At 75.7% G+C, this 55,968-nt stretch carries 25 protein-coding genes (1 of these 25 cut by a window edge); 13 read left to right on the plus strand and 12 right to left on the minus strand.

Features of this window, described 5'->3' with window-relative positions; genetic code table 11:
- Positions 1 to 1,465: the 5' portion of a collagenase gene (locus ACFVXG_RS27245; protein WP_387931064.1), read on the minus strand. Its footprint begins 1,103 nt before the window's first position; only the first 1,465 of its 2,568 coding nucleotides appear in the window; its start codon is at positions 1,463 to 1,465; its stop codon lies beyond the left edge, outside the window.
- A 650-nt stretch (positions 1,466 to 2,115) separates the two neighbouring features.
- Between ACFVXG_RS27245 and ACFVXG_RS27250 the strand changes: the two genes are divergently transcribed.
- Positions 2,116 to 3,351, plus strand: a complete 1,236-nt coding sequence (locus tag ACFVXG_RS27250; RefSeq protein WP_387931065.1) for an acyl-CoA dehydrogenase family protein — start codon at positions 2,116 to 2,118, stop codon at positions 3,349 to 3,351.
- A 32-nt stretch (positions 3,352 to 3,383) separates the two neighbouring features.
- On the opposite strand, the gene ACFVXG_RS27255 is transcribed toward ACFVXG_RS27250, so the two are convergent.
- The gene (locus tag ACFVXG_RS27255) at positions 3,384 to 4,262 is read right to left on the minus strand and encodes a LysR substrate-binding domain-containing protein (RefSeq protein ID WP_387931066.1); all 879 of its coding nucleotides are present in this window, start codon (positions 4,260 to 4,262) and stop codon (positions 3,384 to 3,386) included.
- A 157-nt stretch (positions 4,263 to 4,419) separates the two neighbouring features.
- On the opposite strand from ACFVXG_RS27255, the gene ACFVXG_RS27260 reads away from it, so the two are divergent.
- The 5 genes from ACFVXG_RS27260 to ACFVXG_RS27280 all read left to right on the plus strand — a co-directional run bounded on the left by ACFVXG_RS27260 (position 4,420) and on the right by ACFVXG_RS27280 (position 12,739).
- Positions 4,420 to 6,072: an ABC transporter substrate-binding protein gene (locus ACFVXG_RS27260; protein WP_387931067.1), complete on the plus strand. Its 1,653-nt coding sequence runs from the start codon at positions 4,420 to 4,422 to the stop codon at positions 6,070 to 6,072.
- A gap of 29 nt (positions 6,073 to 6,101) precedes the next feature.
- Entirely contained in the window at positions 6,102 to 7,088 is a 987-nt protein-coding gene (locus ACFVXG_RS27265) for an ABC transporter permease (RefSeq protein ID WP_387931068.1), read from the plus strand.
- A gap of 4 nt (positions 7,089 to 7,092) precedes the next feature.
- On the plus strand, positions 7,093 to 7,953 hold the full coding sequence (locus tag ACFVXG_RS27270) for an ABC transporter permease (RefSeq protein ID WP_387931069.1): 861 nt from the start codon (positions 7,093 to 7,095) through the stop codon (positions 7,951 to 7,953).
- A complete protein-coding gene (locus ACFVXG_RS27275) occupies positions 7,950 to 9,809 on the plus strand; it encodes a dipeptide ABC transporter ATP-binding protein (RefSeq protein WP_387931070.1) in 1,860 nt (619 codons plus the stop codon). The genes ACFVXG_RS27270 and ACFVXG_RS27275 overlap by 4 nt, the downstream gene beginning before the upstream one ends.
- A gap of 143 nt (positions 9,810 to 9,952) precedes the next feature.
- A complete protein-coding gene (locus ACFVXG_RS27280; protein ID WP_387931071.1) occupies positions 9,953 to 12,739 on the plus strand; it encodes an AAA family ATPase in 2,787 nt (928 codons plus the stop codon).
- On the opposite strand, the gene ACFVXG_RS27285 is transcribed toward ACFVXG_RS27280, so the two are convergent.
- Together ACFVXG_RS27285 and ACFVXG_RS27290 are read right to left on the minus strand one after the other, a co-directional pair.
- Entirely contained in the window at positions 12,688 to 13,818 is a 1,131-nt protein-coding gene (locus ACFVXG_RS27285; RefSeq protein ID WP_387931072.1) for an LLM class flavin-dependent oxidoreductase, read from the minus strand. The genes ACFVXG_RS27280 and ACFVXG_RS27285 overlap by 52 nt on opposite strands.
- 69 nt (positions 13,819 to 13,887) lie before the next feature.
- On the minus strand, positions 13,888 to 15,378 hold the full coding sequence (locus ACFVXG_RS27290; RefSeq protein ID WP_387931073.1) for an MFS transporter: 1,491 nt from the start codon (positions 15,376 to 15,378) through the stop codon (positions 13,888 to 13,890).
- A gap of 147 nt (positions 15,379 to 15,525) precedes the next feature.
- Between ACFVXG_RS27290 and ACFVXG_RS27295 the strand changes: the two genes are divergently transcribed.
- Positions 15,526 to 16,374: a TetR family transcriptional regulator gene (locus ACFVXG_RS27295; RefSeq protein ID WP_387931074.1), complete on the plus strand. Its 849-nt coding sequence runs from the start codon at positions 15,526 to 15,528 to the stop codon at positions 16,372 to 16,374.
- Positions 16,375 to 16,448: 74 nt separating this feature from the next.
- Here the strand turns inward: ACFVXG_RS27295 and ACFVXG_RS27300 are convergent, their stop codons facing one another.
- The 5 genes from ACFVXG_RS27300 to ACFVXG_RS27320 form a co-directional block, all read right to left on the minus strand.
- On the minus strand, positions 16,449 to 17,333 hold the full coding sequence (locus ACFVXG_RS27300) for a TIGR03621 family F420-dependent LLM class oxidoreductase (protein WP_387931075.1): 885 nt from the start codon (positions 17,331 to 17,333) through the stop codon (positions 16,449 to 16,451).
- A gap of 51 nt (positions 17,334 to 17,384) precedes the next feature.
- Positions 17,385 to 21,380: a type I polyketide synthase gene (locus tag ACFVXG_RS27305; RefSeq protein WP_387931076.1), complete on the minus strand. Its 3,996-nt coding sequence runs from the start codon at positions 21,378 to 21,380 to the stop codon at positions 17,385 to 17,387.
- The gene (locus ACFVXG_RS27310; RefSeq protein WP_387931089.1) at positions 21,370 to 30,096 is read right to left on the minus strand and encodes a type I polyketide synthase; all 8,727 of its coding nucleotides are present in this window, start codon (positions 30,094 to 30,096) and stop codon (positions 21,370 to 21,372) included. Before ACFVXG_RS27310 ends, ACFVXG_RS27305 begins: the two co-directional genes overlap by 11 nt.
- A gap of 73 nt (positions 30,097 to 30,169) precedes the next feature.
- Positions 30,170 to 35,338, minus strand: coding sequence for a type I polyketide synthase (locus ACFVXG_RS27315; RefSeq protein WP_387931077.1), 5,169 nt, complete (start codon positions 35,336 to 35,338; stop codon positions 30,170 to 30,172).
- 4 nt (positions 35,339 to 35,342) lie between these two features.
- A complete protein-coding gene (locus ACFVXG_RS27320; protein ID WP_387931078.1) occupies positions 35,343 to 43,979 on the minus strand; it encodes an SDR family NAD(P)-dependent oxidoreductase in 8,637 nt (2,878 codons plus the stop codon).
- A 454-nt stretch (positions 43,980 to 44,433) separates the two neighbouring features.
- Between ACFVXG_RS27320 and ccrA the strand changes: the two genes are divergently transcribed.
- From ccrA to ACFVXG_RS27340, 4 genes are all read left to right on the plus strand, one after another.
- Positions 44,434 to 45,783: a crotonyl-CoA carboxylase/reductase gene (gene ccrA / locus ACFVXG_RS27325; RefSeq protein ID WP_387931079.1), complete on the plus strand. Its 1,350-nt coding sequence runs from the start codon at positions 44,434 to 44,436 to the stop codon at positions 45,781 to 45,783.
- Positions 45,784 to 45,866: 83 nt separating this feature from the next.
- Positions 45,867 to 47,087, plus strand: a complete 1,221-nt coding sequence (locus ACFVXG_RS27330) for a cytochrome P450 (RefSeq protein WP_387931080.1) — start codon at positions 45,867 to 45,869, stop codon at positions 47,085 to 47,087.
- Positions 47,088 to 47,189: 102 nt separating this feature from the next.
- The gene (locus ACFVXG_RS27335) at positions 47,190 to 48,995 is read left to right on the plus strand and encodes a fatty acyl-AMP ligase (RefSeq protein ID WP_387931081.1); all 1,806 of its coding nucleotides are present in this window, start codon (positions 47,190 to 47,192) and stop codon (positions 48,993 to 48,995) included.
- Positions 48,992 to 50,008, plus strand: a complete 1,017-nt coding sequence (locus tag ACFVXG_RS27340) for a beta-ketoacyl-ACP synthase III (protein ID WP_387931082.1) — start codon at positions 48,992 to 48,994, stop codon at positions 50,006 to 50,008. Before ACFVXG_RS27335 ends, ACFVXG_RS27340 begins: the two co-directional genes overlap by 4 nt.
- A gap of 99 nt (positions 50,009 to 50,107) precedes the next feature.
- Here the strand turns inward: ACFVXG_RS27340 and ACFVXG_RS27345 are convergent, their stop codons facing one another.
- On the minus strand, positions 50,108 to 51,367 hold the full coding sequence (locus tag ACFVXG_RS27345) for a hypothetical protein (protein ID WP_387931083.1): 1,260 nt from the start codon (positions 51,365 to 51,367) through the stop codon (positions 50,108 to 50,110).
- A gap of 274 nt (positions 51,368 to 51,641) precedes the next feature.
- On the opposite strand from ACFVXG_RS27345, the gene ACFVXG_RS27350 reads away from it, so the two are divergent.
- The gene (locus ACFVXG_RS27350; RefSeq protein WP_387931084.1) at positions 51,642 to 52,787 is read left to right on the plus strand and encodes a glycosyltransferase; all 1,146 of its coding nucleotides are present in this window, start codon (positions 51,642 to 51,644) and stop codon (positions 52,785 to 52,787) included.
- On the opposite strand, the gene ACFVXG_RS27355 is transcribed toward ACFVXG_RS27350, so the two are convergent.
- On the minus strand, positions 52,771 to 54,267 hold the full coding sequence (locus ACFVXG_RS27355) for a DUF2079 domain-containing protein (protein WP_387931085.1): 1,497 nt from the start codon (positions 54,265 to 54,267) through the stop codon (positions 52,771 to 52,773). The two genes, ACFVXG_RS27350 and ACFVXG_RS27355, sit on opposite strands and share 17 nt — an antisense overlap.
- Before the next feature lie 181 nt (positions 54,268 to 54,448).
- Positions 54,449 to 54,877, minus strand: coding sequence for a GntR family transcriptional regulator (locus ACFVXG_RS27360; protein ID WP_387931086.1), 429 nt, complete (start codon positions 54,875 to 54,877; stop codon positions 54,449 to 54,451).
- Positions 54,878 to 55,233: 356 nt separating this feature from the next.
- Here ACFVXG_RS27360 and ACFVXG_RS27365 point away from each other — a divergent pair, with 356 nt between their 5' ends.
- Positions 55,234 to 55,938, plus strand: a complete 705-nt coding sequence (locus tag ACFVXG_RS27365) for a hypothetical protein (protein WP_387931087.1) — start codon at positions 55,234 to 55,236, stop codon at positions 55,936 to 55,938.
- The last annotated feature ends 30 nt before the right edge of the window (positions 55,939 to 55,968 follow it).

The raw sequence follows: 55,968 nt of genomic DNA on the forward strand, positions 1-55,968 counted from the left end.
TGACGGTCTGGCCGCCGTTGTCGGTGGAGTTGTTGTAGATCGCCCAGGAGTAGGTGAGGTAGTCGTCCCGGTTGGCGAAGACGGCGAGGGTGATGGTCTTGCCGTACTGGCCGGGGATCGCGCCGGGGTCCTTGACCATGTTGTGGAAGAAGGTGTCCTCGCCGCGCAGGCTCGCGCAGACGGTGGCCAGCTCCGCGGGGGTGAGGTCCTCGGTGCGTATGGTGCGGTTGTCGCAGACCAGGGTGTTGGGCAGGACGGCGGCGGTGAGCTTGCCGGACAGGTCGCAGGTGCCGTAGTAGGAGCACTGGGCGTTGTCGAACTGGTTGGCGTTGTACGCGGTGTAGACGTACAGCTTGCCGACGGCGCCGGAGATCGGGGTGCTGTCGAGCACCTGCTTGATCAGCGGCTTGGCGACGGCCTCGACGGCGGCGCCGTCGCCGGCGGCGCGGGCCAGGTCGTTGCCCGCGTTGACGGTGAGGAAGGCGTTGGGGGTGGTGAGCAGGTCCTTGTGGGCCTGCGTGAAGTTCGCCAGGGTGGTGACCACGCTCGGGTCGGCGGTGACGGCGCTGACGTAGGCCGGGTTCCAGTTCGCCCGCCACAGCGGCGCCCAGAGCACGGAGTTGACGGCGTTGACCATCTTCGGGAACGCGTTGTAGCCGTTGCCGTAGCTCTTCAGGATCTGCTGGTAGACGTTCAGGTACTGGGCCTGGAGCTCGGCGCTGTCGGTGAGGATCAGCACCTCGCTGAGCACGGCGCCGTTGGCGTCGCTGACGTCCGTCCGGTGCGCGGTGGCGAAGAAGGCGTCGAGGCCTGACTTGACGGCGGCGGTGAGCGTGGCGTCGTACGGGCCCACGGTGCTCGCGTTGTTGGACTGCACGTAGTAGCCGGCGCGCAGGAAGAGCACCAGCTGCAGCAGGTTGGCGGAGTTGTCGCCGTTGTAGCTCCCGGCCTGGGCCTGGAAGGCCTTGGCGACGGCGAGCATCTGCGACTGCTTGAAGACGTTGGCCGCGTCGGTGCCGGTGACGTTGAACAGCGTCTTGACGCAGTCCGTGGTTGCGGCCTGGACGAAGGAGGCCAGGTCGGCGCCGCTGCGGCTGCCGAAGTCGGAGGGCGCGCAGCCGGCCGCGGCGGGCGCCTGGGCGGTCAGCGCGTGCTTGGCCGAGGCGGGGGACTTCGGGTGCGGGGTGGTCTGGACGGCCGTCCCGGTCGGCTGGAGCGCCTGGCCGAGCAGCTCCGCGGGAAGCGGCGCGGCCGTGCGGCCCAGTTCCTCGGAGGAGTTGGGGGCGGCGATCTCGGCGCCGAACGGCTTCGGCGCGGCCGGGGCCTTCGCGGTGGAGGCCGTCGCGGCAGGCGCGGGGGCCGCGACGGTCGCCGTGGAGGCGGCGAGGGCGGGGGTGGGGAGGAGGGCGGCCGGGCCGGCGAGGGCGGCGGCCACCAGGAGCGGAAGGGATTGGCGCAGACGCACTGCGGTGTCCTTGTCCTGAGGTGGGGGAGGTGACGTGGCGCCAGTCAGGAGGCGGAGGGGGAATTGACGTGTGACCTGTCACCGGATTCAGGGTCAGAACAATGTCACAGGTTATATGTCACGGCAAGAGTCCGCGCAGCGGGACCGGGGGCGACCGATTCGCCGCTTCGATAAGCGATCGCGATCGGTTCCGATCGCAGATCGGGTGTGGACGGGCGGCATCCGGACGCTGCATGCTCGTCTCCATGGTGGGGAACGCGAGTACGAAGCGAGGCGGCCGGGACGCGGCCGCGCTCCTCGCTTGCCCGCGCCTGTCCCCGGCGCCGATGCCGTTGCTGACCAGCCGTCGCATCGTCGACTTCGGCCTGATGGGCTCGTCCGGCTGTCGCTGAGCCGACGCCCGCGGCGCCCCGGCCGCCCTCCTCCGTTCCGGTGCTCAACCGCCCGGTCCGACCCTGCCCGTGTCACCAGCCGACCAGCGGCCCCACTGAGCCCGCGCCAGCCCGTGCGGGCGTGGGTCGATCCGCGTGCCGAGCCGACGTCCCGTCGCAGCCGCGGCACCCGCGAAGCCCGCCGCCGAGCCGACCCGCCGTCCGGTCGACGCGCCGCGGAGCCGACGGGTCGGCCGGCCCCGATCCCAAGGAATCGTCATGACCAGCCCCCTCAGCCCCGAAGCCGCGCCCGTCGAGGTTGTGCCCGCTGAAGCCGTGCCCGCCGAGGCCGGATTCCGGCTGCCGCGGCCCGACCTCGACCGCCTGGACGAGATCACCGCGGCACTCGCGAAGACCGCCGCCGAGTACGACCGGACCGGCGAGTTCCCGCATGCGGCGATCCAACTCCTGCACGACGCCGGTCTGTTGACCGCGACCGTGGGCCGGAAGTGGGGCGGTCCCGGGGTGAGCTTCGCCGATCTGGCGCGCATCCTGCTGGCCCTCGGCCGGGGCGACACCTCGGTGGCGCTGATCGCCACCATGACGCTGGTGCCGCACGCGCTGGAGAGCGGCCGGCCCTGGCCCGAGGCCGTGTACCGGCGGATCCTGGCCGAGTCGGCGCAGCGCCCGACCCTGCTGAACCACGCCCGGGCGGAGCCCGACACCGGCCGGGGCGGCGGCACGCTGGCCCGGCGGACCGCCACCGGGTGGGCGATCACCGGCCGGAAGCGGTTCGTGACCGGCGCCGAGGGGCTGAGCTACTACCTGCTCTGGGCGACGACCGACGAGCCGGTGCCGTCGCCGGCCGTGTTCCTGGTGCCGGGCGGCTCGCCCGGCATCGAGATCCTGCCCACCTGGCGGCAGTTGGGCATGCGGGCCACGGTCAGCCACGAGGTGGTGTTCACTGACGTCGAGGTCGGTGCGGACGAGCTGATCCGCTTCGACGACCTCGGGCGGCGGGCGGCCACGGGGCCCGGCCCGGAGCCGGACCAGGAGTACGCCAACTCCGTCCTGCTGATCTCCGCCGCGCTCTACCTCGGTGCGGCGCGGGCGGCCCAGGACTTCGTCCACCACACCGGCGTCACCAAGGTGCCCGTCCACCTGGGCCGGCCGATCGCCGCGGGCGAGCGGTTCCGGCACGCGGCCGGCGAGATCGAGGTCCTGCTGTCCACCGCCGAGCAGTTGGTGTTCGGGGTCGCGGCCCGGCTGGACCGCGGCGAGGTGGTCTCGGCGAACGAGGCCCTGGCGGCGAAGGTCGCGGTGATCCGCAACCTGACCGCGGCGGTGGAGACGGCGGTGCGCCTGCTGGGCAGCGCGGCGCTGTCCCAGGACAACCCGCTGGAGCGGATCTTCCGGGACGTGCAGGCCGCGGGGGTGCACGCGCCGCAGGAGGACGCGGCGCTGCTCGGCATCGGCACGGCCAGACTGAACGACTACATCCGGCAGTTCGGATGATCCCCGGGCCCGGGCCCGCCCGGCGCGGCGAACTACGGGGCGGCCGGCTCCGGGTGGCCGGGCCGGCTCAGGGCGCCCAGGGCCGCGTGCAGCGCCCGGGTCAACTCCTCGGGTGCGCCCGGGCGGTGGCGCAGGTAGAGCCGCTCCGGGGGCACCGCGGGCAGGTCGCGGACCCGGACCAGTCCGGCCGGCAGCGGCCCGTGGTCGGCGAACAGCGCGATGCCGAGCCCCGCGCGCACCGCGCTGAGCACCCCGGTGAACTGGGCGGCCTCGGCGATCACGGTGACGGTGCGGCCCTCGCCGTCCAGCGCGGCGAGCGCGCGCTCGCGCAGCACGCAGGGGCCGTCCAGCGCGACCAGCGGGACCGGCGCGGCCGGGTCGGGCGTCCGCCAGTCCGGTGCGGCGAACCAGGACAGCCGCACCTCGCCGGCCCGGACGCTGCGCGGGTGGCCGGGGTCGCCGATGAACACGGCGGCGTCCACCGTGCCGCGGTCGATCGCCTCGTGCAGCGGGCCGCTGCGGTCGAGCCGGAAGCGGACGGCGTGACCGGGGAACTCGGCGCGCACCGAACGGCTGATCACCGGCAGCAGGCCCTCGGCGGCGTGTTCGGTGGAGCCGATCAGGTAGCCCGGGCGGCCGGTCTCGGCGAGACCGAGCCGGGCGAGCGCCTCGTCGTGCGCGGCGAGCACCCGGCGGGCCTCGGTGAGCGCGGCCTCGCCGTCGCTGGTGAACCGCATGCCGCGGCCGTGGCGCTCCAGCAGCGGTCGGCCGATGATCCGCTCCAGGCGCCGGACGTGCTGGCTGACGGCGGACTGGGAGATCCTCAGCGCCCCCGCGGCGCGGTGGAATCCGCCGTTCTCGGCGATGGCGACCATGCTGCGCAGTGCGGCGATGTCCAGTGTTCTCGTCATCGTTCGAGCCTAACAGCGCGGCGAACTCGACAGGGGGGTTCGCAGTACCCGGAATTCATTGATGACTCGCCGACAAAAGGCGTTGCCGGGTCGCGCACGGCGATGACATGAAATCGCAACACGCGGAAACAGAAACAGCTTCGGGAAAAAGGAACTCATGCGCATATTCAGACCCGTGACGGCCCGGGTCGTCGTGTCCGCCGTGCTCGCGCCGCTGGTGCTGGCCGGTTGCTCCGGCCAGGGCGGCGGCGGTGCCGCGGCCGGGGGCGAACCGGTGGCGGGCGGCACCGTGACCTATGCCGTCGACACCGAGCCGGTGTCCTGGGACCCGCACGTGTCGACCCAGGACCTCACCGCGGAATTGCAGCGGCAGGTGCTGGACTCCTTGGTCGCCGAGGACGCCGAAGGGAAGTTCCACCCCTGGCTGGCGAGCTCCTGGGAAGTGGCCCCGGATTTGCGGAGCTTCACCTTCCACCTGCGCCAGGACGTGAAGTTCCAGGACGGGACGCCGTTCGACGGATCGGCGGTGAAGGCGAATTTCGACCACATCGTGGCGAAGGACACCAAATCGCAGTTCGCGGCGAGTCTGCTCGGTTCCTACACCGGGACCACGGTGCTGGACCCGTCCACCGTGCGGGTGGACTTCGGCACGCCCTCGGCGCCGTTCCTCCAGGCGGCCAGCACCAGCTACCTCGGCTTCTACTCGCCCAAGGCGCTGGCCTCGGACGCCGCCAAGCTCGGCCAGGGCGGGCCGGTGGACGTGGGGACGGGGCCGTTCCGGTTCGTCAGCTACAGCAAGGGCCAGCAGGCGGTGTTCGAGAAGAACCCCGACTACCGCTGGGGCCCCGGGACGGCGGCCCACACCGGCCCGGCCCACCTGGACCGGATCGTGGTGCGCTTCCTGCCGGACGCCTCGGTACGGGTGGGCGCGCTGAACAGCGGCCAGGTGCAGGTGGCCAAGGCGGTGCCGCCGCAGGACGCGGCCGCGGTCAAGGCCACCCCGGCGCTGAAGCTGCTGACCCGGGCGCAGCCGGGCGGCAACTACAACCTGTGGCTGAACGGCTCGCTGGCGCCGCTGGACGACCAGCGGGTGCGCCAGGCCGTCCAGCGCGGCATCGACCTCGACCTGGACGTGAAGACCGTGCAGTTCGGGCAGTTCCCCCGGGCCTGGAGCCCGATCTCCGCGATCACCCCGGGCTACGACAAGTCGCTGGAGAACGCCTGGCCGTACGACCCCGCGCTCGCCAACCGGCTGCTGGACGAGGCCGGTTGGACCGGCCGCGACGCCGACGGCTACCGGACCGCGAACGGCCGCCGGCTGACCCTGCAGTGGCCGCAGCTGTCGGCCAACGCCACCCAGCAGGGCCGGGACATCCTCGGCCAGGCGATCCAGGCCGACCTGAAGAAGATCGGCGTGGAGGTCGTCCGCCCCTCGCTGGACGTCGGCGCGTACTCGACCCTGGTGTACGGCGGCAAGGCGGACATCGTCGACCTGTCCTGGGCCCGGTTCGAGCCGGACGTGCTCTGGCAGTTCCTCAACTCGGCCAGCGCGCCCGCCAAGGGCGGCATCAACGCGACCTTCCTGCCCGACCCGCAGCTCGACGAGCTCACCGACCGCGGCCGGGCGACGCTGGACACCGCCGAACGGCAGCAGGTCTACGCGAAGGTGCAGCAGCGGGCGATCGACCTGGCCGTGGTCGTCCCGGTGTACACGCCGTTCGCCCTGACCGGCGTCTCCGCGAAGGTCGGAGGACTCGCCTTCGACTCCGACACCTGGCTGGACTTCTACGACGCCTGGCGGACTCCGTGACGACGCGACCGGCGCCGCCGGTGGCGTGGGTGACTGGGGAGGCCGGGTTCGAGGTGCCGGTGCCCGCACCGCCGTCGCGCCGCGTCCCGGCCCTGCTCCGGGCCGGGCTGCGGCGCCTGATCGGGGCGGTGGCGGTGATGTTCGGTGCGGCCACCCTCGCCTTCGGGGCGCTGCAACTGATCCCGGGCGACCCCGTCGCCACCCTGCTCGGCCCGGCCACCACCACCCCGCCCGAGGTGCGCGAGGCGATCCGCCACCAGCTCGGCTACGACCAGCCGGTGGCGGTGCAGTACCTCCACTACCTGGGCGGGCTGCTCCGGGCGGACCTCGGGCAGTCCTACCAGCTCCAGCGCCCGGTGTCCGGACTGATCACCGAACAGCTCGGACCGACCGTCCAACTCGCCCTGGCCGCCGTGCTGCTGGCGCTGCTCGTGGCCGTCCTCTCGGCGGTCGCGACGGCCGGGCGGCCGGCCGCGGTGCGGGCCCTGTCCGGCCTCTGGGAGCTGGTGGCGGTCTCCACCCCCTCCTACTGGCTGGGCCTGGTGCTGCTCACGGTGTTCTCGTTCCACCTGCGGCTGTTCCCGGTGGCGGGCGCGGACGGCTTCGCCGCGCTGGTGCTGCCCGCCGTCACCCTGGCGCTGCCGCTGGCGGGGACCCTGGCGCAGGTCCTGCGGGAGGGACTGGAGGCGGCGCTCGGCCAGCCGTTCGCGGTGACGGCGCGCGCCCGCGGCCTCGGCCGCTCCGGCCTGGTGGTGCGGCACGCGCTACGGCACTCGGCGGTGCCGCTGGTGACGTTGACCGGCTGGCTGACCGGCTCGCTGCTCGGCGGGACGGTGCTGGTGGAGTCCGTGTTCGGCCGTCCCGGGGTCGGCTCGCTGGTGCTGGCCGCGGTCAACAGCCGGGACGTGCCGGTGGTGATCGGCGTGGTGCTGCTGTCGGCACTGGTGTTCGTGGTGATCTCGACGGCCGTCGACCTGCTCTACGGCGTGCTCGACCCCCGACTCGGGAGCAGGTGACCAGGTGTCCCTCGCGTCCCCGCCCCTCGTCCCCCCGGCCCTGGCCCGCGGGCTGGCCCGGCTGCCGCCCCCGGTGGTGCTGGCCGCCGGCGCGGTGCTGCTGCTGATCGTGCTGGCCGGGCTGTTCCCCGGCCTGTTCACCGACCTGTCGCCGACCGCGACCGACCCGCTGAACGCCCTGCGACCCCCGGGCGCGGCCCACCCCCTGGGCACCGACCAGCTCGGCCGGGACGTCTTCTCCCGGCTGGCGCACGGCGCCGGACCGGCCCTGGCGCTCGGCTTCGGCTCGACAGCCGTCGCGGTGACCGGCGGCGCGGTGGTCGGTCTGGCCGCCGCCCTCGGCGGCCGGTTCGCCGACCGGCTGCTGATGCGCGCCGCCGACGTCCTGCTGGCCCTGCCCGCGACCCTGCTCGCGCTGCTGGTGATCGCCGTCCTGGGCACCGGCACCGGGAACCTGGTGCTCGCCATCGGGATCGCCCTGGTGCCCGGCTACGGGCGGATGGTGCGCTCCGAAGCCCTGCTGGTGCGCCGCTCCGGCTACGTCGAGGCGGCGGTCACGCTCGGCGTGCCGCGCCGCTCGCTGGTCCTGCGCCACGTCCTGCCCAACTCGCTGGCACCGCTGCTGACCCTGGCCGCCGTGGGCTTCGGCACCGCGCTGATCGCCGCGTCCGGACTGAGCTTCCTCGGCCTGGGCCCGCGCCCGCCGTCGCCCGAGTGGGGGGCGATGCTCTCCGAGGGCCGCGGCTTCCTGGCCACCGCCTGGTGGCTCGGGGTGTTCCCGGGCGCGGCCGTCACCGTCACCGTGGCCGCCGTCACCGTCGTCGGCCGCCACCTCCAGCAGCGATTCACCCGGAGGTCACCGTGACCGGCAACCCGCTCGCCCCGCTGCTCGCCGTCGACGGCCTCCAGGTCGCCTTCGGGACGGGCCGCGGCGTGGTCCGCGACGTCTCGCTCAGCCTGCGGCGCGGTGAATGCCTCGCCCTGGTCGGCGAGTCCGGCTCCGGCAAGAGCGTCACCGCGCGGACCCTGGTCGGCCTGACCGGCCGGCACTCCCGGGTCCGGGCGCGGCGGCTGGAGTTCGACGGCCTCGACCTCGGCGCCCTGAGCGAGCGGCAGTGGCAGCGGGTCCGCGGCCGCCGGATCGGCCTGGTCCTCCAGGACGCGCTGGTCTCGCTCGACCCGCTGCGCACCGTCGGCGCCGAGATCGGCGAGGCCCTGCGCACCCACCGGACGGTCGACCGGGCCCACACCGGTGAGCGGGTGCTGGAGCTGCTCGCGGACGTCGGCGTCCCGGAGCCGCCCCGCCGGGCCCGGCAGTACCCGCACCAGCTGTCCGGGGGACTGCGCCAGCGCGCGCTGATCGCCTCGGCGCTGGCGGCCGGCCCGGAACTGCTGATCGCCGACGAGCCGACCACCGCGCTGGACGCCACCGTCCAGACGCAGGTGCTGGACCTGCTGGGCGACCTGGTCGACCGGGGCACGGCACTGCTGCTGATCAGCCACGACCTGTCGGTGGTCGAACGGCTGGCGCACCGGGTGGCGGTGATGTACGCGGGCGTGGTGGTCGAGCAGGGCACGGCCGGGCAGGTGCTCGGCGACCCGCGGCACCCGTACACCAGGGCGCTGCTCGCGGCGGTGCCCAGCCGGGCCGGCAAGGGCCTGCCGCTGTCGGTGCCGCAGCCGCCGCGCCCGGCCGCCGGGCCGGAGGGCTGCCCGTACGCGGCCCGCTGCGCGCTCGCCGACGACCGCTGCCGCCGGGCCCTGCCCGAGGCCCTGGAGTCCTCGGCCGACCTGGAGTCCTCGGCCGACCTGGAGTCCTCGGCCGACCTGGAGGCGTCGGCCGGCCACACCGTCCGCTGCTGGTACCCGGACCGTCCGCTGCCCGGTGCCGAGGCCCGTCCGCGCGCCGCCCGTACGAGCCCGGCGCGGCACTCCGCGGACGGACAGGTGCTGCTGGAGGTGGCGGGAGTCTCCAAGACCTACCGGGCCCCCGACGGCACCGCCCACCGGGTGGTGCGGGACGTGTCGTTCACGGTGGCGGCGGGCGAGACGCTGGGGCTGGTCGGCGAGTCCGGCTCCGGGAAGACCACGGTGGCGCGGATCGTGCTCGGTCTGCTCGAACCGGACGCCGGCACGGTCCGTTTCGCCGGGGAGCCCTGGAGCGGCCTGGCGGAGCGGCACCGCCGCCCCCGCCGGGGACTGCTGCAACTGGTGCAGCAGGACCCGCTGAGCTCCTTCGACCCGCGCCACGACGTGCGCCGGATCGTCGGGGAGGCACTGGCCGTCACCGGGGTGGCGGGCGGCGCCGCCCGGGATGCGCGGGCCGCCGAGCTGCTGGACCAGGTCGGGCTGCCGTCGGTGCTGCTGCGCAGCCGCCCGGCCCAGCTGTCCGGCGGGCAGCGCCAGCGGGTGGCGATCGCCCGGGCGCTGGCCACCGGACCCCGTCTGCTGGTCTGCGACGAACCGGTGTCGGCGCTGGACGTGTCGGTCCAGGCCCAGGTGCTGGACCTGCTGGTGTCGTTGCAGCGGGAGTTGGGCCTGGCCCTGCTGTTCGTCTCGCACGACCTGGGGGTGGTGCACCACCTGAGCGACCGGCTGATCGTGATGAAGGACGGTGAGCTGGTGGAGTCCGGCGGGGTGGACGAGGTGTTCGACCACCCCGAACACCCCTACACCAGAAGCCTGTTGCGGTCGGTGACGGGCGGGAGCCGGGTCGGCTGAGCGGGCGCCCGTGGCGGACGACGCGGTCCGGGCGGACGGGGGAACAGCGCGGAACAGCGTGGAACCGCGCGAACAGCGCGGAACACCACCGGGGCGGCCGGGCCGAGCGCGGCCCGCCCCGGCCGGCACAACGGGGAGCATTCGTGAATCCTGTCGAACGCGACACACAACTGGACCGCTTCGCAAGCCTGCTGGACGACTGCCTGGACGGAAGCGGCGGAACGCTCGCCCTCTCCGGCCCGGCCGCCTGCGGCAAGACCGAACTGCTACGGGCCTTCGGCACGGTGGCCGAGGCCCGCGGCGCGACCCTCCTCACCGCGACCGCCCGCTGCTCGGAGCGCGACGTGCGCTTCGGCGTGCTGGACCAGCTGCTGCGCCGGCCCGCACTGCCGCGCGCCGTGCGGACGGCGGCACTGGCCCTGCTCGGGGCGGCCGACACCGCCGAACCGTGCGCGGAGGACCTGCCGGCGACCGGACGGGTCCCCGCGCGGGTGGACCAGGACCTGTGGCTGCTGCTGCACGAGCTGGCCGCCCGCACCCCGCTGGTGCTCGCCGTCGACGACCTCCAGCACGCCGACCCGGCCTCCCGGCAGACCCTGCTCCACCTGGCCACCTGCGCCCCGACCGCCCCCGTCCTGCTGGTCGTCACCGAGCCCGACCCGCCGACCGACCCGGGCACCGACCGCGACTGGCGCACCGCCCTGCTGCGCCTGCCGCACTTCACCCGGCTGCGGGTCGACCGCCTCACCGAGCACGGCACCGGGCAGCTGCTGGCCGGCCTGCTGGGCGCCCCCGCCACCCGGCTCCCCGCCTGGTACCGGCTGACCGGCGGCAACCCGCTGCTGCTGCGCGCCCTCGCCGAGGACTGCGCGGGCGACGGCCCGGCCGCGGAGCCGGTGCCCGGCCCGGCGTACGCGCTGGCCGTCCGGGCCTGCCTGAGCCGGGCGGGGGCCGCGGCGGTCGAGCCGGCCCGGGCGCTGGCCGTGCTGGCCGAGTCCGGCTCCACCGCCCTGCTGCCCCAGCTGCTGGGCCGCCCGGCCCGGGACGCGCTGGCCGCCCTGACCGCGGGCGGACTGGTCGTCGACGGCCGGCTGCGCGGCACGGCGGCCGCCCGGGCCGTACTCGACGGATTACCGGAGCAGGAGCGCGCGGCCCGGCAGCTGCGGGCCGCCCGGCTGGTCTACGAATCCGGCGGCGCCCCGGAGCAGGTCGCCGCGCACCTGCTGGCGGCCGGCGAGGCCACCGAGCCGTGGGCCCGGCCGGTGCTGCTGGACGCCGCCCGGGCCGCGCTGCGCGCCGACGACCACGCCTTCGCCGAGTCCTGCCTGGCGCTGGCCACCGCAGCCGCGCCCGGCGACGCCGAGCTGGCCCTGCAACGCGCCGTCGTACGGTTCCGCACCGACCCGCAGGCCGCCTACCGGCTGGTCCGCCCGCTGGCCGCCGCCCCCGCCGAGCTGACCGAACAGCACCGCACCGGACTGCTGCGGACGCTGCAGTGGCACGGCACCGAGGCGGAGATCTCCCGGGCCCTCACCGGCCCGGACCCGACCGACCCCGCACAGCGCGACGAGCTGACCCGCGCCCTGGAGCACCTGCGGGCGATGGCCCCCCACCTGGTGCCGCCCGGCCGTCCCGCGCCGCCGCCCGGCCTGCCCCTCGGCCAGCCGCAGCAGCGCTCCGTGCTGGCCCTGCCCCGGGTGCTGCACACCGGCGGCACCCCGGAGGACCTGCGCACCGCCGAACTGGTGCTGCGCACCACGCCGTTGGAGGACGCGACGTACGGTGCGCTGCAGTCCGCGCTGTACGTGCTGCTCTACGCGGACCGGGCCGACCTGGCGGAGCCCTGGTGCACCGGCCTGCTGCGAGAGGCGGTGCAGCGGCGGATCCCGGTGTGGCAGGCGCTGCTGACGGCCACCCTGGCGGAGATCGTCCTGCGGCTGGGCGAGGTCCGGGCGGCCGAGCGGTACGCCCGGCGGGCGCTGGCGCTGCTGCCCCCGGGCGGCTGGGGCGTCTGGCTGGGCGTGCCGCTGGCGGTGCTGCTGCTGTCCTCCGCCGCGCTCGGCGGGGCGTCGGAGGCGGAGCTGCGGCTGCCCGCGCCGCCGGAGCGGCTGGCCCGCACCCGTTATGGCGCGCAGTTCCTGCACGCCCGCGGCCGGCACCGGCTGGCGGCGGGGGCGGCGGACGCGGCCCTGGAGGACTTCACCCGTTGCGGGCGGCTGCTGGAGGACTGGGGGCTGGACCTGCCCTCCTTCCTGCCGTGGCGCTCCGACGCGGCCCGGGCGCTGCTGGCGCTGCGCCGCCCGGAGCAGGCCCGGGCGCTGGCGCTGGCCCAGCTCGACCACCCGGGCGTCACCCGGCCGCGCACCCGGGGGCTGTCGCTGCGGGCGCTGGCCGCCTGCGAGCCCGCCCGCCGGCTCGAACTCCTCCAGCAGGCCGTGGAGTTGCTGGCGGAGTCCGGGGACCGGGCGGAACTGGCCGGGGCCCTGGCGGAGTCCGCCGAGGCGCAGCTGGAAGCCGGGCAGCGGACGGCCGGCCGGGAGTCGCTGGGGCGGGCCCTGGCGACGGCCGAGGAGGCGGGCCTGGCCCCGCTGGCGGCCCGGTTGAAGGAGCAGGTCGCGGAGGAGGACGGCTCGGGGCTGAGCGCCTCGGAGCGGCGGGTGGCGGAGTTGGCGGTGGCTGGCCACTCCAACCGGGAGATCGCCGAGCAGTTGTTCATCACCGTCAGCACGGTGGAGCAGCACCTCACCCACACCTACCGAAAACTGCGGGTCAAGGGCCGGGCCGAGCTGGCACGCTCGCTGGCGGCCGTCGGCAAGGCTGTGCCGGTGAGCGAGCGGCACGCCGCGGGTCGGCGTGCCGCCGTCCGGCCGACGGGCGGTCAGGGCGCGGTGCCCAGACCCAGCCGCTCGCGCAGCGTGTCCTCGGCGTAGCCGGTGCGGTAGGCGCCGCGCCGCTGGAGTTCGGGGACCAGGCCGGTGCCGATCGCGGGGAGGTCGTGGGCGGTGGTGGCCGGGCGGAGCCGGTATCCGGTGAGCCCGGCCTGCTGCCATTCCTGGAGCAGGTCGGCGAGTTCGGCGGGCGTGCCCGCGAAGACGAGGGCGTCCGAGGTGTGCTCGGTGCCGAGCGCCGCGTCCAGGCGTTCGCGCCGGGCCCGGGCCGCGCCCGGTGCGGCGTCCAGGTGGACCAGCAGGTCGGCGAAGACGTGCACGGTCTGCCCGGCTCGTCCGACGGCCTGTTGTTCGGTGCGGATCTCGGCGACGGCGGTGCGCACGTCCTCGACGGCGTGCGGGGTGATCGAGACCACGTCGGCGACCTGGGCCCCGTACCGCCACGGGACGCTGATGTGGGCGAGGGTGAACACCACCGGGTGGCCCTGGGGCGGGCGGGGGGCGGTGGACGGGTCGGGGTCGAGCAGCCACTCGCCCGGGATCCCGTCGGGGGCGGCGAACCGGCCGGGGGCCAGCTCGTGCAGGGCCTGCTCGTCGGTGACGCCGTCCCAGAGCGCGCGCACCACCCGGACCAGCTCGGCGGCCCGGTCGAAGCTCTTCCGCAGCTGTTCCTGGACCTCGGGCAGGAAGAGGGTCTCCAGCGGGATCGGCTTGGTGGGGCTGAGCTGGGTGCGCACCCCGGCGCGGCCCGCGCTCAGGTGGTCCAGGGTGGCGACCGCCTTGGCGATCGGGGCGGGCCGGGCGGTGTTGAACACGACGGTGGGGATGATCCCGAGGTGCTCGGTCCGGGCGGCGAGGGCGCCGGCCAGGGCCAGCGCGTCGAGGCGGTGCAGGGTGTGGCCGAGGCTGCGGTCCAGCTCCTCGCCGGGGCCGGGGGCGCGGGAGAGCGGGTCCTCGACGGTGACGAAGTCCAGCAGGGCGGCCTCGGCGCTCAGGGCCTGCCCGGCCCAGTGCTCCAGGGTGAACGGCCTCGGGGCGGCATCCGGTTGGTGGCGGGCGGCCGGGTGCCAGCCGGCTCCGTCCAGGGCGGCGGACAGGTGCAGGTGCTGCGGGGTGCTCATGGGGCGTGCCTTTCGGAGTGGACGCGTGCCCGGGTCTGCCCCGGGCACGCCCTGGAGGTGCGCGGCCCGTCAGGCGGTGGCCTTGGGACGGGTGATGACGAGGAGGCCGATCAGGACGGCGACGCCGCTGAAGGCCGCCGCGGCGACCACCGCGGTGGACAGGCCGTCGGCGAGCTGGGCCCGGTCGGGGTGCCGGGCGCCGTGCAGCGAGCCGCCGTAGAGGGTGGCGAGCACGGCGACGCCGAGCGAGAGGCCGATCTGCTGGAGGGCCTGGAGCAGTCCGGAGGCCGCGCCGGTCTCCTTGGGCGCGAGGCCGGCCAGGATGGTCATGTTGAGCGGGACGAAGCCGAGGCCGAGCCCGGCGCCGAGCAGCACCAGCGGGCCGAGCAGGCCGGTGAGGTAGCCGCTGTGCGGGCCGGTGGCGGCGAGCCACAGGCTGTCGGCGAGCATCAGCGCCGACCCGGTGACGATCAGCGTCTTGGCGCCGTACTTGGGGATCAGCTTGGCGGCGCTGCGGGCGGTGGCGAACTGGGCGAGGGCCATCGGCAGGAAGGCCAGCCCGGCGGTCAGCGGGGCCAGGCCCAGGCCGTCCTGGACGTAGAGGGAGAGCAGGAAGTAGGTGCCGCCCATCGCGGCGAACAGCAGCAGGAAGATCGCGTACGCGCCGGAGCGGGCGCGCTGGGCCAGCAGGCGCAGCGGGATCAGCGGTTCCCGGACCTTCGCCTGGGTGACGGCGAAGGCGCCGAGCAGCACCAGGCCGAGCACCAGGGCGAGCACGGTGGTGGTCGAACTCCAGCCCGCCGAGGAGGCGTTGATCAGCCCGTAGACGACGGCGGTCATGCCGGCGGTGGAGGTGAGGGCGCCGATGACGTCGGGGCGGGCCGGGTGCTTCTCGGTCTCGGTGAGGTGACGGGTGGCCAGGAACACGGCGGCCAGGCCGATCGGCACGTTGACGAAGAACACCAGCCGCCAGGACAGCGTGGTGAGCAGGCCGCCGAGGATCAGCCCGATGGTGATGCCGAGCCCGGCGACGGTGGAGAACACCCCGAGCGCCCGGCTGCGCTCCGGGCCCTCCCGGAAGGTGACGGCGATCAGGGAGAGCGCGGCGGGCGCGGCGAAGGCGAAGCCGACGCCCTGGGCCGCGCGGGCGGCGATCAGCAGCGCGGAGTTCGGGGCGAGCCCGCCGAGCAGCGAGGCGGCGACCACGAGCAGCAGGCCCCAGACGAACATCCGCCGGCGCCCGAGGACGTCGCTGGCCCGTCCGCCGAGCAGCAGCAGTCCCCCGAAGGCCAGCGAGTAGGCGCTGAACACCCAGGCCAGGCCGTCGGGGGAGAAGCCCAGGCCGGACTGGATGCGGGGCAGGGCGATGTTCACGATGTTGCCGTCGACCGCCACCATCAGCTGGCAGGTGACGATCACGGCGAGGGCCAGCGCGCCGGCCCGGCGGGGCGCGGGTGCGGGCGTGGGCGCGGGTGTGGAGTCAGCCGCCGGGGTGGGTGGCGTCTCCCCGTCGGGCGGGGTGGGTGGCTCGGCCACGGGTGGCTGGTCGTGGGTCGTCATGGCCGACTCCTTGAGCGTAGGGCAGGGCAGCGTCGAGGGCAGGGCCACGGTCGACGCTTGTAGACTGCTTCATGGTAGGGACGCGCTCGAAGTGGGTCAACAAATGTTGAACGAATGTGTCGCCGTGTGACGGACCGAGGAGGCGGTATGGCAGAGACCGGGACCAGCGGTGGTGGGAGAGGCGAGCGGCGCAGCCGCAGCCGGCAGGCGATCCTGGCGGCCGCCCGGGAGCTGTTCTCCGAACTCGGGTACGAGCAGACCACCGTGCGCGCCGTGGCCCACCGGGCCGGGGTGGACCCGGCGCTGGTGATGAAGCACTTCGGCTCCAAGGAGCAGCTGTTCGACGCCGTCTCGGAGATCGGCCTCAGCTTCGGCGGCGCCCTCGGCGGCCCGGCCGACCGGCTCGGCGAGCGGCTGCTGGCGCACGTCCTGGCCGACATCGACGGCCGGCCGGACCGCAGCATGCCCGTGCTGCGGTCGATGCTCACCCACCCGCAGGCCGCCGAGGCGGTGCGCTGCGCGGTCGCCGACCCCGGGAACAGCCCCCTGGCGGACGCGCTGACCGGCGACGAGGTCGAGCTGCGGGCGACCCTGGTGGGCTCCGTGACGCTCGGCCTGCTGGTCACCCGCTACCTGCTGCGCGTGCCCGAGGTGGACCAGGCCCCGGCCGAGCGGCTGGTCGAGCTGCTCGGGCCGTGCCTGCGGCCGCTGCTGGACGGCGGTACGGGCGGTGTGGGCGGTTCGGACGAGGAGGGCGGGTCGGGGGAAGAGGCCGGGGCGCCCGGTGACGGCGGGTCCGCCGCGCTGCTGGCCGGGCTGGCCGCCGCCGAGTCGGCCCGGCTGGCGGCGGCCGAGGAGGTGGACCGGCTGGCCCGGGAGGCGCTGGCGGCCGGGGCCTCCTTCGGCGAGGTCGGCCAGCTGCTGGGGATCAGCCGGCAGGCCGCCCGCAAGCGCTGGCCTCGGGCCGAGTCCACGTCCGGACTGGTGACAACCTAGGTTGTCGCCCTGGAGGGCGGTCGGTGACTCGGTCGACCGCCCGGGCGGGTGACAACCCAGATTGTCGGTCGGCCTCAGGTGCCGGCCAGCGCCTCGACCACCGGCGCGAAGGCCTCCTGGTGGACGTCCATCACGGTGAAGTACGAGAAGCCGAAGCTGTCCCGCAGCTCCTTCACCTGGTCGATGATCTGCGGCACGGTGCCGATCAGCAGCAGCGGCGTCTGCTCCAGCTCGGTCAGCGGCACCGGCAGCTGGGTGGCGGCCACGTGCCGGATCGCGGCGTCCCGGTCCTCCGTCACGATCACCGCCTGGAGCAGCAGGTTCTTCTCCACCTGCGCCGCCCGCTCACCCACCACCCGGTCGAAGTAGGCCACCCGCTCGGCGAGTTCGGCGCGCGGGATGAGCCGCAGCCCGCCGAACGCGGTCGGGTCGTAGCGCATCCCGATGAAGCCCACGATGTCGCCGTGCTCGGCGGCCAGCCGCAGCACCCGGTTGCCGTTGCCCGCGATCAGCAGTGGTACCTGCTCCTGCACGGCGGCGGGCACGTGGTCCGGATCCGCGAGCAGCCGGCGCACCTCCCGTACGGTGCGCTCCAGCGCGTCCACCCGGTCCTTCGGTGTGCCCGGGTCGAGGCCGAGCGCCTCGAACTCGGCGTGCACGTAGCCGGTGCCGAGGCCGATCTCCACCCGGCCGCCGGTCAGCCGGTCCACGGTGGCGATCTCCCGGGCCAGCAGCGGCGGGTGGTAGAAGCCGGAGTTGAGCACCAGGGTGCCGACCCGCAGGCCGGTGGCGGCCGCCGTGGCCACGAGCGGGGGGAACGGCGCGGTCCGGCCCAGGTGGTCGGGCACCAGCAGGACGTCGTAGCCCTGGGACTCGACCTCCTTGGAGACCTGCTGCCAGTGGTCGGCGTCGTCGGGGACGGCCAGCTTGCCGAGGCCGAAGCGGAACGGTCGGGTCATCGTGGATCTCCTCTGGATCTCTCGGTCGGGTCTCTCGGGCGGATCTCGTGGTCAGCTGTCGCGGTCCGGCTCGGTGAGCCAGCGGTGGACGGCGTCGGCCGTGCTGTCGGAGTGGTCCTCCAGCACGGAGAAGTGATCGCCGGGGATGTCCGCGCTCTCGTGCGGCAGCCGCCAGAAGGCGCGCCAGTCGGGGCCCCCGGGCCGCTGCGCGGTGCCGGGCAGCGGCTGCTCGGCGCGCAGCAGCAGGGTGCGGGTGGCGACCGGCTCGGGCTGCCAGGGGCCGAAGGCGCGCAGGTAGGCGCCCATCGCGGTGAGCCCGGTGTCGGTGAGGGTGAGCTGCTGGTCGCCGAGCCGGTCGAGCATGCCGTTGACCATCGCCGGCATCCACCACTCCATGCCCGGCAGCGCGGCGGTGTCCATCGGGTAGGCGTCGACCAGCACCAGCCCGGCCGGGCGCAGCCCGCGCCGCTCCAACTCCGCCGTGACGGCGTGCGCCACGCACCCGCCGAGCGAGCGCCCCAGCACCGCGAACGGCCGCTCCCCGTACAGCTCCTGGACGGCGTCGGCCTGCAACTGGACGAAGGCCGCCGCCGAGTCGGGCAGTGCGCTGCCCGGGCGGTAGCCGGGGGCCGGGAGGGCGTGGGCGGTCCGCCGTCCGTCCAGCGCCTGCCCGAACCGGGCGTACTCGTGCGGTCCGGACAGCGCGGTCAGCGCCGGGAAGCACACCAGGGCGAGCGGCGCCGGGCCCTCGGACAGCGCCACCGGCGGCACCCCGTGCCCGGCCCGGTCCTCGGCGCCGAACGGGGTGCGCAGCTCGGAGGCGGAGACCAGCACCTGGGTGGCGGCGGGGATGCGTCCGGCCCGGCACAGCTCCAGGTAGACCGAGGCCAGCGGCTCCACCGGGCCGGACGGGGTGGCGTCGCGCCGGTGGCGGGCCAGTTCGCCGTGCAGGTGCTCGGCGAGGGCGAGCGGGTCCGGGTGGTGGATGGTGAGCGCCCCGGACAGCCGCAGCCCGGTCGCGGCGGACAGTCGGCCGCCGAGCTCCACGGCGGTGAGCGAGTCGAAGCCCTGCTCGACGAAGGCCGTCCCGGCGGTCAGCGCCTCCGGATCGGCGTGCCCGAGCACGGCGGCGGCCTCGGTGCGCACCAACCGGAGGAGGGCGTCGAGCAGTTCGGGGCCGGGCAGGGCGGCGTGACGCTCGGCCCAGTCGGCCGAGGGTGGGGGCGGGGGCTCGGGGGCGTGCTCGCGCGGCAGGGCAGGTGCTGGGGTGCGGGTGCCGACGGGGGTGTCCAGCCAGAACCGGGTGCGCTGGAAGGGGTAGCCGGGCAGGTCGACGTCGTGGGCGGTCCGTCCGGTGAAGGGGCCGGTCCAGTCGACGGGCGCGCCCGCGGCGTACAGCCGGCCGACGGCCGCCAGCAGGGTCTGCGGCTCGGGCCGGTTCCGGCGCAGTGCGGAGGCCAGGGTGGCCGGGCGGGCGCGCGGGCCCGGCTCCTCCCCGGCGAGGGCGTCCCCGGTGAGCGCGGTGAGGACGCCGTCCGGGCCGAGCTCCAGGAAGCGGGTGGCGCCCTCGGCGCGCAGGGTGCGGACGGCGTCCAGGAAGCGGACCGGCTGCCGGGCGTGCTCGGCCCAGCGGTCCGGGTCGGTCGCTTCGGCGGTCGTGGCGAGGCGTCCGGTGAGGTCGGAGACCAGCGCGGCCCTGGGCGCGTGGAAGGTCAACTCCTTGGCCGCGGTGCGGAACTCGTCCAGGACCGGGTCCATCCGGTGGGAGTGGAAGGCGTGGCTGACCCGCAGCCGGGTGGCGCGGCGGCCGCGGGCGCGGAAGGCCTCGGCGACCGCCTCGACCTGCCGCTCCTCACCGGAGACCACCACGGCGCGCGGCCCGTTGACCGCGGCGAGGCCCACCGCGCCGCCGTGCCGGGCGAGTTCGGCGGACGCCTCCTCCTCGCTCGCCTCCAGGGCGGCCATCGCACCGCCGCCCGGGAGTCGCTGCATCAGCCGTCCGCGCGCCGCCACCAGGGCGGCGGCGTCCGGGAGTTCGAGCACCCCGGCGGCGTGGGCGGCGGCGAGCGCGCCGACCGAGTGGCCGGCCACCAGGTCCGGGCGCACGCCCCAGGAGTCGAGCAGTCGCAGCAGGGCGGTCTGCAGGGCGAACAGGGCGGGCTGGGCGTACTCGGTGCGGTTCAGCCGCTCGGCGTCGGCCGGGGTGCCGGTGGAGCGCAGCACGGCGTCGGCGACCGAGAACGGCAGGTGGCGGTCGAGTTCGGCCGTGACGGCGTCGAAGGCCCGGGCGAACTCCGGGTACTGCCGGTACAACCCGGCCCCCATGCCCGGGCGTTGGCTGCCCTGGCCGGTGAACAGGAAGGCCGTCCGGCCGCCCCCGGCCGGGGCGAGCGGGCCGGGCGCGGTGGCGAAGGCCTCCAGCCGGTCGGCGGCCTCGGCGCGGTCGGCGGCCACCAGGACGGCCCGCAGCGGGTGCCGGGCGGTGCGGGTGGCCAGGGACCGGGCGACGTCGGCCGTCCCGGGGCCGCCCTCGGCCCGCAGCAGGGCGGCGACCTGCCGGGCCCGGGCCCGCAGGGCGGCCTCACCCCGCGCGCTGAGCACCCAGGGCAGCGGGGCGGCCGGTTCCTGGTCGGTCTGCCCGGGCGCCTCGACCTCCTCGGCCTCCTCAACCTGTTCGATGATCACGTGGGCGTTCGTCCCGCTCACCCCGAAGGCGGAGACCCCGGCGGTGCGCGGCCGCCCGGTGTCCGGCCAGCTCCGCGCCTCGGTGAGCAGCCGCACGCCGCCGTCCGTCCAGTCGACGTGGGGCGTCGGGCGGTCCACGTGCAGGGTGCGCGGGAGGGTGCCGTGGCGGATCGCCTGCACCATCTTGATCACCCCGGCGACGCCGGCCGCGGCCGCGGTGTGGCCCAGGTTGGACTTCAACGAGCCGAGCCAGAGCGGGTGTTCACGGTCCCGCCCGGTTCCGTAGACCTCCTGGAGGGCCTGCGCCTCGATCGGGTCGCCGAGGGTGGTGCCGGTGCCGTGCCCCTCGACGGCGTCGACCTGTCCGGGGGTGAGCCGGGCGTCGGCGAGGGCCTGGCGGATGACGTTCTGCTGGGCGGGGCCGCTGGGGGCGGTGAGGCCGTTGGAGGCGCCGTCCTGGTTGACGGCGGTGCCGCGGACCACGGCCAGCACCCGGTGTCCGTGGCGCCGGGCGTCGGAGAGCCGCTCCAGCACCAGCAGTCCGGCGCCCTCGGCCCAGCCGGTGCCGTCGGCGGCGGCCGCGTAGGAGCGGCAGTGGCCGTCCGGGGAGAGGCCGCGCTGGCGGGAGAACTCGACGAAACCGGTGGGCGAGGACATCACGGTGGCGCCGCCCGCCAGGGCGAGGTCGCTCTCGGCGGCCCGCAGCGAGCGCACGGCCAGGTGCAGGGCGACCAGCGAGGAGGAGCAGGCGGTGTCGACGGTGACGGCGGGGCCCTCGAAGCCGAAGGTGTAGGCGATCCGGCCGGAGGCGACGCTGGCCAGGTTGCCGATGCCCAGGTGGCCCTCCAGTTCGGCCGGGGCCGCCCCGGGGCGGGTGTGGTACTCCTGCGCGGTCAGCCCGGTGAAGACGGCGGTCCGGCTGCCGCGCAGCCCGTCCGGGTCGAGCCGGGCGTGCTCGAGGGCGTGCCAGGCGGTCTCCAGCAGCAGCCGCTGCTGGGGGTCGGTGGCCAGGGCCTCGCGCGGGGAGACGCCGAAGAACGCGGCGTCGAACTCGGCAGCGTCGTACAGGAATCCGCCGTGCCGGGCGTAGCTGGTGCCGGGCGTGGCCGGGTCGGGGTGGTAGAGCGCCTCGGTGTCCCAGCCGCGGTCCTCGGGCCAGCCGCCGACGGCGTCGCGTTCGGCGGCGAGCAGCTCCCACAGCTGCTCGGGTGAGTCGGCGCCGCCGGGCAGCCGGCAGGCCATTCCGATGACGGCGATCGGCTCGCCCCGCTCGTACTCGGCCTGCTCCAGCCGGTGTCGGGCGTCGCGGGCGTCGGCGAGGGCGCGGCGCAGGTAGTCCCGCAGCTTCTCCTCATCGGCCATCGTCGCCACTCCTTCCGGTGGGTGCGGTGCCGGCGGCGGGCCGGGCGCGGTCGAGTTCGGCGAACAGCTCCTCGTCGCTGGCGCTCGCCAGGTCGAGCTCGAGGTCGCGGTTGAGGTCGGGGTCGGGGTCGCCGCCGAGCGGCGCGGGCCGGCCGTCGGACGGGTCGAGCCGGGCGGCCAGGGCGGCCAGTCGGGCGGCGAGTTCCCGGCGGTCGGCCTCGGTGCCGGGCAGGGAGCGTTCCAGCAGGTCGAGCAGGTACGGCAGTTCGGGTGCCTCGAGGGCGGCGAGCCGTTCGTCGAGGTGGGCCGCGACGGCGGCGGGGGTGGGCCGGTCGAAGACCAGGGTGGCCGGGAGGGGCAGGCCGGTGGCGGTGATCAGGCGGTTGCGCAGGTCGACGGCGGTCAGCGACTCGAACCCGAGGTCGCGGAAGGCCCGGTCGGCGAGCACCTCCTCGGCGTCGGCGTGGCCCAGGGCTGCTGCGGCCTGGCGGCGCACCAGGTCGAGCAGGTGGGCGCGCCGTTCCTCGGGGGTGAGCCCGGCGAGCCGGGCGGCCAGTCGGCTGCCGGGTGCCTCGTCCGGCGGCGCGTCGCCGTCGTCGAGGCCGGTGGCCGCCGCGGTGGTGAGCGGGCCGGGTTCGGCGTCCAGCCAGTAGCGGCGGCGCTGGAAGGGGTAGGTGGGCAGTGCGGTGGGCACCGACCGGATGCCGGCCGGCAGGTCGGTGAACTCGACCGGGGCGCCCTGGGTGAGGGCCGCGCCGGCGGAGAGCAGGAAGCGGTCCGGGCCGCCCTGGTCGCGGCGCAGCGTCTCGATGACGGCGCCGGGCAGGCCGCCCGCGTCCAGAGTGTCCTGGATCGCGCCGGTGAGCACGGGGTGCGGGCTGACCTCGATGAACAGGGTGCGGCCGGCCTCGGCGAGGCGCTGGACGACGGGGGCGAAGCGGACGGTCTGCCGCAGGTTGCGGTACCAGTGGCCGGCGTCCAGTTCGGCGCCGCCGACCGGTTCGGCGGTGACGGTGGACCAGATCGGCAGCCGCGCGGCGCGCGGCCGCACCGGGGCGAGGGCGGCCAGCAGCTCCGCGCGCACCTGGTCGATCACGGGTGAGTGCCCGGCCAGGGTGGCGGCCCGCAGCCGCTTGGCGCGCACCCCCTCGGCGGCGCAGGCGGCGACCAGTTCGTCCAGGGCGTCCTCCTCGCCGGCCACCACGACGGCGTTCGGACCGTTCACGGTGGCCACGCCGAGGCGGCCCGGCCAGGCGGCGAGCCGCCGTTCGGCCTCGTCGGGCGGTAGGGCAATGGAGGCCATCGAGCCGCGGCCGACCAGGGTGGCCAGGATCCGGCTGCGGGCGGCGACGATCAGCGCCGCGTCGTCCAGGGTGAGCGCCCCGGCGACGGTGGCGGCGGCCACCTCGCCCTGGCTGTGTCCGACCACGGCGTCCGGCCGCACCCCGTACGACTCCCAGAGCGCGGCGAGCGCCACCAGGACGGCCCAGAGCGCGGGTTGGGCGACCTCGACCCGGTCGAGCGGGGCCGCACCCTCGCGCTGCCGGAGGACGTCGTCCAGGTCGAAGTCCAGGTGGGGGGCCAGCGCCCGCGCGCACTCCTCGATCCGGGCGGCGAACACCGGTGCGGTGTCCAGCAGTTCGCGGGCCATGCCGGCCCACTGGGAGCCGTGGCCGGGGAACACGAACACGGTGCGGAGCGTGCCGTCGGCCCGGCCCTGGACGAGGTCGGCGGAGGGCTCGCCGGCCGCCAGGGCGCGCAGGGCGGCGGAGGCGGCGGCCGGGTCGGCGGCGACGACCACGGCCCGGTGCTCGAACCGGGCCCGTCCGGCCAGCAGGGTGTGGGCCAGGTCGGTCGGTGCCTCGGTAGACTCGGGCAGGTGCTCGGCGAGTCGGGCGGCCTGGGCGGCGAGCGCGCCGGCCGTCCGGGCGGAGAGCACCCAGGGGAGCGGGCTGCTCGCCTGCTCCGAGTCGTCCAACTCTTGAGTGTCGGCGGGCGGTTGCTCGATGATCACATGGGCGTTGGTGCCGCTCACGCCGAAGGCCGAGATCCCCGCGCGGCGCGGACGGGCGGTCTCCGGCCAGATCTGATGGTCCGTCAACAACTGAACCCCACCCGCGTCCCAGTCCACCTCCGGGTCGGGCCGGTCGACGTTCAGGGTCGCGGGCAGCCTGCCGTGGTGCAGGGCGCCGACCATCTTGATCAGCCCGGCGACGCCCGCCGCGGCCTGGGTGTGGCCCAGGTTGGACTTCAACGATCCCAGCCAGAGCGGTCGTTCGGCCGGTCGGTCGGCGCCGTACACGGCCAGCAGCGCCTGTGCCTCGATCGGGTCGCCGAGCCGGGTGCCGGTGCCGTGCGCCTCGACCGCGTCGACGTCCTGCGGGTCGAGCCCGGCGGCGGCCAGCGCCTGCCGGAGCACCCGCTGCTGGGCGGGCCCGTTGGGCGCGGTGAGGCCGTTGGAGGCGCCGTCCTGGTTGACGGCGCTGCCGCGCACCACCGCCAGCACCGGGTGCCCGGCGCGCCGGGCGTCGGAGAGCCGTTCCAGCATCAGCAGGCCGACCCCCTCCGCCCAGCTGGTGCCGTCCGCGTCGGCGGCGAAGGCCTTCACCCGCCCGTCGGGTGCGAAGGCGCGGTGCCGCGAGGTGGCCACCATCCCGGCGGGCGAGGCCATCACGGCCACCCCGCCGGCCAGGGCCAGATCGGCCTCGCCGGAGCGCAGCGCCTGGGCGGCCAGGTGCAGGGCGACCAGCGAGGAGGAGCAGGCGGTGTCCACCGTGACGGCCGGGCCCTCGAAGCCGAAGGCGTACGAGATCCGCCCCGACGCCACGCTGGCGGCGCTGCCGTTGTGCAGGTACCCCTCCAACTCCTCGGGCAGTTCCCGCAGTCGGCCCGCGTAGTCGTTGTACATCACGCCGGTGTAGACCGCGGTCCGGCTGCCCCGCAGGGTGCCCGGGTCGATGCCCGCCCGTTCGAACGCCTCCCACGCCGTCTCCAGCAGCAGCCGCTGCTGGGGGTCGGTGGCCAGGGCCTCGCGGGGGGAGATGCCGAAGAAGGCGGCGTCGAACTCGGCGGCGTCGTGCAGGAACCCGCCGTACTGGGTGTAGGTGCGGCCGGGCCGGTCCGGGTCGGGGTCGTACAGCGACTCGTTGTCCCAGCCGCGGTCGGTGGGCCACGGGGTGATCGCGTCCCGCCCGGAGTCGACCAGCTCCCACAGCTCCTCGGGGCTGGTCACCCCGCCGGGGAAGCGGCAGCTCATCGAGACGATGACGATCGGGTCCCGCTCGTCCGGACGTCCGTCCGGCACAGCCGGTGCCCGCTCGGCGGGCGGACGGCCACCCGGCAGTTCGGCGGCCAGGTGGGCGGCCAGCGCCTGGGCGGTGGGGTGGTCGAAGACCAGGGTGGCGGGCAGCCGCAGGCCGGTGGCGGTGCTCAGCCGGTTGCGCAGTTCCACGGCGGTCAGCGAGTCGAAGCCGAGGTCCTTGAAGGCCCGGTCGGCGGCCACGCCGTCCTGATCGGTGCGCCCGAGCACCACGGCGGCCTCCCGGCGCACCAGCGTCAGCAGCAGCTCCTGCCGCCGGTGCTCGGGCAGGCCCCGCAGCCGGTCGGCCAGTCCCGTCCCGTCGCCCGGGCCGGTCGCGCCGCCGGCGGCCGGGCGGGCGCGCCGTCGGGCCAGCACACCGCGCAGCACCGGCGGTGCGGCGGCCGGGTCGGCGTCGGCGCGCAGCGCCAGCGGCACCGGCAGCGGGTGGCCGCTGCGGACCGCGGCCGTGAACAGCGCCAGCCCCTCGTCCGCCGTCAGCGGCCGCACGCCCTGCCGGGCGAGCCGGGCCAGGTCGGCGCCGCCCAGGTGGCCGGTGAGGTCGCTGCCGTCCGCCCACAGGCCCCAGGCCAGCGAGACGGCGGGCAGCCCGGCGGCGCGGCGGTGCGCGGCGAGGGCGTCCAGGAAGGCGTTCGCGGCCGCGTAGTTGGCCTGCCCCTGGACGCCGAGCACCCCGGCGGCGGAGGAGAACAGCAGGAAGGCCGACAGCCCGGCGCCGCGGGTCAGCTCGTGCAGGTGCCAGGCGGCGTCGAGCTTGGGCCGCAGCACGGTGTCCAGCCGCTGCGGGTCCAGCGCCGTCAGCAGCCCGTCGTCCAGGGCGCCGGCGGCGTGCACCACGGCGGTCAGCGGCCGCTCGGCGGGGATCCGCGCCAGCAGCGCGCGCAGCGCCTCCCGGTCGGCCACGTCGGCGGCGACGGCGGTGGCCCGGGCCCCGAGCCCGGCCAGTTCGGCCAGGAACTCGGCCGCGCCGGGGGTGTCCGGCCCGCGCCGGGCGGCCAGCACCAGGTGCCGGGCGCCGTGCTCGACGACCAGTCGGCGGGCCACCAGCTTGCCGAGCAGGCCCAGGCCGCCGGTCACCAGCACGGTGCCGTCGGGGTCGAGCAGGCGATTCGCCTCGGTTTCCGCTGCGGGCAGGGGGACCAGCCGGGGTACGGAGGCGGCGCCCCGGCGCAGCGCGAGCTGGGTCTCCCCGGCGGCGGTCGCGGCGGCCAGGGCCGCGGGCAGGGCGCGCCGGGATGCGGCGCTGTCGTCCACGTCGACCAGCACCAGCCGGTCGGGGTGCTCGGCCTGGGCGGAGCGCAGCAGGCCCCAGACCGGGGCGGCGGCGAGGTCGACGTCCTCGCCTGCGACGGACACCGCTGCGCTGGTGACCACCACCAGGCGGCGGTCCGTCGGCTCGGCACCGCCCAGCCGGTCCTGGACGGCGGCGAGTACCGCGTGCAGCACCTCCCGGGCCCGCTCGGGCACCGGGCCCGCGGTACCGGGCTCGACCGGCAGCCACTCCGTCCCGGGCACGCCGTCCGCCACGACGACCGCGGCCGCGGCCGGGTGGGACGGCAGCGGCTCGCCGGGCTCGGCCGGACGGTCCGCACCGGGCTCGGGCAGCGGGAGTTCGGCCCAGCCAGCCACGTGCAGCGGCAGCCCGGGCGCGGCGCCGGCCAACTGTTCGGCGGAGACCGGCCGGGAGGCCAGGCCGCCGACCGTGAGCACCGGCGCGCCGGACGGGTCGGCGGCGTCCAGCACGACAGTGTCACCGGCGCCGGGGCGCAGCCGCACCCGCAGCGCGGTGGCACCGCCGGCGTGCAGCCGGACCGCGCTCCAGGCGAACGGCAGCGGCACCCCCTCGCCCCGGGTGCTCCCCTCGCCCGGCTCGACGAGGTGGAACGCGGCGTCGAGCAGCGCCGGGTGCAGCCCGTAGCGGGCCGCGTCGGCGTGCTCGGGCTCCGCCAGGGCGACTTCCGCGTACAGCTCGTCGCCGAGCCGCCAGGCCGCGCGCAGGCCCTGGAACCGGGGGCCGTACGCGCGCCCGGCGTCGGCGAGGCGCTGGTAGAGCCCGTCCAGCGGGACGGCGGTGGCCCCGGCGGGCGGCCAGGCGCCGTCCGAAACCCAGGCGCCGTCCGAGGCCCAGCCAGCGGATTCGCCCGGCTCACCGTCGGCGTCCGGGTCGGCGGCGAGCACGCCGTGCGCGTGCCGCTGCCAGCCGTCCGCCGCGGCGCGCTCCTGCTGCACCCGGGCGTGCACGGCCACCGGCCGCCGCCCGGTGGCGTCGGGAGCGCCGACCGTCACCTGGACCTCGACGGACTGCTCCCCGGGCAGCACCAGCGGTGCCTCCAGCACCAGTTCGTCCAGGACCGGCAGGCCGAGCTCGTCCCCGGCCCGGACGGCGAGTTCGACCAGCGCGGTGCCGGGGACGACGGTCCGGCCGAGCACCGTGTGGTCGGCGAGCCACGGGTGGGAGTGCAGGGCGAGCCGCCCGGTGAGGGTCGCCCCGCCGCCCTCGGCGGGTCGTAGGACGGCGCCGAGCAGCGGGTGCCCGGCGGCGCGCAGGCCGAGGACGCGCGGGTCGCCGGTCAGGTCGGCGCGCCGCTCCAGCCAGTAGCGGCGGCGCTGGAACGGGTAGGTCGGCAGGTCGACCCGGGTGGCGGGGCGCGGGCCGAGCGCGGGCGTCCAGTCCACCGGCACACCGGCCACCGCGAGTTGGGCGACGGAGCCGAGGAAGCGCAGGGGCCCGCCCTCGTCCCGGCGCAGCGAGCCGGTGGCGACGGCCCCGGGGTGCCCGGCGTCCTCCGCGGTGGCCTGGACGGCGGCGGTCAGCACCGGGTGCGGGCTGGCCTCGACGAAGACCTCGTGGCCGCTGTCCAGCAGCCGCCGGACGGCCTCCTCGAAGCGGACGGTCCGCCGCAGGTTGGTGTACCAGTACGCGCCGTCCATCTGCTCGGTGTCCAGCCAGTCGCCGGTGACCGTGGACACCAGCGGGGTGTGCCCGGTGCGCGGGGCGACCGGTGCCAGCGCTCGGGCCAGCCGGGCGCGGATCCGCTCGACCTGCGGGGAGTGCGAGGCGTAGTCGACGGGCACCCGGCGGATCCGGAGGTCCTCCTGCTCGCCGAGCGCGACCAGCTCGTCCAGCGCCGCGGGCTCGCCCGCGACGACCACCGCCGTCGGGCCGTTCACCACCGCGACGGACAGCCGCCCGCCCCACGGCGCGATCAGCGCCTCGGCCCGGGCGAGCGGCAGCGGCACCGAGGCCATCCCGCCCGACCCGGCCAGCTCCACGATCGCCCGGCTGCGCAGCGCCACCACCCGGGCGGCGTCCTCCAGGGTCAGCGCCCCGGCGACGTACGCGGCGGCGATCTCGCCCTGGCTGTGGCCGACCACGGCGTGCGGGCGCACCCCGTAGGACTCCCAGAGCGCGGCCAGCGACACCATCACCGCCCACAGCGCGGGCTGCACCACGTCCACCCGGTCGTAGCCGGGCGCGCCGACCCGGCCGCGCAGCACGTCCTCCAGCGACCAGTCGGTGAACTCCGCCAGCGCCTGCTGGCAGGCGGCGATTCGCTCGGCGAACACCGGTGCGGTGTCGAGGAGTTCGGCGGCCATGCCGAGCCACTGGGCGCCCTGGCCGGGGAACACCAGGACGACCTTGCGGTCGGCACCGGCCCGGCCCCGGACCACCGCCGGGGAGGGCTCCCCGGCGGCCAACGCGTCCAGGGCGTCCAGGAGTTCGGGAGCGTTCTGGCCGATCAGCACGGCGCGTTCCTCGAAGGCGGTGCGCTCGGCGACCAGGGCGTGCCCGATCGCGGCGAGCGCGTTCGCGTCCGCTGTGCCGTGCCCGATCGTGGCCGGCCCGTCCGTGTCCGCCGCGCCGTGCTGGTCCGCGTCCGCCGTGCCGTGCCCGGCCCGGACCCGGGCGGCCAGCGCGGCGGCCTGGGCGCGCAGTGCCTCGTCGGTACGGCCGGAGAGCGTCCACGCCACCGGGCCCGCCGGGGCGTCCACCGGCTCCGGGTCCGGCTCCGGCGGGGCCTCCTCCAGGATCACGTGGGTGTTGGTGCCGCTGACCCCGAACGCCGACACGCCAGCCCGGCGGGGCGTCCCGGTGCGCGGCCACGGCCGGTCCTCGGTGAGCAGCCGGACCGCGCCCGACTCCCAGTCCACGTGCGGGGTCGGTTCGTCCGCGTGCAGGGTGCGCGGCAGCACCCCGTGCCGCAGCGCCTGGACCATCTTGATGACCCCGGCGGCGCCGGCGGCCGCCTGGGTGTGCGCCAGGTTGGACTTGACCGAACCCAGCCACAGCGGCCGGTCCGCCGCCCGGTCCTGGCCGTAGGCGTCGAGCAGGGCCTGCGCCTCGATCGGGTCGCCGAGCCGGGTGCCGGTGCCGTGCGCCTCCACCGCGTCGACGTCCCCGGGGGCCAGCCCGGCGTCGGCCAGGGCCTGGCGGATGACGCGCTGCTGGGCGGGCCCGTTGGGCGCGGTGAGGCCGTGCGAGGCGCCGTCCTGGTTGACGGCGGTGCCGCGGACCACCGCCAGTACCCGGTGCCCGTTGCGCCGGGCGTCCGAGAGCCGCTCGACCAGCAGCAGCGCCACCCCCTCCGACCAGCCGGTGCCGTCCGCGCCCGCCCCGAAGGCCTTGCACCGGCCGTCCGGGGCGAGCCCGTGCTGCCGGGAGAACTCGACGAAGATCGACGGCGTGGTCATCACCGTCACCCCGCCCGCCAGCGCCAGGTCGCACTCGCCGGAGCGCAGCGCCCGGACCGCCAGGTGCAGTGCCACCGAGGAGGAGGAGCAGGCGGTGTCGACGGTGACGGCCGGGCCCTCCAGGCCCAGGGTGTACGAGATCCGGCCGGAGGCGACGCTCGCCGCGTTGCCGACCGCGAGGTACCCCTCCAGTTCCTCGGGCGCGGTGCCGGCCGGCGGCGGGTAGTCGTTGCCGTTGGTGCCGACGAACACGCCGGTGGGGGACCCGCGCAGCTCGCCCGGCCTGATGCCAGCCCGCTCGAACGCCTCCCAGGCGGTCTCCAGCAGCAGCCGGTGCTGGGGGTCGCTGGCGAGCGCCTCGCGCGGCGAGACGCCGAAGAAGTCCGCGTCGAAGTCGCCGGGCGCGGCCAGGAAGGCCCCGTTGGCGGTGTACGAGGTCCGCGGATGGTCCGGATCGGGGTCGACCAGCGCGGCCAGGTCCCAGCCCCGGTCGCTGGGGAACCCGCCCACCGCGTCGCCGCCCTCGGCGACCAGCCGCCACAGGTCCTCCGGGGAGTCCACACCGCCGGGGAAGTGGCAGGCCATGCCGACCAGTGCCACCGGCTCCGCGCTCCGGTCCTTCACCTCGCGCAACTCGCGCCGGGTGTCGTGGAGTTCGGCGGTCACCCGCTCCAGGAGGTACCGCATCCTGCCGTCGTTCACAATTCCGTCCTTCGTAGGGTCGGCCGTGCGGGCCCCGGCCACCACCGGCGGCCGGAGGGCACCGCACGGGCGACGGTCAGGAGATGCCGAGTTCCCGGCCGATGAAGTCGACGAGCTCGTCGTCGCTGGCGGCCGCCAGGCCCGCGCCGAGCGCGGAGCCGTGCCCGGCGCCCACCAGCGCGCCGAGCCGTCGCACCGCCTCGTCGCGGGCGGGGTCGTCCTCCGCCAGGGCGGCGAACAGCCGCTCCAACCGGTCGAGCCCGGCGAGCAGTTCGCCGCCCGTCCCGGCTGGACCTGCCGGCGTCGGCAGGTCCAGCCGGGCCAGCAGCTGCTCGGCCAGGGCCTGCGGCGTCGGATGGTCGAACACCAGGGTCGCCGGCAGCCGCAGACCGGTCAGCCGGCCCAGGCGGTTGCGCAGTTCGACCGTGGCGATGGAGTCGAAGCCCTGGTCGCGGAAGCCCCGGTGGGCGGCGACGGTGTCGCCGTCCGCCCGGCCGAGCACGGCGGCGGACTCCGTACGGACCCGGCGCAGCAGCTCCCGGGCGCGGTCCGCCGCCGCCAGCGGGGTCAGCTCCGCCCGTAGCCCGGCCCCCGGATCCGTACCGCTCGCCGCCCCCGCGCCGCCGTCCTCGGGGTCGGCGGCCGGGAGGAGCTCGGCGAGCAGCGGATGGGAGCGCACGGCCGCCAGCACCGGCCAGTCCGCCGCCGCGACCAGCAGGTGAGGGGTGCCGTCGGCGAGCACCCGGTCCAGCGCGGCCAGGGCCGTCTCCGGGGCCATCGGCAGGTAGCCGTGCCGACGGCTCTGCCGGGCGGCCTCCGCGTCGGCGATGCCCGCGCCCGCCCACAGGCCCCAGGAGACCGAGGTGGCGGGCAGTCCGGCGGCCCGGCGGTGCAGGGCCAGGGCGTCCAGGTAGGCGTTGCCGGGCGCGTAGTTCCCCTGCCCGGGCAGGCCGGTCACCGCGGCGGCCGAGGAGAACAGCACGAAGGCCTCCAGCTCCAGCCCCCGGGTCAGCTCGTCCAGGTGCCGGGCCCCGAGCGCCTTCACCCGCAGCACCCGGTCCAGCTGCTCCACCGTCAGCGCGCCCAGTGTGGCGTCGTCCAGCACCGCCGCCGTGTGCAGCACCGCCGTTAGTGGGCGGTCCGCCGGGATCTCCGCCAGCAGCCGGGCCACCGCCTCCCGGTCCGCCACGTCCACCGCCGCGAAGCTCACCCCGCCGGCCCCCAGGCCGGTCAGCTCCGCCGCCAGTTCGGCCGCCCCGGGCGCCGCCGCGCCGCGCCGGCCGGCCAGCAGCAGGTGCTCGGCCCCGCGCCGCGCCAGCCAGCGCGCCGCGTGCCCGGCCAGGGCGCCGGAACCGCCGGTGAGCAGGACCGTCCCCCGGGGCGCGGCCAGCGGCACCGGGCCGCGCGGGCGGGTGCCGGGCTCCTCCGGGGCTGCGCCTGCGCCTGTGCCTGCGCTTGCGGCTGCGGCTGCGGCTGCCGCGACGGCCGGGCCGTCCGCCGGAGCCGGGACCACCCGCCGGGCGAACAGGCCCTCGGCCCGCACCGCGAGCTCCGCCTCTGGGCCACCCGCGAGCAGCGCCCGCACCGCGCGGGCGGCGGCCCGGCCGCCCGGCTCCTCGGGCAGGTCGATCAGGCCACCCCACTGGGGGGTCTCGGCGGCGGCGACCACCCCGAGGCCCCACACCAGCGCGCCGGCCGGATCGGCCACCGGGTCGCCGGGCCCGGTGGCGGCCGCGCCCGTGGTCACCGACCACAGCGGGGCGTCGAACCCGGCCGCCTCCAGGGCCTGGAGCAGCGCCAAGGTCCCGGCCAGGCCGCCCGGCACCGCCGGACGGCCCTCGAGCGGCGCGGAGACCAGCGACAGCAGGGACAGCACCCCGGTGACCGGACCGCCCGGGTCCGCGGCATCGGCCGCGCCCAGGCGGCTGAGCACCGCCTGGGTGCCGAGCACCGCCGCCGTCGCCCGGTCCACCGCTACGCCGTTCGAGTGGTACGGGGCGTCAGCCGTCCCCGGCCGACCGCCGACGGCCAGCCGTGCGGTGAACTCGGCCCGGTCCGCCCCCGGTGCCACCTCGACCCGCCCGACCGCCGCGCCGGCCCGCCGCAGCGCGTCCTCCAGCAGCTCCCGCCAGAGCGAGACCCGCTCGGCCTCGTCCGCGTCCTGCCGCGCCGCCTCGGGCAGCACCAGCAGCCAGCGACCGGCCGGGCCCGTCGGCTCGCCTTCCGCGACCCGACGCCAGACCACCCGGTGCCGCCAGCCGTCGATCTCCTCGTCCCGCTCGCGTGCCGCCCGCCAACCGGCCAGTGACGGCAGCAGCGTGCCGAGCGCCGACCGCTGCGCCTCGTCGTCGACCCGGAGCAGCTCGGCCAGCGTCCCGGCGTCCTGCCGGGCGACCGTGGACCAGAAACCGTCCTCGCCGGGTACGGCCGCCGCGCCGCCGCCGTCCTCCGGGGGCGCGGACCAGTACCGCTCGTGCTGGAAGGCGTAGGTGGGGAGGACGTCCGCGGAGCCTCGGACCCCGCCCAGCAGTGCTGTCCAGTCCACCGGGGTGCCCCGGGTGTAGACCGTGCCGAGGGCGGTGAGCAGGGTCTGCGCCTCGGGCCGGTCGCGACGGAGCAGCGCGGCCACCGCGGGCTCGGCCCGGGCGTCATCCGAGCCGTCGGGGGTGTCAGAGGTGTCCGAGGTGTCCAGGGCCTCCGGTTCATCGGCCAGGGCCGCTCTGGTGAGCGCGGCGAGGACGCCGTCCGGGCCGAGCTCGAGGAAGCCCGTGACGCCGTCGGCCGCCAGTCCGCGGGCCGCGTCCAGGTAGCGGACCGCCTGCCGGGCGTGCGCGGTCCAGTGCTCGGGGGTCAACGGGCGCTGGGCGTCGTAGAGTTCGCCGTCGAGGGCGGAGCGGATCGGGATCCGCGGCGGGTGGTGCGGCAGGGTGGCGGCGATCCGGCCGAACTCGGCGGTGATCGGGTCCATCAGCGGGGAGTGGAAGGCGTGGCTGGTCCGCAGCCGGCTGAACCGGTGGCCGAGCGCCCGGAACCGTTCCCGCAGCTCCCGCACCGCCCGCTCCTCGCCCGAGACCACCGTCGAGCCCGGGGCGTTGACCGCGGCCACGGCCACCACGCCGTCCACGGCGGCGAGTTCGGCCAGCACCAGGCTCTCGTCGGCCTCCACCGCCAGCATCGCGCCGCCTTCGGGCAGCGCGTCCATCAGCCGGGCCCGCGCGGCGACCAGGGTGACCGCGTCCGGCAGGGTGAGCACCTGGGCGGCGTGCGCGGCCGTGATCTCACCGATCGAGTGCCCGGCGAGCCGGTCGGGCCGGACGCCCCAGGACTCCAACAGCCGGAAGAGCGCGGTCTGCAGGGCGAAGAGGGCGGGTTGGGTGTAGGCGGTGCGGTCCAGCAGGCGGGCCTCGGCGGTGCCGGGGCGGGCGAAGAGCACGTCGCGCAGCGGATGCCGGAGGTGCGGCTCGAAGGCCGCGGTCACCTCGTCGAGGGCCGCCGCGAACACCGGGAAGGTGTCGTGGAGTTCGCGCCCCGCGCCGGGGCGCTGGCTGCCCTGGCCGGTGAAGAGGAAGGCGGTCCGCCCGCCGGTGACGGCTTCGCCGAGCACGGCCGCGGTGGTGGGTTCGCCCGCGGCGACCGCGGCCAGGGCGGCGCGCAGGCCGGCCGCGTCGGAGCCGGTGACCACGGCGCGGTGGTCGAACGCGGTACGGGTGCCGGCCAGGGCGCGGGCGATGGCCTCGGGGTCGGGGCGGTCGCCGACGGTGTCGAGCAGCCGGCCCGCCTGGGCGCGCAGGGCGGCCGGTGTGCGGGCGGAGATCACCCACGGTACGGACGGGAGGCCGGTGGGGGGCTGCGCGGCGGGGGCGGGCTCCGGGGCCTGTTCGAGGATGAGGTGGGCGTTGGTGCCGCTGATCCCGAAGGAGGAGACACCGGCCCGGCGCGGCCGGTCCAGCTCGGGCCAGGCCCGCTGCTCGGTGAGCAGGGAGACGCCGGCCGCCCAGTCCACGAGCGGTGTGGGCTCCTCCGCGTGCAGGGACCGGGGCAGCACGCCGTGGCGCAGGGCGGCCACCGTCTTGATCACGGCGCCGACCCCGGCGGCGGCCTGCATGTGGCCGACGTTCGACTTGAGCGAGCCCACCCAGAGCGGCTCTCCGGTCCGGCTGCGCCCGTAGGTCTCGACGAGGGCTGCTGCCTCGATCGGGTCGCCCAGCGTGGTGCCGGTGCCGTGCGCCTCCACCGCGTCCACCTCCTCCGCCGTCAGGCCCGAGCGCCGCAACGCCTCCTTGATCACGCGTTGTTGGGCCCGGCCGCTGGGTGCGGTGAGCTGGCTGCTGCGGCCGTCCTGGTTCACCGCGCTGCCGCGGATCACGGCGAGGATCCGGTGCCCGTTGCGCTCGGCCTCCGACAGCCGCTCCAGCACCAGCACCCCGGCGCCCTCGGCCCAGCCCGTCCCGTCGGCGCCGGCCGCGAACGAACGGCAGTGCCCGTCGGGGGAGTTGGCGCCCTGGCGGCTGAAGTCCACGAAGGTCGCGGGGGTGGACATCACGGTGACGCCGCCGGCCAGCGCCAGGGTGCACTCGCCGCTGCGCAGGGCCTGGGCGGCCAGGTGGACGGCCACCAGGGAGGAGGAGCAGGCGGTGTCGACGGTGACTGCCGGGCCCTCCAGGCCGAGGGTGTAGGCGATCCGCCCGGAGACCACGCTGCCCGCGCTGCCGACGACCAGATAGCCCTCCAACTCCTCGGGGGCGCGCCGGAACCGGGAGCCGTAGTCGTGGTACATCACGCCCGCGAACACGCCGGTGCGGGTGCCGCGCAGCTCCGCCGGGCGGATCCCGGCGCGTTCCAGGGACTCCCAGGCGACTTCGAGCAGCAGCCGTTGTTGGGGGTCCATGGCCGCCGCCTCGCGGGGTGAGACGCCGAAGAACTCGGCGTCGAACTGCCCCGCGTCGTAGAGGAATCCGCCCTGGCGGGTGTAGCTGTGGCCGGGTTTGTCGGGGTCGGGGTGGTAGAGCTGCTCGGGCCAGCCGCGGTCGGCCGGGAAGGCGCCGATCGCGTCCCGGCCGTTCGCCACCAACTCCCAGAGTTCCTCGGGGGAGTTCACCCCGCCGGGGAAGCGGCCCGCCATCGACACGATGGCGATCGGCTCGGACTCCCGGGCCTCCAGTTCGTCCAGCCGTCGACGGCTCTGCCGCAGCTCGGTGGTGACGCGCTTGAGGTAGCCGCGCAGCTTCTCCTCCGTCGTGTTCATCGTCTCAGTCCTCCTCGCTGTCGGTGCTGCCGAAGTCGGTGCTGTCGAAGTCGGTGATGCCGAACTCGTCGGCGATCAGGTCGAAGATCTCCTCGTCGGTGGCCGCGTCCAGCCCGGCGCGGTCCGGGTCGAACGGGGCGAGCAGGTCCCGCAGTTCGGCCACCAGCGGGCCCCGCTCGGGCTCGCTCAGCGCGGCCAGGTCCGCGGCCAGCCGGCTCAGGTCGGCGCGGAGCCGGTCGGTGCCGGAGGCGGCCGGTTCGGGGACGGCCGGTTCGGGAGCGAGGACCGCCTGGAGGTGCAGCGCCAGTTCGCCGATGGTCGGATGGTCCAGCAGCAGGGTGGGCGGCAGGCGCAGGCCGGTGTCCGCGTTGATCCGGTTGCGCAGTTCGACCGCGGTCAGCGAGTCCACCCCGAGCTCCAGGAAGCCGCGGTGCTCGCTCAGCGCCCGCGGGGCGTGGCCGAGGACGGCGGCGACCTTCTCGCGCAGGTAGTCGCCGACCAGCGCGGTCCGCGCCTCGGCGGGCTGCCCGGCGAGCCGTTCGGCCAGTCCGGCGACGGCGCGCCGCCCACCATGCGCCCGTACGGTGGCCACGGCCGCCGGCCGGCGGACCAGGGCGCGCAGGATCGCGGCGAGCCCGCCGTCGGCGGCCTGGCCCGCCAGGACGGCGGGGACGGTCGGGGCGGGGACCAGGACGGCGTCCGGCCGGGCGAGCGCGGCCTGGTAGAGGGCGAGCCCGTGCTCGGCCCCGATCGGCGCCAGGCCCAGCCGCTCGAAGCGGGACCGCCCGGTGCCGTCCAGCCGGTCGCCCATCCCGCCGGGGCCGGACCACAGACCCCAGGCCAGGGCGGTGGCGGGCAGGCCGAGCGCGTGCCGGTGCCGGGCCAGGCCGTCCAGGAAGCCGTTGGCCGCCGCGTAGTTGGCCTGGCCGGCGGTGCCGAGCACGGCGGCCACCGAGGAGAACAGGACGAACTGCGCCAGGTCCGCGCTGCCGGTCAGCTCGTGCAGGTGCCAGGCGGAATCGGCCTTGGCCCGCAGCGTCGCGGTCAGGCGCTCGGGGGTGAGCGCGGCGAGGACGCCGTCGTCCAGCACGCCCGCGGTGTGGACCACCGCGGTCAGCGGCCGGTCCGCCGGGATCCGCGCCAGCAGCCCGGCCAGCGCGGCCCGGTCGGCGACGTCGCAGGCGGCGACGGTCGGTTCGGCGCCGAGCGCTGCCAGCTCCGCGAGCAGCTCGGTCGCCCCGGGTGCCTCCGGACCGCGCCGGCTGACCAGCAGCAGCCGCCGGGCTTGCCCGGTCCGCACCAGGTGCCGCGCCAGCAGCGCGCCGAGCGCGCCCGTACCGCCGGTGATCAGCACCGTGCCGTCCGGGTCGAGCGGCCTCAGCCTGGCGCCCGTCGAGCCGCCGTCGTCCGCCCGGACCAGCCTGGGCACCGCCAACCCGCCCTTGCGCAGCGCCACTTCCGGCTCTGCCAGGGTGAGTGCCTGGGGCAGTGCGCGCAGCGACTCCGGGGTGCCGTCCAGGTCGAGCAGGGTCAGCCGCCCCGGGTGCTCGCTGCGCGCCGACCGCACCAGGCCCCACACCGCGGCCGCGGCCGGCGCCTGGGGACCGCCGCCGTCGGCCGCACCCTCGGTGACCACCACCACCCGGGTACCGGCCGTACGGTCGTCCGCCAGGACGGCCTGCAGCGTTGCCAGCACCGACCGGACGGCCGCGTGCGCGGCGCTCAGCGGCTCGTCGGAACCGGTCGGCGCGCGGACCAGCAGGACGTCCGGCGCCTCGCCCTCGGCGGGCGGGAGCGGGTCGGCCACCTCGCGGACGGCCGCTCCCGTCGCCCGCAGGGCGGCCGCCAGCTCGGGGGCGTCCAGGACGGCCACCGAGCCCACCGGCGTCGGTGTCGCGGGCGCGGCCGGCTGCCAGTCGACCCGCAGGAGGTCGCGGGCCACCGCCGCCTCCGAACCGCCCAGCCGGGAGGTCTCCACCTCGCGGAGCCTCAGCTCGGCGACGGTGGCGACGACGGCGCCCTCGACGTCGGTCAGCTCCAGCCGGGCACGGTCGGGGCCGGTCGGGATGATCCGGGCCCGGGCCGCCGTCGCGGGGGAGCCCTCGCCGAGCTCCACCCCGGACCAGGAGAACGGCAGTGCGATCCGGCCGGACCCCTGGTCGCCGTGCCCCTTCACCAGCGGGTGCAGGGCGGCGTCGAACAGCGCGGGGTGGAGCAGGAACCCGGTCGGATCGACCTCCGCCGGGAGCCGGAGCTCGGCGTACGACTCCGCGCCGCGTCGGCCGGTCGCGGTCACCGCCCGGAAGGCGGGCCCGTAGCCGTAGCCCTCGGCGGCGAGTTCGGCGTAGAAGCGCTCAACCGAAGCCGAGGCTGCGGCCGGGGCGTCGGCCGGGGGTTCCGGCGACGGGCGGTGCGAGGGTTCGGCCGAGGGGGCCGCCAGCGTGCCGGAGGCGTGCCGGATCCACGGCTCGCCCGGGTCGGTGTCGGCCCGGCGGGAGTGCACGGTCACCCGGCGGCTGCCCGCCTCGTCGGCGGGGCCGACGACCACCTGGAGCCGCAGCGCGCCCTGCTCGGGCAGCACGGCCGGAGCCTCCAGGGTGAACTCCTCCAGGGTGCTGAGCCGTACCGACTCGCCCGCCCGCAGGGCCAGTTCGACCAGGGCGGTGCCGGGCAGCAGGACCGTCCCGGCGATGGCGTGGTCGGCCGCCCACGGATGGGTACGGGTGGACACCAGGCCGGTCAGCACCGCCCCACCGCCGTCGGCGAGTTCGACCTCGGCCGAGAGCAGCGGATGCCCGGTGGCACCGGTCGTCCCGGCCGCCGCCGGAGCCGGCGCGTCCAGCCAGTACCGGCGGCGCTCGAACGGGTAGACGGGCAGCTCGACGGGCGTCAGCGGAGGTCCGAGCAGCACCGGCCAGTCCACCTCGCCGCCGTCGACGTACAGCGCGGCGAGCGCCGCCAGCAGCCCGGCCACCTCGGGGCGGTCGCGCCGCAGGGTCGGGACGGCCACGGCCGTCTCGCCCTCGGCGGCGAGCGCGTCCGCCGCCAGCGTGGCGAGCACCGCGTCGGGCCCGATCTCGACGTACCGCCGGACCCCGGCCGCCCGCAGCGCCGTCAGGCCGTCGTGGAACCGCACGGCCTCGCGGGCGTGCCGCACCCAGTACTCCGGATCGGTCAGTTCACCGGGCGCCGCGAGCCGACCAGTGACGGTCGAGACCACCGGCAACTGCGGTTCCGCGTAGGCGATCCGCTCGGCGACCTGGCGGAACTCCGCGAGCATCGGCTCCATCAGCGGGGAGTGGAAGGCGTGGCCGACCCGCAGCCGGGCCGCCCGACGGCCACGGCCCCGCCAGCGGGCCACGACCTCCTCCACCGCGTCCAGGTCGCCGGAGACCACGGTGGAGCGCGGGCCGTTCACGGCCGCCACCGCGATCCGGCCGGGCGGGCCCGCCGGCTCCGCCAGGGAAGCCTCGACCTCCCCGGCCGGTGCCTCGATCGCGGCCATCGCACCGCCCTCGGGCAGCGCGTCCATCAGGGCGCCACGGGCCGCGACCAGCGTGGCCGCGTCGTCGAGCGACAGGACGCCGGCCAGGTGCGCGGCCGCGAGCTCGCCGATGGAGTGTCCGATCAGCAGGTCCGGCGCGGGCACCAGGGTGCGGACGAGTCGGAAGAGCGCGGTCTGCAGGGCGAACAGGGAGGGTTGGGTGTACGCGGTGCGGTCGAGCAGCTGCGCGTCGGGGCTGCCGGGCGGGGCGAGGAGCACCTCGCGCAGGGGGCGTCGCAGATGGGGGTCGAAGGCGGCGCTGACCTCGTCGAGGGCGGCGGCGAACACGGGGAAGGTCCGGTACAACTCGATTCCCGCTCCTGGCCGTTGGCTGCCCTGGCCGGTGAACAGGAAGGCGGTCCGCCCGGCGGCGCCCGCTTCGCCGAGGACGGCCGCGGTGGTGGGCTCGCCGGCCGCGACCGCGGTCAGGGCGGTCCGCAGGCCGTCCGCGTCGGTGCCGGTCACGACGGCTCGGTGGGCGAACACGGTACGGGTGCCGGCCAGCGCGCGGGCGACGGCGTCGACGTCGGGGTCCTCGCCGAGGGTTCCGAGCAGTCGGCCCGCCTGGGCGCGCAGGGCCGTCGCCGAACGGGCGGACAGCAGCCAGGGCAGCATGGGCAGTCCGGTGCCCGGTTGGGCTTCCGTGGCGGCGGGCTCCGGGGCCTGTTCGAGGATGAGGTGGGCGTTGGTGCCGCTGATCCCGAAGGAGGAGATGCCGGCCCGGCGCGGCCGGTCCAGCTCGGGCCAGGCCCGTTGCTCGGTGAGCAGGGAGACCCCGGAGTCCCAGTCGACCAGGGCCGAGGGCTGATCGACGTGCAGGGACTGCGGCAGCACGCCGTGGCGCAGGGCCGAGACCGTCTTGATGACCGCTCCCACTCCGGCGGCGGCCTGCATGTGGCCGACGTTCGACTTGAGCGAGCCCACCCAGAGCGGCTCTCCGGTCCGGCTGCGCCCGTAGGTCTCGACGAGGGCTGCTGCCTCGATCGGGTCGCCCAGCGTGGTGCCGGTGCCGTGCGCCTCCACCGCGTCCACCTCCTCCGCCGTCAGGCCGGAACGCCGCAACGCCTCGGCGATCACCCGCTGTTGGGCGCGGCCGTTGGGCGCCGTGAGGCCGTTGGAGGCGCCGTCGGAGTTGACGGCGCTGCTGCGGATCACGGCGAGCACCCGGTGCCCGTTGCGCTGGGCGTCGGACAGCCGCTCCAGCACCAGCACGCCCACGCCCTCGGCCCAACCCGTCCCGTCGGCGCCGGCCGCGAAGGGCTTGCAGCGGCCGTCGGGGGCCAGGCCGCGTTGGCGGCTGAACTCGGTGAACATTCCGGGGGTGGACATCACGGTGGCGCCGCCGGCCAGCGCCAGGGTGCACTCCCCGCTGCGCAGGGCCTGGGCGGCCAGGTGGACGGCCACCAGGGAGGAGGAGCAGGCTGTGTCGATGGTGACCGCCGGCCCTTCCAGGCCGAGGGTGTAGGCGATCCGGCCGGAGGCCAGGCTGACGGTGCTCCCGGTCAGCAGGTGGCCCTCGTGACCGGGCGCGGGCTCGTGCAGCCTTGGGCCGTAGTCGAGTTGGGTGAGGCCCGCGTACACGCCGGTGCGGGTGCCGCGCAGTTCGGCGGGGCGGATCCCGGCGCGTTCCAGGGATTCCCAGGCGACTTCGAGCAGCAGGCGCTGCTGGGGGTCCATGGCTGCTGCCTCGCGGGGTGAGATGCCGAAGAACTCGGCGTCGAACTGCCCTGCGTCGTAGAGGAATCCGCCCTGACGGGTGTAGCTGTGGCCGGGTTTGTCGGGGTCGGGGTGGTAGAGCTGCTCGGGCCAGCCGCGGTCGGCCGGGAAGGCGCCGATCGCGTCCCGGCCGTTCGCCACCAACTCCCAGAGTTTCTCGGGGGAGTTCACCCCGCCCGGGAAGCGGCCCGCCATCGACACGATGGCGATCGGCTCCTCGGCGGCGGCCCGGGGCTCCTCCGGCGGCTCGGCGCCCTGCTGCTGGTCTTCGGCGAGGCGGTCGGCGAGGCGGTCGGTGAGGTGGTCGGCCACCGCCCGCGGGGTCGGGCGGTCGAAGGTGAGGGTGGCGGGCAGGTCGCGCCCGGTGGCGGCGCTGAGGCGTTCGGTGAACTCGACCGCGCCGATGGAGTCCAGGCCGAGGTCCCGGAACGTCCGGTCGGCGTCCACCCGTTCGACGTCCCGGTGACCGAGCACGGCGGCGACGGCGGCCAGCACCTGCGGCAGCCCGGCGGCCCTGCCCGTCCGTGGTGCGGCCGGCGCCTGCGGCTCGGGGGCAGCGGCGGGTACGGCCAGGCGGGCGGGTGCCTCGGTGGTCCGTGGCGGGGTGGTGAAGTCGGTGAACCAGTGCGGCTCGCGCTGGAAGGCGTACGTGGGCAGCGTCGTCCGGGCGCCGCCACCCCGCCCGACGACGGCGGACCAGTCGAACTCCACACCGTGGACGTGCAGTTCGGCGAGGGAGCGGAGCAGCTCCGCCGGTTCCGAGGCGCCGCCGTGCAGCAGCGGGACGACGGGGTGGCGGCGGCCTCCGTCGGCGGAGGGCCGGGCCGCGAGGGCCTGCCGGGTGAGCGAGGCGAGCACCCGGCCGGGCCCGACCTCGGCGTAGGCGGCCGCGCCCACTTCGGCGAGGGTGAGCACGCCCTGGTGGAAGCGGACCGGCCGGCGGATCTGCTCGGCCCAGTAGTCGGCGGAGCTCAAGTCCCCGGCGCCCGCGACCCGTCCGGTCACCTCGGAGACGACGGTGAGCCGCGGCGGGTGGAAGCGCAGCCCGGCGGCGATCCGCCGGAACTCCGCCACCGCGCTGTCCATGTGGGCCGAGTGGAAGGCGTGGCTGACCCGCAACTGCCGTGTCCGCCTGCCCAGTTCGGAGAAGTGGGCGGCGAGTTCGGCGACCGCTCCGGCGTCCCCGGAGAGCACCACGGCGTCGGGGCCGTTGACCGCCGCGAGCGACACCCGCCCGTGGTGGGCGGCGAGCAGCGGGGCGACTTCGTCGGCGCCGGCCTGGACGGCGGTCATCACGCCGTCGGCGCGCGCGGCCTGCATCAGCCGACCACGGGCGGTGACCAGGACGGCGGCGTCGGCGAGGTCGAGGACCCCGGCGGCGTGCGCGGCGCCGATCGCGCCGACGGAGTGGCCGAGCACGAACGCGGGCCGCAGGCCGCGCTGTTCGGCGAGCCGGTGGACGGCGGTCGCCAGCGCGAACAGTGCGGGTTGGGTGTACTCGGTGCGGTCGAGCAGCGCCGCCCCGGGGGAGCCCGGCTCGGCGAACAGCACCTCGCGCAGCGGCCGGTCGAGGTGGGGGTCGAGCGCGGCGGTGACGTCGTCCAGGGCGGCCGCGAACTCCGGTACCAACCGGTACAGTTCGCGACCGGCGGCGGCCTGCTGGCTGCCCTGGCCGGAGAACAGCAGGGCGAGGCCGCCGACCGGCCCGGCCGGCCCGGTCCCGAGGACGGCCCGGGGGTCCGCGGCGCCGTCCGCCAGGGCGCGGAGGCCTTCCAGCAGATCGGCGCGGTGCTCGCCGAGCAGCACGGCCCGGTGCCGGAAGTGGGTCCGGGTGGTCGCCAGCGCCTCGGCGAGCGCCGCCGGGTCGAACTCAGGGTCAACGTCCGGTCCGGCGTCGGGATCGGCGCCCGGCCGGGCGGACAGGTGCTCGGCCAGCCGGGCGGCCTGGGCGCGCAGCGCGGCCTCGGTGCGACCCGACAGCGGCCAGGCCAACCCGCCCGCCCGGGAGCCCGGTCCGGCCGCGCCCACCGGCTCCGCAGCGGACGGCGGCACGGTCAGCAGCACATGGCAGTTGGCGCCGCCCATCCCGAAGGAGCTGACGCCCGCGACCGGCGGGCGCGCCGGGTCGGGCCACGGCGTGAGGGCGTCGGGCACCCGCAGCCCGAGGCGGTCGAGCGGGATGCGCGGATGGGGGGTGCGGTGGTTCAGGGTGGCCGGGACCTGCCGGTGCCGGAGGCTGAGCACGGCCTTGAGGAAGCCGACGATCCCGGCCGCGCCCTCCAGGTGGCCGACGTTGCTCTTGGCCGAGCCGACCAGCAGGGCGCCGCTTCTCAGCCGGTCCTCGTCGGCGTCCGGGTCCCTGTCCACGCCCCTGTGGCCGCCCTCACCCCGGTAGGCCGCGCCGAGCGCCGCCGCCTCGACCGGGTCGCCGACCGGGGTGCCGGTGCCGTGCAGTTCGACGTACTGGACGTCCGCCGCGTCGACACCGGCCTGCCGGAGCGTCCGTCGGATCAGCTGCCGCTGGGCTCCGGCGTCGGGCACCGTGAGGCCTTCGGCCGCGCCGCCGTGGTTGGTCTCGCTGGCGAGGATCACCGCGTGCACCGGATCGCCGTCGGCGCGGGCCCGGTCGAGCCGCTTGAGCAGGACCAGGCCGCCGCCCTCGCCGCGGGCGTAGCCGTCGGCCCGGGCGTCCAGCGGGTAGCTGCGGCCGTCCGCCGAGAGTCCGCCGAACTCCCGGGCCTCGACGGTGCTTCCGGAGTCCAGGATGAGGTTGACGCCGCCGGCCAGGGCCAGCTCGCAGTCACCGTCGCGGACGGCCCGGTGGGCGAGGTGGAGGGCGACCAGGGCGGAGGACTGGGCGGTGTCGACGGTGAGGCTGGGGCCGTGCAGGCCGAGGGTGTAGGAGATCCGGTTGGCGAGCAGGCCGTGGGCGAGTCCGGTGAGGGTGTGCCGGGAGGGCGGCGGCGCGTCCGGTCCGTGCCGGAGCAGCCGGTAGTCGTGGGCCATCGCGCCGACGAAGACGCCGGTGCGGCTGCCGTGCAGCCTGGCGGGCGGGATCCCGGCGTGTTCCAGGGCCTCCCAGCCGAGTTCGAGCAGCAGCCGCTGCTGCGGGTCGGTCTCGGCGGCCTCGCGCGGGGAGAGGCCGAAGAAGTCGGCGTCGAAGCGGTCGACGTGGTCGAGGTAGCCGGCGGGCGGCAGATCGGGGTCGAGTCCGCGGTGGGCGGCGGGGCGGCCGATCGCGCTGCGGCCCTCGGCGAGCAGGGCCCAGAAGGAGTCCGGGGAGGGAGCGCCGGGCAGCCGGCAGGCCAGGCCGACCACGGCGACCGCGTTCGGCGGCAGCTCCGGTGTCGCAGGGGCGGGGTGCTGGTCCTGGCGCGTCATGGTGGGAGTGGCACCCCTTCTGGAGTGAATCGGGTTTCTGTACGCGGGCTGCGCAAGCTGCGCGGGCCGTGCGTGCCGCACGGAAAAGAGCGGAGCGGTATCGCGGCCGGCTCCCCGGGGATTCGGTGGGAATCCCCTCGCCGGGTTCCGTCGATTCCGCCTCGAGTTCGGTGCGGGAATTGCGCACCGTGCCCGTTCGGAGCGGTGCGCGTCCTGGAAGTATCGGCGTCCGCCGGTTTTCCGGTCCACCCCTATCTATCGGGCCGGAATGCCCGTCCAGCCCGGGGTCCCGGGCGGGCTCCGCCCCAAGGCGAACAGCCTTGACCTGCGTATTCGTCCCCCGACGGCGGTGCGGAGCGTTAGGGGTTCCCGACCCGGATGGTGCGCGCGTAGCGTCGGAGACGGCCATGGGGAAGTTCCGGACGGCCACTTCGTGCTGGTGAGGGGAATTCAGGTGGATGAGCTGACCGAGGCGGTCCTGCGGGGCGCGCCGCCGGAGGAGTTGGCGGGTCTTGCGTTGCCGCAGGATTACACCGCCGCGCATTTGCGACAGGAAGATGTCCCGATGTTTCGGGGTGTTGCGGACAAGGACGTCCGCCGCTCCCTGCACGTCGGCCGGGTGCCGCTGCCGGAGCTCGCCCCGGACGAGGTGGTGGTGGCGGTGATGGCCAGTTCGGTCAACTACAACACGGTCTGGTCCGCGACCTTCGAGCCGGTGTCGACCTTCGGCGCGCTCAAGCGCTTCGCCCGTGCGGGCGGGTACGCCGCGCGGCACGACCAGCCGTACCAGGTGATCGGCTCGGACGCCGCGGGAGTGATCGTCCGTACCGGAGCCGGGGTGCGCCGCTGGAAGGTCGGCGACCACGTCGCGGTGAGCACCGCGGTGGTGGACGACCAGGACCCGGTGACGCACGCCGACGGCATGCTCGGCGCGGACCAGAAGGCCTGGGGCTACGAGACCAACTTCGGCGGGCTGGCGCACTACACGGTGGTGCGGGCCAGCCAGTTGGTGGCCAAGCCGCGGCACCTGAGCTGGGAGGAGACGGCGAGCATCCCGCTCTGCGGGGGGACGGCGTACCGGATGCTGGTCAGTGACCGCGGGGCCCGGATCAAGCAGGGCGACGTGGTGCTGATCTGGGGTGCCAGCGGTGGACTGGGCGCCTTCGCCGTGCAGTTGGTGAAGAACGGCGGCGGCATCCCGGTCGGGGTGGTGAACTCGGAGCGCAAGGCGGAGCTGGTGCGCCGGCTGGGCTGCGACGTGGTGATCAACCGGGAGGAGATCGGGATCGGCCGGGCTCCCGAGTCCGCCGACGAGACGGTGGAGCTGGCGAAGCGGCTGGGTCGGGCGATCCGGCAGCAGGTCGGCGAGGACCCCCACGTCGTCTTCGACCACGTCGGAAGGGCGACCTTCGGGATCTCGGTGATCGTGGCCCGACGCGGCGGGACGGTGGTCACCTGCGGCTCCAGCACCGGCTACCAGCACACCTTCGACAACCGCTACTTCTGGATGAACCTCAAGCGCATCATCGGCAGTCACGGCATGAACCTGGGCGAGGCCGACGAGATGATGCGGCTCTACCGGCTCGGGCTGCTGGCCCCGGTGGTGTCCCGGGTGTACCCGCTGGAGGAGGTCGGCGAGGCCGCCCGGCTGGTGCAGACCAACGGCCACACCGGCAAGGTGGGCGTGCTCTGCCTCGCCGACCGTCCGGGCCTCGGCGTCACCGACCCGGCGACCAGGGCCCGGCTCGGCGAGGACTTCCTGAGCCCGCTGGCCGAGGAGCGCCGGCCCGCCCTGGTCGGCTGACCGCTGACCGCGGCCCCGCCCACGCGCCCGGCCGGGTCCCCGTCCCCGTTCTCCGCCCTCCGCCGCCGTCCGAGGAGTCATGGATGACCCCGCAAGCCGTCCCCGTCGGCATCGACGTGTTCGACCCGGACCAGTACGTGCCCACCCCGCCCCACCACGACTTCGCCGTGCTCCGCAGCCAGGCCCCGGCGTACCGCCAGCGCGACCCCCAACTGCCCGCCGGCCACTGGGCGGTGACCAGACACGCGGACGTGTCCTGGATCGCCCGCAAGCCCGAGCTGTTCTCCTCCCAGCTGGCCGGCGCCCAGCCGATGGAGTACGACGAGGTGGCCATCGGCATGCAGCGGATGATGATGATCAACCAGGACGCGCCGCAGCACGCCCGGGTCCGCAGCCTGGTCAACCGCGGGTTCACCCCGCGCATGGTGGAGCAGCTGCGGGACCGGATCGCCGCCGAGTGCGAACGGATCGTGGACGAGGCGCTGCGCGCCGGCGGGGGCGACTTCGTCGAACTGGTCGCCGCCGAGCTGCCGTTGGTGGTGATCGCGGAGCTGATGGGGGTGCCCCGGGAGCAGCGGCACCGGCTGTTCGCCTGGTCGAAGGGGGTGGCCGGGGAGGCCGACCCGGACTCGGGCGGCGCGGTGGGGGCACGGGCGGCCGCGCAGGAGATGGCGCAGTACGCGGCGGTGCTGGGCGCGGAGCGCCGCGGCTGCCCGGTGGGTGACATCGTCTCCCGGCTGGTCAGCAGCGACGCGGACGGCAACCAGTTGACCGAGAGCGAGTTCCAGGCGTTCTTCGTGCTGCTCGCGGTGGCGGGCAACGAGACCACCCGGTACGCGATCGCGGGCGGGGTGCAGGCCCTGATGGCGCACCCGGAGCAGTGGGCGCGGCTGAAGGCGGACCCGTCGCTGGTGGCCACCGCGGCGGAGGAGATCGTCCGCTGGGAGACCCCGACCAAGGTGTTCCGGCGGACGGCCGTGACCGATGTGGAGATCGGCGGCCGGCTGATCCGGGCGGGTGACAAGGTCGTGGCGCACCTGACCTCGGCCAACCGCGACGAGGAGGTGTTCGACGACCCGTTCCGCTTCGACGTGGGGCGCGACCCGAACCCGCACCTCGGCTTCGGCGGCGGTGGCCCGCACTTCTGCATCGGGCGCCATCTCGCCCTGCTGGAGGTCGAGTTGATGTTCCGCACGCTGGTGGAGCGGGTGGCCGAGTTCCGGCCGGCCGGCGCCTCCCGGCGGCTGCGCTCCTACCAGTTCCACGGCCTCACTCACCTCCCGGTGCGCCTGGTCGCGGCCTGAGCCCCGAACCGTACCGACGAGCCGTCTGAAGCGCCGTCCGAAGAACCGACCCCGCCCCGTCCGACCCCGCCCGGCCCCAAGCGATATCGAGGGATGCCTGCCATGACCGATTCCGTTCCCGGCGCCGCGCCCGGCGCGCTGCCGAGCCTTCCCGAGGTGCTGGCGCGCCGCAGCGCCGAGCAGCCGGACGAGTTGGCGTACGTGTTCCTGCGCAACGGCGAGGAGATCGCCGAGACCCTGACCTACCGGCAGCTCGACGTCCGGGCGCGGCAGGTCGCGGCGCGGCTGGCCGCGCTCGGGCTGGGCGGGCGGAGCGTGGTGCTGCTGCACCCGTCCGAGCCGGGGTTCGTGTCGGACCTGCTGGGCTGCATGTACGCGGGGGTGGTGGCGGCGCCGGTGCAGGTGCCGTCGCGCGCCCGCGGCCTGGAACGGCTGCGCAGGATCGCCGACGACGCCGGGACGACCGTGGTGCTCACCACGGCGGAGGTGAAGCGGGACCTGGAGGATCGTTTCGGCACACTGCCCCACCTGACCGGGCTGACCCTGCACGACCCGGCCTCCCTCGCCGCCGAGGCCGAGCGGACGGCGCCCGGGGCGGTGGCGGCCTGGCAGCCGCGCCCGATCGGCGCCCAGGAGCCGGCGCTGCTCCAGTACACCTCGGGCTCGACGGGCACGCCGAAGGGGGTGCGGGTGACCCACGCCAACTTCGGCGGAAACGTGGACGAGACCGACCGGCTCTGGCCGTGCCGGGGCGACGCCCGGGTGGTGAACTGGCTCCCGCTCTTCCACGACATGGGGATGCTGTTCGGCGTGGTCCTGCCGCTGTGGGCGGGCATCCCCTCGTACCTGATGACCCCGGACGCGTTCATCCGCCGCCCGGCCCGCTGGCTGGAGGCGATCTCCCGGTTCCGCGGCACCCACGCCGCGGCGCCGAGCTTCGCGTACGAGCTGTGCGCCCGCGCCGTGGCGGAGGGCGAGCTCGCGCCCGGCCTGGACCTGTCCTCCTGGCGGGTGGCCGCGAACGGCGCGGAACCGGTGCGCTGGCAGACGCTCAAGTCCTTCACCGAGGCGCTGGCGCCCGCCGGCTTCCGCCCGGAGGCGATGTGCCCGGGCTACGGCCTGGCCGAGAACACCCTGAAGGCCACCGGCAGTCCGGAGGACCGGGTGCCGACCGTGCTGTGGCTGTCCGCCGAGGAGCTGCGCGCCGGACGGGCGGTCGAGGTGCCCGAGGCCGGGGCGGGCACCGGCGCCGTCGTCCCGAGCATCGGCTGCGGCGGGGTGGTCGGTGACACCCTGCTGCGGATCGTCGACCCGGAGACCCGCGCCACCCGGCCGGACGGCGAGGTCGGCGAGATCTGGGTGAGCGGCCCCTGTGTCGCCGCCGGCTACCACGGTCGGGCGGAGGAGTCCGAGCGGACCTTCCGGGCCCGCCGCGCCGACCGCGCCGAGCGGCGCACCTGGCTGCGCACCGGCGACCTCGGCTTCCGGCACCGGGACGAACTGTTCGTCACCGGCCGGATCAAGGACGTGGTGATCCGCCAGGGCCGCAACTTCTACCCCCAGGACATCGAACTGTCCGCCGAGAACGCCGACCCGGGCCTGCACCCGAACTGCGCGGCGGCGTTCTCCGCCGACGACGGCAGCCGGGAGCGCCTGGTCCTGGTGGTCGAGGCGGACGGCCGGACGCTGCGGGCCGGCGGCGAGCAGCTGCGCGAGCGGATCCGCCGCGCGGTGCACGACAGCCAGCGGCTGGAGGCGGACGAGATCGTGCTGGTGCGCCGCGGTTCGCTGCCGCGCACCTCCAGCGGCAAGGTCCAGCGCCGGGAGACCCGACGCCGTTACCTGGACGGCGAGTTCGGGGCGGCCGGGGCGGCGGCGCCACGCGAACGGGTGGAGGCCGGGCGGTGACCGGGGTGCTGCGGGCCCCCGCGCCGGTCGGCGGCGCGCGGATCCTCGGCGTCGGCGCGTACCGGCCGAGCCGGGTGGTGGACAACCACGAACTGGCCCCGGCCATCGACTCCAGCGACGAGTGGATCCGGCGGCGCTCCGGCATCGCCACCCGCCGCTTCGCCGCGCCGGACGAGACGCTGGTGGAGATGGCCGCGGCGGCCTCCCTGAAGGCGCTCGCCCACGCGGGGGTGCCGCCGGAGTCGGTGGACGCGGTGATCCTGGCGACCATGTCGCACCTGGAGCAGTCGCCGCCCGCCGCGCCCCGCCTGGCGCACCGGATCGGCGCCGCCGGGGCGGGCGCGGTGGACGTGGGCGCGGCCTGCGCCGGGTTCTGCCACGCGCTCGCGCTGGCCGACGGCCTGGTCCGCTCCGGGCACGGCCGCCATGTGGTGGTGGTCGGTGCGGAGCGGATGAGCGACATCGTCGACCCCACCGACCGGGGCACCGCGTTCCTGTTCGGCGACGGCGCCGGCGCGGTGGTGGTCGGCCCCGCGGACACCCCCGGCATCGGCCCGGTGGTGTGGGGCGCGGACGGTTCGGCCTCGGCGGCGATCGCCCACTCGTCCCCGTGGACGGCGCTGCGCCGGTCCGGTCACGCGTCCGATCGTGCTGCGTGGCCGACCCTGCGGATGGACGGTCCGGCGGTCTTCCGCTGGGCCGTGGCGACCGTCCCGCAGATCGGCCGACGGGCCCTGGCGGCGGCCGGGGTGGACGCCGAGGAACTGTCCGCCTTCATCCCGCACCAGGCGAACGTCCGCATCGTCGAGGCCGCGGCGAAGTCACTGTCCCTGCCCGCGCACGTCGCGGTGGCGCGGGACGTCACCGACGCGGGCAACACCTCCGCCGCCTCGGTGCCGCTCGCCATGGACCGCCTGCTCAGCGAGGGCGCCGTCGAACCGGGCGGCCTGGCCCTTCTGGTGGGCTTCGGCGCCGGCCTGTCGTACGCGGGCCAGGTCGTCGTCCTGCCCTGAGGGAGTGCCCGCCGGTCGGTGGCGCGGGCACGAGGACGCCCGTCCCCGGCGCAGCGGCCGGGGACGGGCGTGTCGGTGCGAGCGGTGGGACCGCCGGGGTCAGGAGGTACGGCGGACGTACGGCTCCCAGATCACCTTGATCGACCGCGTCCGCCCGGTGTCACCGGAGTGCTGGTGCTCCTCGACGCCGAACGGCGGGGCGCCGGAGCTCAGTCTGGCGGGCTGGTTGGTGATCGCCGTCCACCCCGGGTTGCCGGTCACGCAGTCCACCGGGGTCGCGCCGTCCGCCGTCGCGAACGTGCAGAAGGTCCGGTACACCGTGCCGTCGGTGGTGATGGTCTCCACCACGATGGCGTTGCCGTGGTCCGCCACAGCCACACCGCAGGCGGGGGCGGCTCCCACGGGGAGTGGGGGCGGGGTCGACCAGCTGGTCAGGTCGGCGTTCGGCCCGTTGAGCGGCGCGCTGCCGACCTGGACGACGCCGTTCTTGACCACGCCGGTGTAGAGCACCATGCCGTGGATCGTCGAGTCGATGGCCATGCACGGGCCGGCGGGGCCGGTGTTGCCGGTCGCTCCGGTGGCACCTGTCGGTCCGGTCGCTCCTGTCGCGCCGGTGTTGCCCGTGGCGCCGGTCGGGCCGGTCGGTCCTGTGGGGCCGGTCGGTCCGGTGGGCCCGGTCGCTCCGGTGTTGCCCATGGCGCCGGTGTTGCCGGTGGCTCCGGTCGGACCCGTCGGTCCGGTGGCTCCTGTCGCGCCCGTGTTGCCGGTAGCTCCGGTGGGGCCGGTCGGACCCGTCGGTCCGGTGGGCCCGGTCGCGCCTGTGTTGCCCTTGGCGCCGGTGTTGCCGGTGGCCCCGGTCGGACCCGTCGGCCCCGTCGGACCGGTCGGCCCCGTCGGGCCGGTGACGCCTTCACCCGCGGGCCCCGTCGGGCCGGTCGGGCCGGTTTCGCCCTCGGGCCCGGTCGGTCCGGTGGGGCCGGTCGGTCCCACGCACACGATCACGTGGTCGTGATGGCCGTGGTGGTCCCCGTCACCGTGCTCGTCGCCACCGCCGTTGCCGTCCTCGCCGCCGCGGAGCGATCGACCCGGGCCGGACTGCCGACCGCCCTCGGGCGGCGGCCCGCCGTCCTCGGGTGACTGCTCGCCGCCCCACTCCTGCCCGTCCGGCGGACAGTGGTCCTCCTCGTGACCCCCGCCCCTCGGCTGGCTCAGCTGCGGCAGGTAGGACTGGATTCCGGCCGCGAACGCGGTGCCGCTGGTCGACATGATGGCCGTGATGAGCAGCGCCGCGCCCGCGGCGCGTTGTTTGCGGCGGTGCGGCACCGCCGGTTTCGGGATCTGCGATCCGCGTGAAGACACCCGGTTCCTCCTCGTTGGTCGGGGACCGGCAGGTCGATCCGGCCCGCCCGGTGACCGCCATTGACTCGGGCGGAGCAGCGGCTTCCGGCGCCGACGGACCGCAATGTCACCGACCCGGCTCACCGTGATCACACGGACGGCCCGAACCCGTTGGCCTGACATCGTGTTGCGCCGAGGGATGCGGGCGGGCCCGCATACCATCGCCAGCGCGATGCGCGCCCGAGTGCGCGCACGACAGGACCCGCAGCCCTCCGCCCCACCCCGAGAGGCCGTTGTGACCCGACCTGACGCCCCCCGCGCCGACGCTCCCCGCCTCGGCGGCCGGAAGCCGACCATCTGCCTGTGCATGATCGTCAAGGACGAGGCGGCGGTCATCGAACGCTGTCTCGCCTCGGTCCGCGATCTCGTCGACACCTGGGTGGTCTCCGACACCGGATCCACCGACGGGACCCAGGAGCTGGTCCGCCGCGCGCTGGCCGGGATCCCCGGCGAGCTGCACGAGGAGCCCTGGACGAACTTCGGCCACAACCGCACGCTCAACATCCGCCACGCCCGCGGCAAGGCCGACTACCTGCTGCTGATCGACGCCGACATGGTGGTCCGGCGGGAGGGCCCGCTCCCCGAGCTGACGGCCGACTCCTACCTGCTGCGCCACGCCGCCGACCTGGAGTACCGGATCAAGCGGCTGGTCCGCGGCACCGTCGACTGGCGCTACGAGGGCTCGACCCACGAGTACCTGACGACGGACCAGCCGGACCGGCCGGCCGAGCTGGACGCGCTGGTCATCGAGCACTTCGCGGACGGCGGCTCCCGGTCCGACAAGTTCGAACGCGACGCCCGGCTGCTGGGGGAGGAGCTGGAGCGCGATCCCGCCAACTCCCGCGCGGTCTTCTACCTCGCCCAGACGATGCGCGACCTCGGACGCACCGCCGAGGCGATCGAGCTGTACCGGCGGCGGGCCGGCATGGGCGGCTGGCCCGAGGAGGTCTACTACGCACTGCTCCAGGTCGGCGTCCTGACCGCCGAGGCCGGTGACTGGCCGTCAGCCATGGACGCCCTGCTGCGCGCCTGGGAGAGCCGCCCGGGACGGCTGGAGGCCTGCTACCAGCTCACCTCCCACCTGCGCCGGATGGGCCGGTACCAGGCCGCCCACGCATTCGCCCGGGCCGGGCTGGACCGCGGCATGCCGAACGACTGGCTGTTCACCGAGCCCTGGGTCTACCGCTGGGGGCTGCTCTTCGAGTACTCGATCACCGCGTACTGGGTCGGTGACGCGCGCGGCTCGCTGGCGGCCTGCGACCGACTGCTCGAGATCGCCGAGCTGCCCCGCCCCTACCGCGAACAGACCGTGGCCAACCGGGAGTTCGCGGAGCAGGCGGTGTCGGCGTCCGGTCCGGGCGTGCTCAGCCGGTCCGGATGAGCAGCACGTAGCCGTCCACGTCGGCGACGTCGCGGTACCCGTGCGCGCGGTGCCAGTTCAGCCGGTTCCGCTCGATCTCGGGCGACAGCGGCCAGCGCTTGTTCCACGGAGTCCGGGTGTCCACCAGGATCCACTGGGAGTCGGGCCGGCTGGGCTCCCAGCCGAAGAGGCCGACGGTGGTGCGGTCCGTGAGCTGGGGCACCAGCAGGGTGGAGGCCTGGACGGTGGCGCCGTCCGGGATGCGGTCCATCAGCCGGCGGGCGACGGCGAGCCGGGGGTCGCTCCGCCAGGTGGACGGCTGGACCAACTGCCAGAACGGGAACTGCGGCAGGAGCAGCAGGCAGACCGCCGCCGCGCCCAGGAGGTGGCGCCGCACGCTGCCCGGCCGGGCGCGCCGGGCGGCCAGGGCCTCGACGAAGGCGGCGAAGGCGATCGGCATCAGCACCAGTGAGTAGTGGTAGCCGGTGCCCCAGTGGAACGCGTTGGTCGAGAAGAACCGCCACACCAGCGTCGGCACCGCGACCCAGGCCAGCGAGGAGCGCAGCGCCAGGAACACCGTGGTGGCCAGCAGGATCAGCAGCGTCGTCGCCTTGACCTCGGGGGTGATCAGACCGACCGTCCCCTTGTACAGCAGGCCCGCCGCCAGGGTGCCCGCGCCCGGCCCGCCGCCCGCGCCGCCGGCGCCCTGGCCGCTGACGTACGACCAGTAGGCGAAGTCCCCGCCCGGGTTGAAGGCCGGCAGGACCACCAGGACGGCCAGCAGCGACCCGGCCACACCGGCCGCGGCCGTGACGAGCCCCAGCCTCCGGTTCCCGCGCCGGACGATCAGCAGGCCGATCACCGCCACCGTCAGCCCGAGGTCCTCCTTCACCAGCAGCAGTGGCAGCGCCCAGCACGCCGCGGCGCGCAACCGGGCCTCGCCGAGCGCGGTCAGCGAGAAGGCCAGCAGCGGCACGGCGAAGGCCACCTCGTGGAAGTCGAAGCCGATCGCGCTGGCGACCCCCCAGGACAGGCCGTAACAGACCCCGATCACCGCGGCGGGCCCCGAACCCAGCCTGCGCCGGGCCCAGAAGACCAGCGGCAGCATCCCGACGGTCACCAGTGCGGCCTGCGCCACGAGCAGCGTGACGGGCGTGCGCCAGACCCAGTAGAACGGGGCCACCAGGGCCAGCACGGGGGAGAAGTGGTCCCCCAGCACGGGGAAGCCGGGCGCCTTCAGCTCGGAGACGGGCAGGTGCCCGTCCGCGTACGAGCGGACCACCTGCTCGAAGATGCCCAGGTCGTAGCTGTTGGAGAGCATCCGCTCATGGATCCGCACGGACAGCGTCGTGTAGACGGCGAAGAGCGCCCCCGCAAGCGCCCAGACCCACCACGCGCTGCCCACGACGGGCGGCAACAGGTACGGCTGGGTGCGCCGCGCCCCGGGGTCGGACTGCCGGGGCGGACGGCTGACGGTGCTGTCGGTGGGGGGCGCCTGCATGATCACACCTTCCGGAAACAGCTGCCGAAGCCGCTGGGAAACCGCTGTCGAAACCGACGCCCAACAAGATGTCAGCAACGCTTCGAGGTCATCGGGGAAGGGATGTCACGCGCAGCGCAGAATCAACCGATTGGCCGCAGGCTCCGGCCCGACGGCTCGGTACGGTCCGGCTGGATCGGCGTCACTGCTGTTCGAGTACGGCTTGAGCGACGTAGGTTCCCTGCGTCCCCGGTCTGATCTCGACGAGGTCTTCTTCGGCGAGGAGGGTGAGGGCTTTGCCGACCGTGTCGATCCCGACCCCGTAGGCGGTCGCGAGGGCCTTCCGCCCCGGCATCCGCCCGCTCAGGCGGCCGGCCCGGATGCGCTCGCGCAGGTCCTCGGCCAGGCCGACCCAGGGCGGGCAGCCGGGATCGCCGGGGAGCAGCTGGAGCGGCGGGCGCAGCCTGGTCACTGCGGCTCGCCGGACGAACTGGGCGGTGGACAACGGTACTTGGTACCAGCGGGCGATCTTCCACGCGGGCGGCAGCCGTTCCGTCGACAGGCCCGGGGGAAGCCCTCGGACCAGGCGGGCGGCGAGCTCCTGGTAGCACGGCCGGGGTCGATCCTCCACGATCGGTTGCTCCTTCGTCGTTCAGGGCTGGCCTGGAACATGGGAACCCGGCCGGGCCGAAAGAAAGTTGACGGCGGGGCAACGGAAGTGAATCACTTCGGGTGCTGGAATTGACCGCTCGGGTGAATATCGCGGGGACTTTCGAAATCCGACCTCCGGGCGAAGGTGTGTGCTTTGACGGCGAAGGTGAACTCGGCTGCGCGATTTCGCAAGAACTCCCTTTTCCTGGCCTAGCGTTGATCACAGGCCGCCCCGATCGGGCGGTTAATCGAAGGAGTTTCAGGAAACCAATGCGTACTCGTTTTTGTACCGCAGCAATAGCGGCCGGCCTGCTGGGCGCCGTGGCGCTCCCGGCCGTGGACGCCCTGGCCGCCGATACCGTGCCGCCGACGTCGAGCGCGAGCCCGTCGCCGAGCTCGTCACCCACAGGGCAAGGGGAGGAGGAGAAGGTTGACAGGGAGAAGCTGATCGATGGCTTTGTCGCGGAAGTCACCAAAGCCGGGGAGACCTACACGGCGAGGATCTACACCGCCGACAGTGAGCTGGTGATGACGCTGATGGTGCTCAGTGGCAGCGGTAGGGAGGAGAGCGGACAGTACCGCGGTTACACCTTCACCCTGGACGACCGCGGCCGGGTGCATGCGACCAAGAACGGTGGTGGGCCGACGCCGGGCGGTGACAACCCTGGTGGGCAGCCGTCAGGTGGGCCGACGCCGGGTGGCGACAATCCTGGTGGTCAGCCCTCGGGTCAGCCGAAGCCGGGCGGTGACAACCCTTCTGGACAGCCGTCCGGTGCGCCGAAGCCGGGCGGTGACAACCCTGCTGGACAGCCGTCCGGTGCGCCGAAGCCCGGCGGGCAGGGCACCCCCGGCCATGGCGGTGGTGACAAGCAGCAGAGCCCGACCGCGCTGCCGCCCGTCCCCAAGGGCGGCGTCAAGGCCGGCGTGGAGTCCGTCGAGTCCGTCGAATCGCGCGCCGGAATGCTGGCCGGTGGCGTCGGCCTGATCGGCGCCGGTGCGACGGGCATCGCCCTGGTCCTGCGCCGCCGCGACCAGGCCTGATCCCCAGTCCCCGACCTCTCAGTCCCGGCC

Source organism: Kitasatospora sp. NPDC058162, assembly GCF_042884005.1.
In the GTDB taxonomy this organism is placed as follows: Bacteria; Actinomycetota; Actinomycetes; order Streptomycetales; family Streptomycetaceae; genus Kitasatospora.

Excerpts from the sequence above, each read along its gene's own strand:
- ACFVXG_RS27250 (WP_387931065.1), top strand. The coding sequence starts at position 2,116 with ATGACCAGCCCCCTCAGCCCCGAAGCCGCGCCCGTCGAGGTTGTGCCC.
- ACFVXG_RS27255 (WP_387931066.1), bottom strand. The coding sequence starts at position 4,262 with ATGACGAGAACACTGGACATCGCCGCACTGCGCAGCATGGTCGCCATC.
- ACFVXG_RS27260 (WP_387931067.1), top strand. The coding sequence starts at position 4,420 with ATGCGCATATTCAGACCCGTGACGGCCCGGGTCGTCGTGTCCGCCGTG.
- ACFVXG_RS27285 (WP_387931072.1), bottom strand. The coding sequence starts at position 13,818 with ATGAGCACCCCGCAGCACCTGCACCTGTCCGCCGCCCTGGACGGAGCC.
- ACFVXG_RS27290 (WP_387931073.1), bottom strand. The coding sequence starts at position 15,378 with ATGACGACCCACGACCAGCCACCCGTGGCCGAGCCACCCACCCCGCCC.
- ACFVXG_RS27295 (WP_387931074.1), top strand. The coding sequence starts at position 15,526 with ATGGCAGAGACCGGGACCAGCGGTGGTGGGAGAGGCGAGCGGCGCAGC.
- ACFVXG_RS27300 (WP_387931075.1), bottom strand. The coding sequence starts at position 17,333 with ATGACCCGACCGTTCCGCTTCGGCCTCGGCAAGCTGGCCGTCCCCGAC.
- ACFVXG_RS27305 (WP_387931076.1), bottom strand. The coding sequence starts at position 21,380 with ATGGCCGATGAGGAGAAGCTGCGGGACTACCTGCGCCGCGCCCTCGCC.
- ACFVXG_RS27315 (WP_387931077.1), bottom strand. The coding sequence starts at position 35,338 with ATGAACACGACGGAGGAGAAGCTGCGCGGCTACCTCAAGCGCGTCACC.
- ACFVXG_RS27320 (WP_387931078.1), bottom strand. The coding sequence starts at position 43,979 with ATGACGCGCCAGGACCAGCACCCCGCCCCTGCGACACCGGAGCTGCCG.
- ACFVXG_RS27330 (WP_387931080.1), top strand. The coding sequence starts at position 45,867 with ATGACCCCGCAAGCCGTCCCCGTCGGCATCGACGTGTTCGACCCGGAC.
- ACFVXG_RS27335 (WP_387931081.1), top strand. The coding sequence starts at position 47,190 with ATGACCGATTCCGTTCCCGGCGCCGCGCCCGGCGCGCTGCCGAGCCTT.
- ACFVXG_RS27355 (WP_387931085.1), bottom strand. The coding sequence starts at position 54,267 with ATGCAGGCGCCCCCCACCGACAGCACCGTCAGCCGTCCGCCCCGGCAG.